Source organism: Singulisphaera sp. GP187 (genome assembly GCF_900129635.1).
Lineage (GTDB): Bacteria > Planctomycetota > Planctomycetia > Isosphaerales > Isosphaeraceae > Singulisphaera.
Genome location: NZ_FSRB01000001.1, coordinates 655,172 through 712,842, shown reverse-complemented (window position 1 = coordinate 712,842; position 57,671 = coordinate 655,172). Strand labels below are relative to the sequence as shown.

Here is a 57,671-nt window from a genome sequence, read left to right as displayed (position 1 = left end):
AACCAACGATGGCAGGGACGCTCTCGCGGATGGAACGCGAGGGTTTGATCCAACGCGAACCCGACCCCACCGATCGACGCAGTAGCCTGATCCGGCTGACTCCGGCGGCCCTCGCCAAGCTCCCCGATTTGCTGGCGATGCGGACGCAGTACGCCGAAGAGGCCTTGGCGGGTTTTGATGACGCCGAGAGGAAGCTTCTGGCCGGAATGCTCCTGAGGATCATCACCAACGTGCAGAACACTTCGGGGCCAGAGGACGGCAGGTCGTCAATAGGCAAGGATGAGGAGTGAGCTCGACTTTGCCTTGTCCCTGGCCCCACAGGATAACGCCCAGCAGTCGGGCGATCGTTAGTCAGTTCTGATGCAAAGGGTGGCCTTACGGTGGTGATTCGATGATTCAGCGGAGTAGAATTCCTTGTCGTGGTTAGCCAGGCTGAAGCCACTCAGCTCGACGAGATAGCACCACCGACATCCAGACAGATTGGGGGCAGGGAGCACGTAGGCTCTACTTTGGGTGCCTGGGTTCCTGGCTTCGGGATGGGTTGGACATATTCGCAGTCAATGTCTTCGTTTTCGAGTTGATCCTGCATCAGGGAAGCGATGAGGAGGAGAAGTGAAGGCCAAAGCCGAGTCATACCTCTGCCTAATCGTGGAAGCCTCCTTGCCCCGATCGCTCGCCATTCGGTAGCATCGCCTGCACAACACTACCAGCGAGGCATCACATTAACAACGCAATAATTCATGATTTCACGAAATTATCAAGTTCACCAAGAGGCCCAACCCCACTCTGGCCGGGCGATTCCATTCGGGCCTCGTCGTCGGGTCAAATTCTCATTGTCGTTGCCATCCCTCAGCCGTAGCATGGGCGAACGGCGAGCGCAAGCGGCCTTTTTCGATTAGCCAATATTAAATCACATGATTTCTAATTAATAGTCTTTATATATTTTATAAACAATCGACACATTTCATGAACGTCCCTCCCGTTTTCTTCTTACTCTTCCTAGCCATCGCCGCGGGCAGCATGCCCGCCCTTCGGCTGTAGAACGCATGGGTCTGCCTCGGTCCCATGCCTGCGGAGCATGACGCGACTCCCCGATCGGTACACGGACCCGCCCCGCCTCCTTCACAGAACATTCATCCCCAATCCGCCGTTTTCGCCGAACGATATTCCCCACCTTCGCCAATTCTCAGAACGCCGGCCTTGACTTTCCATCGCCTGACGCCAAAGATTCTCCCATCCCCGGAGGATCTCGAATGATCGACGCCGTCGACCGCCAGTTGTTGAACTTCCTTCAGTCGGACGCCCGCATCTCCAACGCCGAACTCGCCCGCCGCGTGGGCATGGCGCCCTCCGGTGTGCTGGAGCGGGTCAAGAAGCTCGAGGAGCGCGGGCTCGTGCGCGGGTACGAGGCCCGACTCGACGCCAGGAAGCTCGGCTCAGGCCTCGTTGCCTTCACCTACGTGAGATCCGACGACCGCGTGGGAGGGATCGACTCGGCTCAGATGCTGGCCGAGATCCCCGAGGTGCAGGAAGTCCACCACATCGCCGGGGAGGACTGCTACCTGATCAAGATCCGGGTGGCCGACGTCGAGGCCCTCGGAAAGCTGCTGCGGGAGAAGATCGGCGTCATCCCGGCGATCCGCTCGACGCGGACGACGATCGTGATGGAGACGCTCAAGGAGACGGCGACGGTCCTGATCCCGGAAGGGGACGGCAATGCAGTCTGAACGGAAGAAGTGGCTCACCGTCGCGGCCTTCGCGGTCGTTTACCTGGTCTGGGGCTCAACTTACCTCGCGATCCGCTTCGGGCTGCAGTCGATGCCGCCGTTGCTCATGGCGGGGTCGAGGTTCCTCGTCGCCGGGACGATCCTCTGCGGCTGGGCGCTGGCGAGGGGAGCACGTTTACCGAGCCGCGCCCAGTGGCTCAGGGCGACGGTGGCAGGCATCCTCATGCTCGTGCTGGGCAACGGCTGCGTGACCTGGGCGGAGCAGTACGTGCCGTCGGGCATCGCGGCGCTACTGGTGGCCTCCGAACCCTTCTGGCTGGTGCTGACGGCCTGGGGGTTCTTCGGCGGCAGGCGGCCCGGGATTCGGACCTCGGTCGGCCTGATGATCGGCCTGATGGGCGTGGGCCTGCTGGTCACTCCCGAAGGCGGAGACACCAACGGGGCGATGCTGGCCGGTTCGCTGGCCATCCTCCTCGCCGCGTTCGCCTGGGCGGTGGGCTCGCTCTACCTTCGAAGGGCGGCGTTGCCCGAGTCGCCCGCGCTTTCGACCGGCATGCAGATGCTGTCGGGCGGGGCCATTTTGGCGGGGCTCGGGTTGCTGAGGGGCGAGGCGGCGGGGTTCCAGTTGTCGTCCGTGACGGTCACGTCAGGGCTGGCGTGGCTCTACCTGATCGGCTTCGGCTCGATCCTGGCGTTCACCGCCTACAGCTGGCTGATCACGGAGACGACCCCGGCGCGGCTGAGCACCTACGCCTACGTCAACCCGGTGGTCGCGGTCCTGCTCGGCAGTGTCGTGGCTCATGAGCCGATCGCCCCGCTGGGATGGGCAGCCATGGTCGTCATCGTCGCGTCAGTGGCGTTGGTCACGACGGGTGAGCAGGAAGAGGACGTACCGGAACTGGTCCCGGTGACGTTGGGCGAGCAGACGTGAGCGGGGCGGTAGATTAACGAGAAGGCGGCCCCGGGTTCAGGGATGGACGCGGGGCTTTTTTTGTGCGCGGTGGCGAGACGCTCAGAGTCCTCGGCTTCGTCAGTTGGACGAATCATCGAATTGGCGAGCCTGTGGTATGCCTTACTGAGACAGCAAGCGGAGCCCCCGCTATGACGCGTCCCATTCTCTCGTTCTCCGCCGGCCTTCTCGCTGGCCCGGACCCCGTCGCCAAGATCAAGGAACTCGTCATTCAAACCGAGACGGACCATTTCCGCTCATCCGGGCCGCACAAGAGCTACCCCATGAACGTGCGCCAGGTGGATGATCGGGACCATCTCTGGTTCCTGGCCTGTCGCGTGACAGGCCGCGAACAACAGCCACCTCGTCCTGAAACTCGGCTCCGACCCGTCAGTAGAGATCTACTTTCAGGAAATTCAAAAGCGACATTTTTAATAGTTGAAGTAGTCTTTATAAAATAGAAAAAAATCATTTCTGTGAGGCTCCACGCAATAGCCCGTTTTGCCCAGATAACGGCAAAATTGACGAATGTCCCCAATAGTGTTCGGCACGAAATTTGCGCCATCTCCACCCAGGCCAATCTTGCCCTCAAGGGCCGAAAACGGGGATTTCGCAAGGACTTTCGGCACAGAATTTGCGCCTTCTCCACTCAAGTGCATCTTGCCGTCATTTTGGCAGGGCCTTGGGAATGGCAAAACGCTCAGCAAAACCTCTGAAACCCCGAGATATCCAGGGGTTGAAGTACGTCGAGCGGTTACTGCCGCTGCTCGACCAACTCCACGATGTCGGCTGCCAACGCGACAGGTCCGGTAATCGCAGCCTGCATTACGATCAGTATTGCATGCTCGTCTTACTCTTCCTCTTCAACCCAGTCCTCCGTTCCTTGCGCTCCTTGCAACAGGCGAGCACACTCAACAACGTGCAGCGCAAGCTCGGCTGCGCCCGGGCCTCGTTGGGGTCGCTCTCCGAGGCCGTCGAGGTCTTCGAACCCGAGCGGCTGCGCGGCATCATCGAGTCCCTCGCCGCCGAAGTGAAGCCCGTCCGCGACGTGCGCGGCGGCCACCTCGCCCATGCCCTGACGGCCGTCGATGGCAGCGTGGTCAAGACGCTCAAGACCATCGCCGAGGCCGCCTTCATGAACGACAAGAACGGCGGCTCTCACAGCGGCTGGCGACTCCACACCCACTTCGCCATCGACCGCCACGTCCCCACCCGGATCGAGGTCAGCGCCGCTGCCAACAGTGGCCATAACGACGAGAAGAACCGACTCCGCGCCGCCTTGCAGTCCGACCACTGCTACGTCCTGGACCGTTGGTATGCCCAGTTCACCCTCTGGAACGACATCGTGGCCGCGGGGAGCAGCTATGTTTGCCGCATCCGCGACAACAGCAACCTCAATGCGGTCATCGAAGAGCGCCCGGTCTCGGCGACAGCCGCGGCTGCCGACGTCCTCCGCGACTTCATCGTGGACCTCGGCGCCGCCAAGAAGCCCGACGAGCGGCCGGCCCATCGGGTGCGGGTGATTCTGGTGAAAACGACGCCCCACACCAAGCGTGGGGGCCGCAAAGGGGGCACGGCCGGTCCTCCCAGCGACGGCGTGCTGCGGATCGCCACGAACCTCCTGGATGTTCCCGCCGAGGTGATCGCTGACATCTACCGACACAGGTGGACAATTGAACTCTTCTTTAGATTTTTCAAGCACGTGCTCGGCTGTCGCCACCTGCTGAGTACGCATCCCAAGGGGATCGAGATCCAGGCGTACTGCGCGATCATCGCGTGTCTGCTGATCAGCCTGTGGACGGGCCGCAAGCCGACGCTCCGGTCTTACGAGATGATCTGTCTGTACTTCGCAGGCTGGGCGAGCCTTGAGGAACTCTTGGACCATATTAGTAAATTAAAATCTGAAGAGACGTAGTGCCCGCGGCTCGACTCCCAAGTCCGCGGTGTTCGCTGCTGCGCGGTGGTTTGTAGTTCACCCGAGTCGTCGGCTCGCCCCAGGTCACCGAGAACGTCCCGCACGCCTCTGCGGGGCGGCCGTGTCGGCCAGGCTTCCTCGCTTCAGGAAGACAGGGAGCTCACGCTCCCCGCTCGCCTGGGAGGCGAGCATGCGCTGGCCTGGTGGCTGGTTTCGCTTGTGCGAAAGGCAAGTGGGGAGCGTGAGCTCCCTGTCCCTCCCCCAGCAAAGCCGAAAGCTCGTGCCCACTGGGGCCGCAGGTCCCCCGCCCGCCCCACAGGGTCGTGTGAAACGCTCTGAGGGGGAGTTCCCCGGGTTGCCGGCTTGCCGTTGCTCGGATCGCCCCCCCCACAGCAAACGGAGTGCCGAACACTATTGGAATGTCCCCAATAGTGTTCCTTCTTGATCTCGGCTCGATGCATTCCCCCCGTCTGAGAGGCCGTGAGGAGACCAAACGATGCGATTGCCCCGCGTGCGGCTCACGGTGCGGCAAATGATGGTCGGAGTCGCTGCCTTGGCCGTTATTCTCGGTAGTGTCCTCCAATGGCGGTGGCATCAACTCAGCCGGGAGTACTCTGCGACCGCCAAGCATTTCGCTGAACTGGAAGCCGGAGAGCGGTACGCGATGTCGATCACTGAAGCGAACATGGCCGAATTCAAGAAGGTGTTGCAAGGGCTCGACCCGAAGTCGCAGAAGGCTCTCTTGGTTAAACGACAGATCGCCGAGGAGGCGAAATACCTGGACTACATGAAGGCGAACGCTCGCCACTCCAGTGCAGTCCGGGCCATCCACGAACAGGCCGCTTCGCGTCCCTGGCTTCCGCTTGCTCCCGAACCGCCGATGCCGTGATAGCGGAGATGACGGTGTTCTGCTCGAGCGGGAGGGTCAGCAACGCCGTCATCCGCGTCTCACTCGTCGTACTTCAGGAGGAACTTCGGGTTGATCGCCTTGAAGCTGAGGCGGCCGCCGATGTCCTCGTCATATTCCTCCGCGAGCGGCCGAAGCACCACTCCCTCGCGCTGGACCTTCGGGTTGAGGACGCTGGTCCCCTCCGCTTGCGCCACGAGTTGATCGATGGAGTGGTCGAGCACCAGGGTTCCGAGCTGAGGCACCGACTCGAGCTGCATCTCGTCCAGAAGCGCCAGGGACACGGCGTGATCCAAGAGCTGGTAGGCATCCACGTTCAGGACGCTGAACACGCGGAGCGTCACGGCCGGCAGCGCATACTTGTTCTTCTGGATGCCCGGCCCGATGACCTCTGCCTGGATCGCCAGGTCGAAGCCAAGCCGGTCGCGAGCGGCCCGGAGCTTCGCTTCCAGCCGCAAGCCCTTTGCAGCCCGGACCAGCACGTTCGATTCGTCGGCCTCGTCCATCCAGAGGTTCCGGCTACAGATGCCGAATTCCCCCTGTCGGATGAAGGCCGTGCACGACGTGCCGTCGAGCTTCTCCGTCACGTAGAACGGCTTGCCGCGATGCCGGACCAGCACGGACTCCAGCACCTGAACACGGGTCTCGTCGGTCTTCGGGAGGAAGGCGGGGAACTGGCCCTTCACCTTCCCACCCATGCCGACCGGCAGCGGCGGCTCCCACTTCAGGACGCCGAGCAGGTCGGTGACGTCGGCCCCCTCGTCGGTCGGGGCTCCGGGCGGCAAGATGGTGAGCGGAAAGCAGATCCCCTGAGACACCTGGCCGCGAAGCCTGACCGTCTTGATTCGGAATCCGGCCGGGAGCGTCACAGCGCCGGTGGCATCCGCCTGGGCGGGCTTAAAACTGCTGGCGCGGAGGAACTCGAACTCCGGCCGCTCGGGCAGGAGCGAATCGATCTCGAGGTAGACGAGTTGATCGCCCGGCTGGTGTTCGCCCTTCTTAACCACGACCCACCAACCGAGGACGCGGATTTTCTCGATGGCGTCGGCGTTCGGTATCGGCTCGACGGCGTTGACTGTCTGGATACTGGCGAGCTTGCGCATGGCTGCCTCCCATCCTTTCGTTTTCAAGTCGACACGCTCCTCGTGTCTACGGTTCACGGGGGTTGAGCCTGCTCCCGGGGTCGAGTGCATTCGCGTACAATAGGATCCGTTACGAGCCGGCTCGCACTTCACGGGGCTGGCTTCGAAAGCCGCACACCGATCGCGCGTGACAAATCAAGGATCCTGCCATGCCTGCGCGCTTCCGATCCTGCCTCGCCCTTGTCCTGATCGCGGCACTTCCGGCCCGCGCCGATTCCGTCTGGGTCGAGGGCGAGCGGCCCGAGCGTGCAGCCGTCACGCGGCATCCCTCCTGGTACGATCAGGTCAAGCGAGCGGAACTCTCCGGCGGCGACTTCATCACGAACTGGGGCGAGTCGCCGGGCGTGATGTCCTACCGCGTGCTCATCACTGGATCGGAAAATCGCGAGTTCTGGGTGCGGGCCAACCCCACGCCGGCTCAATTATCGTACCGGCTGAACGGTGGCGACTGGAAAGCCATCGACCTCGAGAAAGGCCTCCAAGATCGCCTCAACATCGCGGCGGACGACAAGGTCGATCTTCGATTCCTTGCCTGGGTGAACGTCGGCCGCGTCAGCCTCAAGCAAGGCGCAAACACCGTCGAGTTTCGGATGGACAGTGCCAACCACAACCATGGCGCCATCGACTGCTTCGTCCTGGCCGATGAACCGTTCACTCCCCGCGGTACTGCCAAGCCCGGCGAGGCCCATTCCCGGACCCCAAAAACCGAGGCTGAGAATCCTGGGTGGTTCGTTTTCGATCCGCCGTCGGTCCCGCGGGCGAGTATCGCCGGGTTTGACCTGCGGACGCTCAATGAATCGATGGCCGGCGATGGCGGGTTCATTGGCGTCAATGGTGATAATTTCATCCATTCGAAGACCAAGGTTCCCGTGCGATTCTGGGCCGTCAACGGTCCGGCGTCCAAGCACTACGACGACCTGCGTCGCGAGGCCCGCATGCTCGCCAAGTACGGCGTGAATCTCGTGCGGGTCCACCACGGTTACTTCGACGGCAAGACCGGCGCATTGAAATCCGAGGAGATCGCCCACGCCCAAGACATCGTCGAGGCCATGAAGCACGAAGGCATCTACACGCACTTTTCCATTTACTTTCCCTTGTGGTTGAGCCCCGGCCCCGACAACCCGGTCCTCCAGGGATACGACGGCCAGAAGAAGCCGTTCGCCGCCCTCTTCTTCGACGACGACTTCCAGGCGCAGTACCGCGAATGGTGGAAGGCGCTCCTCACCACCCCGAGCGCAAGAACCGGCAAGCGGTTGATCGACGAACCGGCGGTCTTCGGGGCGGAAATCCTCAATGAAGACTCGTACTTCTTCTGGACATTCACCGATCGGAATCTCCCCGACCCCGAACTGAGAATCCTCGAGAGCCGGTTCGGGGACTGGCTAAAGCACAAGCACGGCTTTCTCGAGCAGGCACTGGCGGCCTGGGAGGGCGTCCGACTCCCCCGCGACCGACCGGACGAAGGACGGATCGCTTTCCGGCCGCCCTGGAACATCGCCAACGAACGCAAGGCGCGTGACAAGGACACGGCTCGCTTCCTCCTGGAGAGCCAGCGCGGCTTCTATGAGGCAACCTACAAGAACCTTCGAACGCTCGGCTTCCGGGGGTTGATCACCGCCTCCAACTGGACGACCGCGAGCCAGGCCATCCTTGGCCCCTTGGAGAAGTACAGCTACACGTCAACCGATTTCATCGACCGCCATGGATACTTTTCCTGCCTGGCCAAGGGGGAGAACTCCGACTGGTCCATCCGCAACGGTCACACTTACGCCGACCGAAGCGCTCTGCGGTTCGACCCCGAGCAACCGGGGAAACCGAAGGAATTCGCCCACCCCGCGTCCGATCCGCAATACGGCTCCAAACCGTCGATGATCTCCGAGACGACTTTCAACCGGCCGAACCGGTATCGATCCGAAGCCCCTCTCTTCTATGCAGCCTACGGTGCACTCCAGGACAGCGACGCGATCGTCCACTTTGCCCAGGACAGTCCGACCTGGGCGGTCAAACCGGGCTACTTCATGCAGCCCTGGACCCTGATGTCTCCCGCCATGATGGGCCAGTTCCCCGCCGCGGCATTGATCTACCGCAACGCACTGGTCAAGCCGGGGGCGGTGCTGGTCGACCTCGACCTGAATCTCGAGGACCTGTTGTCCCTGAAGGGTTCCCCCCTCCACCAGGCCGCCGCGCTTGATGACCTCCGCCGCAAGGACGCGAACGGCCATTCCGCGGGACCCGCCACCACCGAGATCGATCCGCTCGTCCACTTCGCGGGCCGAGTCACGGTCGACTTCACCGATAAACCGGGCCATGTGAACCTGAAAAACCTCGCCCCGTTCGTCCAGCGCGACGCGCAGGTGGTGACGGCCACTCACGGCCAGCTTCGACTCGACTACGGCCAGGGAATCCTCCAAATCAACGCCCCCTCCGCTCAGGGTCTGAGTGGCAACCTCCGAAAGGCCGGCCGCGTGCGGTTGGCCGACTTGACGATCGAGTCGCCCCTGGAGCTCGGCCATATCGTCGCAGTATCGCTCGACGGGGCGCCGATCGTCAGGTCGAAGAAGATCCTCCTGCAAGCGATGTCGGAGGAGAAGCCCGCGGGCTTCCAGACCGTGGCGGAAGCCGACGGCACGAAACGAATCGTGAGCCTGGGGACCGACCCGTGGCTCGTCCGTGAAATCGCCGGCAACGTCGCCTTCCATCGCCCCGACGCGAAGGATCTCCGCGTCAGCCCCCTCGACTCCAATGGCATAGCACTCGAAGCGACGGGTCGTGGTGATGGGTTTCGGCTCGAGCCGAAAACTCTGTACTATCTGCTTACAGCTTTGAATCCATCACAACATTGACTCGCACCAACAAATCTCATAAACATTCTCATGACGACGCAAGCCCATTACATTAATTCAATGACTGATTGAACGAGATGATGCAGAGCGGCTATCGGGTCTTGCTCTTATTCCTCTGGCTGCCGAGTGCCGATCAGGCGGTTGTGCGCGTGGGCAACAGGGTTCGGCAAGGCGGGCATGCCGTACCTGAAGCAGACATGCGACGGCGATGGTCCTCGGGAGTGCGAAACCTGTTCCGACTCTATCGTCTCTGCCTCGATTCCTGGTGGATCTTCGACGCTTCCCACTTGCCTCCGGCTTTGATCGCACGGGAAGCCGACGGGATCGTCACCACCATTCAGGCCGATCTGTTCGACCTGATTCAGCAACATGTTTACGAATGATTTTATGAAGGCTGAAACGAAGAACCTGACGCTCACGGAAAAAGCGGAAGCGGCCTTTCAGCAAGCGGCCATCCGAGTCATCGAGCGTGCTCGCCAGACGGGAACGCCGGTGATTGTCTGGGAAAACAATCAGATTTCGGAACGCATGAGCGATGAGATGGAGGCCCTGTTGAAAGCCAGCCAACGCGACGTGAAGCCCCAGAGTGAATGAGACGCTCTTTTCCGTCGGAGGAATTCCTTGCCGGCAACGTGGCGGCGGTGATCCGCCACGTCACCCCATTCCGCGTCTCTCGGAACTCGTTCCTGGCTCAGGCGATGGTCGCCCAAAAAGACGATTGGGATCGTCAATGCCTGAGCCAGGGATTACTTCACCAGGCGCCAGCCCGATTCGTCGGCGGTCAGGCCGGTGTGGCCCTGGTAGCGATCGTAGGCCTTGTGCATTTCCTCGACGGTATCGAAGTAGCCCACGATGTGGGCGGCGCTGAAGGAATCGCCGGCCTTCACCGGCTTGCCGTGGACCTCTTCGATCGCGACGATGATTCCTCCGGGACGCTGGCTGAACCAGGCCTCATAAACGACCGACGGGTCGAGCGTCAGGCCGGCCAGCCAGGGGCCGTCCTTGCCCGTCACCTTGTCTCGCAAGTGGTAGGCGCGGATGAAATGGTCCGGCGTTCGGTGCGTGTCACGTCGGTAGCCGAATTTCAGGTCGGGGGGGAACGGGGCGAAGAACTCGCTGGACGGGATCCGCAGCCCCTTGGGACCGCTCAGGTAGCTGAGGTAGACCTCGCTGAACGTGTCGCCCTTCTCGTGGCGGATGCAGCCCGGCGTGTCGTTGCGGAGGAACATCTCGTCCGAGTCATTCACACTGTCAATCCGATCCGACAGCACGAAGTACCGCTCGCCCTTGGGGAAGACGATCAACTGGGTCCACCGCGACCCTGGCTTCCGACCGGGGGCGGCGTACTCGAATTGATAGGTCGTCTTCACCGCGACGAAATCCTTGCCGCGGATGACCTCGGGACGGACGGGCTTCATCCGGTGGCAGAGTTGCGGCCCCTCGACCATCCGCTTGCGGTGGCTGCTGCCGTGGGCCATCAGGGCGTAGGACCGGCGCGCGGGGTCGGTCTCGTTCGCGTACCAGGTATACCGCCCGACGCCGTTCCCGTCCGGCGCGAAAACCTGATCGCTCCATCCCTCGTCGCTGCCGGGCTCCATGAGCCAGTCGACGACCATCAGGCCGTCGCCGACTTCGCGGAAACCTGTGGCCTTGTCGAGGAATGAGCCCTTCTCGATGCCGGTCATCCACTGCTTCGGGCTGTTCTTGGGGATGACGGCCTCGAGCGTGTCGGTTTCGACCTTGATGGCGCGGTCGTCCTCGGACACGCGCGCCCACCCGGCATCCTTCGCCGGCTGCTGGGCCAGGACCGATCCGGCCCCCGCCATCGCGAGGAGTAAGCCCAGTGGCAAACGGACGACGAAGGCTCCAAGATGGCTCATGAGGTGTCCTCGAAGAGAAGGGTCCGGGGCGGCCCCTGGGTGGGATTATGATGATTTCGAATGAGCGCCGTACGGTTCGCCGGACCGCCTCATCCGGAGACGTATTGGAATCGAGCCGATGACGCGACTCAAGTAGGTACCGCCCCGAAAGATGAGTGACTAGACCGACTTTTCGTATTCGATAGCCCAAGGGGTTGACGAACACCCCAAAATTACCTGGATGGACTAACTTACCAGCCACCAGGAGTTCACACGTCATGCCGGGCCAGGCGGCCAAGATCACCATTACCGAGTGCCAGCAGGAAATCCTTCGGACTTTGTCCCGTGCCACCCAACGTCAGTAACTCGGCGTCGTCAACAACGGATGTAACTCTCACCGGACCAGAGAATTACTGCCGCTCCGTGGCTGCGGTTCGTTCGAGAGAAGGGGGGGCAAAAAATCGCCGTTCTTCGTCATGATGGGTGCGGCTAGCAACCGGCACTCACCTGGATTGAGGAAGAACGGCGATGAAGGCAGCTCGGACGCTGCAAGGCTTGCAGCAACCGCAGTCGTTGATCGGCTATGTCCGACAGTTTCTCACCCCGACGGTCTGGAAGCAAGCCCGAGGGGTTGTTCCTCAAAGGCGGTCGGCGCCGCGGTGGGATCTCCAGCCACTGGTCGTGGTCATGCTCGCCATGACCTGGGCCACCGGCGACTCCGAGTCCGAGAGGTTTGAGAAGGCCCGGGGATACTACGTCGCCTGCCATGAGTCGCGAAGACGCCCGGGAAAGACCCTCGTCGGCTTCCAGAAAGCGATGCGACGCGTCCCCATGCGACAACTCAGGGCGTTGGCCGCGGGGGTTCGGCAACAGATCCACGCCCGACTGGGGTCGCGGCGGATTGTCGACGGCTTCGAGCCGATGGGCTGCGACGGCTCGCGGATCGAGTGCCCCCGCACCCCCGAGTTGGAACGGGGACTCGGGCAGGCCGGCAAGAACGACGCGGCCCCCAACGTCTGGCTGACGGCGTTCGTCCACTTGCCCACGGGACTGCTTTGGTCGTGGCGACTCGGCCCGGGCACCGCGGCCGAGCAAGAGCATTTGAGGCACTTGCTCGCCACCCTCTCGCCCGAGGCCCTGATCGTCTGCGACGCCGCTTATATGGGCTTCGATCTGGTCCGGGCGATCCTCGGTGTCAAGCGATCGTTCCTGTTCCGGATGTCGTCGCGGGTCGACCTCTACACCCTCGAAGTGGCGAACCTGGAGGATTGGACCGAAGGCCCTGTCTTGTACTGGCCGAACTATGTCCAGAAGAAAGGGGAAGCGCCGATCCAATGCCGCTTGATCCGGATCCCGGCCAAGGGCAAGGGTAAGGGGTCGGTCAAACGCGACGTCTGGCTCCTGACCGACGTCCTCGACCCAGCCCGGATGTCGGCGGCGACGGCCGCCAAATTCTACCGCTGGAGATGGCGTAATGAAGGACTATTTCGCACATACAAGCGTATAATCAATAAATTGAAACTCGCTAGCCGCACGGTGGCCTTGGTGCATCGCGAGGCCGAGTTGTCACTGCTGGCCACGCAGATCCTCCTGGCGCATGCCGACCTGGCGCTTCGGCCGGCGTCGGCGTCGGCGACCGATGGCCCAGTGATCAGCCCCCGCAAAGTTCTGATCGAGATCCGCAAGGAGATCGACGCGGCCGTGAAACCCAAGGCCAAGTGTTACCACAAGCGACTCGCGGGCTGCCGCGCCGGGTGCCGGAAGCAGAAGAGCCCGAAAGCCACACGCAAGTGGCCTCGTCGCAAACCGCATAAGCCGCCGAAACCGCCTGTGCTCCACACCCTGACTCAGGAACAGAAAGCCTTGCTAAACAAGCACATGAGTGCAGTAGGATGAGGCATCAGTAATCGACGTTGCGTGCCACCACGGCACCCTCGCGACTCCGGCAACGCGCCTCGATCATCCTGATGGGCTTCGACGGCCTTCGCAATCAAGAGATCGCCGAGGCGGTCGGTCTGGTCCACCGCCAGGTCGGACGCTGGCGACGACGCTGGGCCAACGCTTGGGAGAAACTGATCAACATCGAATGCTGCGAGACTCGCGCCAAACTGCGCCATGCGATTGAAGCCGTCCTCACCGACGAACCACGCCCCGGCGCCCCCAGCAAGTTCACCCCAGAGCAGGTCACCCAGATCTTGGCGATCGCTTGTGAGCCGCCTGAGAAGTCGGGCCGACCGATCACCCACTGGACCGCTCGGGAACTGGCCGATGAGGTCGTCAAACGCGGCATTGTGGTATCGATCTCATCGTCCCAGGTGAGCCGTTACCTGGATGAGGCCGCCTTGCAGCCCCACAAGAGCCGGTATTGGCTCAACACCACGGAGAAGGATCCTCAACGTTTTGAGGAGCAAGTCAAGACGGTCTGTGACACGTACCTCATGGCGTCGGAGCGGGAGCGGAACGATGCGACCCACACCGTTTGCATTGATGAGATGACCGGTCTCCAGGCGCTGGAGCGGATCGCTCCCACCAAGGGGATGATCGCAGAGAAGTGCGAACGGATCGAGTTTGAGTATATCCGACACGGGACGTTATGCCTGATCGGCAACTTCGAAGTAACGACCGGAAAGATGCTCACTCAAACGATTGGCCCGACGCGAACCGAGGCGGACTTCGTCCGTCACATCGAGCAGACGTTGACTCTGGACCCGGAGGGATCGTGGGTATTTATAGCGGACAACTTGAACATTCATTGCACGGAAAGCCTGGTGAATCAGATTGCCGTGGCGTGTGAAATCCCCCTGGAATTGGGCAAAAAAGGTAAACGTGGGGTGCTGAAGTCGGTGGCGAGCCGGCAAGCGTTCTTGTCGGACACAAGTCATCGGATTCGATTTGTATATCTTCCGAAGCACAGCTCGTGGCTGAACCAGATCGAGGTGATCTTCGGAGTGATCATGCGAAAGGTGATTCGTCGCGGTTCGTTCACGTCGGTGAATGATCTGCAATCAAAGCTGTTGAACTTCCTTACCTACTTCAACAAGGTATTCGCGAAGCCGTTTCGCTGGACCTACACGGGTCGTCCGCTGATGAAGTCAGCGGCGTAAAAACAGAGAAGATGGGAGGCCCCGGGATGTTGGCCTCTTCATTAGCCTTCAAAAACGAAAAGTCGGTCTAGGCACTTCATGAACGTGCCGTGGAGAGAGGCAGACGGCCTGATGCCACCGGTGGTTCAGTTGGAGGAGTTCATGCTCGTCGGTGGGCCGCTCAGGTTCATCGCCATCGTGCCCCGGATGAGCGAGTCGGACACAAACCACCAACATCAAAATTTTCAATATCCTTAATCATTCATTACTTCGATTTTTTACGACATCTAATCATTGAATTTCCTCCGATCCCAATGGTCAAGAATTGGCCTATCACGAAATGAGGATCGATAGTAAGAAAAGGGATCTCGTCGCAACGAGAGTTGAAGACTGACACCGATTTCTCATGGGCTTCACCTGATATTCACGTCGCAACCCGTCAGTGCTGGCCCGAGCCGCAATTCCATTGGATCTCATCCCGGATTGGCACCAACTCCTTGCTTGCTTAAAAGTTACGTTCTCTGGAGAGCATGAATGAAGAGGCCAATTCGCTCACGTCGGCCCCTCCAATGGAACTCGGTCGAATCCCTTGAAACGCGTGCCCTGCTGACTATGGCCTCGACGGCTCCCTTGCCGGATGTGAACTTCACGGCGGGTGCCGAGGTGACTCCGGTGAATCTGGACTCCTACTTCAAAGATCCCGACGCGAAATCCAATTTTGCGATCTTCGACACGACGCTCGGAACGATCCCGGTGCTCCTGACCCCCGCGACCACCCCCAAAACCGTCGCGAACTTCCAGAATTACGCGAACAAGGGCGAATATAACAACTCCATCGTACACCGCTCCGTTCCCGGCTTCATCTGGCAAGGCGGCGGCTATCAGCTCTCCTCCAAGCCGAGCCTGACGGCAATCCCCGCCGATCCTCCCGTCCAGAATGAGTTCGGGGCGTCGAACACGCGCGGTACGATCGCGATGGCCAAGCTCGGCAGTGATCCCAATAGCGCGACCAGCCAATTCTTCTTCAACGAATCGAACAACAACGCGTCCAACCTCGACAACCAGAATGGCGGCTTCACCGTTTTCGGGAACGTGGTGGGAGACGCAGGCCTGGCGGTGATGGACGCCATTGCGGCCGTGCCGGTGCCATCTCCGGGTCCGCTCGGCTCGCCCCTGGATCAGATCCCGCTCCAGAATTACACCCCCGGGACGACCGTCCAACCTTCCAACCTGGTCACGATCAAGACTGTGACCACGGCGAACGAGCTCTTCCTGGCCTCAAGTGACACGCCGGGCGTGGCGACCGCCTCGATCCAGGGGAGCACCCTGACCGTAACCCCGCTCGCGCCTGGGACTGCGCACATCACGGTCGTGGGCTACGGCTCCGACGGAAAACGGGTGTCCGAGTCGTTCGCCGTTAATATCTCCTCGACGGCCCAACTCGCCCCCCCAACGACGACCACGCCTCAGCCCGTGGCACCGAATCCGTCGGACCTGGTCCCATCCGCCAAGGGTCCGCTCCCAAGCTCGGTGGTGGCCGGCCAGAGAGCCAGGATCCAGCAGGTGGTTTCCTTGACCGCTGCGTCGAGCGCCGTCTCCCAGAAGGAGCGGGTGACGCTGAGCCTCTCCAAGACCTCGACCGGCTCCGCGGGCGACTTCACCATCGCGAGCGCCTCGGCCAAGGTCAGGGTGATGGCAGGCAAGCAAACCAAGTTGAAACTCTCGGTAAAGCAGGTAAACGCGAGCGTGCCGGCCGGCACTTACCACCTGCTCGTCTCCGTGACCGATCCCGATGGATCGACGACGACGGTCGATACCGGCAAAACGCTGACCGTCGTCGCAGCTCAATCGAAGCCGTCGACCCGACGCTAGTTTCGCGGGGAAACGGGCCGTCAACTCGGGCATCCCCGCGAAGTTACCGCGGTCGAGGGGCGGCGATTGGGAATCGGCGAGAGAGAAAAAAAATCTGGGGCCCGCGGTTTCGCACCTGGAACTCGTGCGAGAACGCCTTGGCCTGAGGCGCACGGGTTCCGAGTATGTCACGCGACACGAAGTTTGCTCGCGAAATCGCGACACGAGTTTGATTCGCAGTGATCAGATATTCACTATGGCCGGCCAGTGACGTCCAACGCCATGACCCGCTCGGGAGTGACCTCCCTGGCGGGTTTATGGCGAAGTTCGCGGCCCGAGGCGTCGGAGAACACCCATTCGTTGGTTTCCGGATCGAACGTCACGTAGAGGTCCTGCCCCTGGAACCTCTCCCCGACGTAGTAGGCCCGGTTGTAAATCGAGACGTACCCATTCTTGTTCACGCGTCGGACGCCCACGTAACCCGAGAGGTGGGTGGTGACGCGGTTCCAAACCCAAAGGTCGGGCTCCGACGGTTCCGAATAGGGCCGGCCCGAGTGCACGAGGCCCGGGTAATAGGCAAGGCGGCTCAGGCGCTCGCGGTAAGGGTAGACCTCGCGGTGCAGCCGATCCATCGCTTCCAGACGGGCTTGCAACTCCGTCGGCGATTGGCACGTTCCCGGCTCGCACCAGCGGTTGCCGGTCCCCTGCGATCGTTCCACGACGCCGTTCTCCTGGGGACGGCTCGGCGTGTTCCAGATCATGTCGACCCCCAGGCCGATCAGCCAGAACCCAAGTTCGGTCGGGAAATCCCCCTTTGAGCCCCAGGGCGAGCCGTTGTCGACCCGCATGTTCCCGGGCAAGCCCCACCGCGAAAAGGCACACCGCAATTGCCCCCGGACGCCTTCGGGTGGGACTTGATTCCATCTCCCTTGGGGGGAAAACCGCGGTCCGGAACACCGCGCCACTGCATTCATCAACGAGTCGAAGCCAACTCACTAAATCGCCTGTTGCGATTTTTATCAATTCCTTGGCGTCCATCTGCCAGGTCTGGTGCGGCACGGTCGCCCTGGCGGGGTTGTCCTTCGCCGGACGGCCCGCGGAGGCGGGGGCGAGGTCGGCCCGGAGGAGCCATCGTTGGAGGGTTCGCGCCGAGGGGACCGGTTCGTTCCACGTCTCATTCAGGAGGTGAATCCGGATCAACTCGGCCCCCCAAGCGGGGTGGTCGCGGCGGTATTGCAAGGCGGCGTTTCGCAGGTCCGAGGCCGACACCTCGGTGTCCGGTGTTCGGCGGTAATCCGGTTCGAGGCCCTCGACACCTCGTTCCCGGAATCGACGGATCAGACGCCGCACCGTCGGGCGTGACAGCGACAGTGCCTCGGCGATTTGACCGGGGGTCTGACCTTGCTCCCAGAGTCGGGTCACAATGCGCCGAACCGGAACAGGGATGGGGCGTGGCATGGTGCAACCTCGAGTTAGGATCGCCATGAGTACGGCCCCATCATACTGTACCGATGTGGACTCCGGATCAAACTCGTGTCGCGATTTCGCGAGCAAACTTCGTGTCGCGTGACAGAGTACGGAACCGCGTGGCACCCAGAAAGAATTCCTTATCAATCGAAGCGCATCGCGTTGCTTCGCCGCAAGAGAAAAGCCTTAGGAATAGGCCGGGAATAACTTCCGTGGTTGGCTTCAGTTAGGATGTCAGACCAGATGTTTGGAGGGAGTATACGGGAGGGTCACATGGAAGCCTACGCACCGACAGTCCAACGGATGATGAAACGGCTCTTCGGCTCGTTGAAAGAGAACGACCGGCGGCGGTATGCGGCGATCGAGGCCGCGAAGTTGGGGCACGGCGGGGTCGAATACATCGCGGGTGTCCTGGAGTGCGACCCGAAGACGATCCGGTTAGGCCTCGGGGAGTTGGAAGGCGAGGACGACCTGGACACGGGCCGCACTCGCAAAAAAGGGGCGGCCGGAAACGGTTGATCGAGGTCGACTCGGCCATCGAAGCGAACTTTCACAAGGTCCTTGAGGACCACACCGCGGGCGACCCGATGCGACTTGAAGTGAAATGGACCAACTTGTCGCGGCGCCAGATCGCCAAGCGGATGGAGGAATTGGGGACACGCGTCAGTCGCGACATCGTCTCGAAGTTGCTCCGGAAGCATGGTTACCGCAGGCGGAAGGCGGTGAAGAAGAAGACGATGGGGCCGCGCCACCCGGATCGCAACGCCCAGTTCGAGAATATCTCCCGTCTCAAGAAGAGGTACTTGAAGGCCGGCTTGCCGGTAATCAGCATCGACACGAAGAAGAAGGAATTGCTGGGCGATTTCCAACGCGACGGGGTGATCGATACTCAAGAAACGATCGTGGTCAACGACCATGACTTCGGGAGCATGGGCTCGGGTACTGTGATCCCGCACGGGATCTACGACGTGGGGCGGAACCTTGGATTCGTCCACCTCAACACCAGCCACGACACCAGCGAACTGGCCTGTGACAGCATTGCGGCTTGGTGGGAATACCACGGTCGGTTGGCCTATCCCGGGGCAAAGAAACTGCTGGTGCTGTGCGACGGCGGAGGTAGCAATAGTGCGGTGAGATATGTATTCAAGGAGCAACTTCAGAAGTTGGCGAATCGGCTGGGCATCGAGATCCGAATCGCCCATTACCCGCCGTACTGCTCGAAGTACAACCCGATCGAGCACCGCCTCTTCCCGCACGTGACGCGGGCCTGTCGCGGGGTGATCTTTCGAACGTTGGAGACGGTCCAGTACTACATGTCCAAGTCCGAGACTGCCATGGGCATGAAGGTGGCAGTGCGAATCCTTGAGAAGGTGTATCAGACCGGCATGAAGTGCGCCGAGGGATTCAAGGAGGGCATGAAAATTGTCTTCGACAAAGTCCTGCCCAAATGGAACTACCGGGCTCTCCCCAAACCAGCATGAAAACGGGAAGTTATTCCCGGCCTATTCCTTAAGCACATCAACAGAACCACGATTCTCCAGTAACGCGACAAACCGCCGCCTGGGCGCGGGGCCGCCCGCGGTTCGTTTCAAGGCCGCCTGCGAAGGGTCGCTCCGCTCGATTTCGTGCCGGTCAGGGTTGATGGCTCTCCCGCGTAGTCCAGCCGGGAGCCGGATGAGAGCTGATACTGCAAGCTCTTCTGCGCGTCGACCGACGCCTCGGATGCGCCCGAAAGCTGAACTTTGACCTCCCCGACGACCAATCCTGCCAGCCTGAGCTGACTCGCACCACTGGCCTGCAACGTCGCGGCTTCGGACGCTCCTTTGAGTGTCACCCCACTCGCTCCACTGGCCAAGAGAACCACTTTCCGGGCATTCAGCACGAGCCCCGTAAGGTCGAGATGGCAAGCGCCTACGGCCTTGATCTTCGCATCTTGGGCCGAGCCGCGAAGTGCCAGCCGGCTCGCCCCTTCGACGAGAAGCTCGACATCCCCCGCGTCAACGGCCCCTTCCAAGGTACTCGCGCCGGAGAGCTTGGCGCGGAAAGGCCGGTCGGACTGGACCGCCAGTTGGGCGGTGGAAGCCCCCAAGGCCTCGATCTCACATTGCTTCAGGAGGAACTGGGCGAGTTTGAGATGGCTCGCGCCGTTGACCGAAAGGCGTGCGACCTTGGCGGAGCCGCTCAGGTCGACGTTGCTGCTGCCATCGACCTGGAACTCCGCGCTCCCAACGTCAATCGCCCCGCTAACCTTGCTGGCGCCGTGGAGCCTGAGCTTGAATTCGGTGTCGGATCGAAATCCTTCGAGCTTGGCCCGAGACGAGCCTCCCACATCGAGCCGGGTCAGGGCGGGGAGCACGACCTGGACCTGCAACGGCGTTTTCAAGCGATATTGTCTGTCCGATTCCAAACCGATTTTGAGCGTCTTTCCTTCCTTGGAAACCCGGAGGTGCTCGACCAGATTGTCGTCGGTAGTGGTCGTGACCTTGAACGCGTCCCCCCTGACGATCTCGGCCCGAAACGTTGAATCGATCGTCACCTCGGTGAAATCGATGATCTCCCAGGTCTTCGAGACCAACTGACCCGACCCAACGATCGGCCCCCCCGCCCGCTTCGCACCTAAAAACGAAACGAGCGTGGGTTCGTCATTCCCCGGGCCGGCCGAAGCCAGTTGATTCGGAGTGCGGTCGGTCCCGAGCGACAGGAGCGCGAAGTCAGAGCCGGACAATCCGCCCCTGGCTCCGATTCCGGCGAGGAGGGCAGCCGAGCCCAGGACGATCGAGGCGGCGATCGGAATCGAGCGGCTCCGGACTGGCGACGGAGAAATCGGGGGACGGGCGGGCGGTTTCTCCGGGCCTTGGAGCGCGGCCAGGTGTTGTTTCAAGACCTCGGCGACCTCGGCCGCCGTCGCGAACCGCCCGCCCGGCTCCTTAGCGAGCAGCCGGTCGACAATCGCGGCCAGCCACGAGGGGACGTCGGGGTTGACGTCGCGCAGGGGCCTTGGCCGATCGTCGCAGACCCGACGCAGGACGGCGGGGGTCGAGTCGGCTCGGAACGGCGGGTGGCCCGCGCCCATGAAGTACAGGACGCCTCCCAGGCCAAAGAGGTCGGAGCGGTGGTCGACCGGCTCGCCTCGGGCTTGCTCGGGCGACATATACTGCGGGGTGCCCGCGATCACACCGGTTTGCGTGAGGCTCGCATCATCCACCGCACGGGCCAGGCCGAAGTCGGAGAGTTTGACCCGCTCGACCCCTTCCTCCAGCAAGATGTTCGATGGCTTGACGTCGCGATGCACGAGCCCCTGATCGTGGGCCGCCGCCAGACCAAGCGCGGCCTGCATACCAACCCGCAAGATTTCCTTGATCGCGAGCGGTCCATCCCGCTCGACCCGCTTCTGGAGCGAGAGGCCGGACAAGCAGGGCATCACCAGGTAGGGCAGGCCGTTCCACGTGTCGACGGCGTGAATGGCGACGACATTCTCATGGACGACCGCGGCGGCCGCCTTCGCCTCCCGGGCGAACCGACCACGCGCCGCGGAGTTCGCGGCAAGCGGGGAGGCGAGCACCTTGATCGCGACAAACCGGCCAAGCGCGGGGTCGGACGCCTTCAACACGATTCCGAAGCCACCGCGTCCCAGCACCTCGATCACGTCGTACGGCCCCAGGCGTCCGAGCGACCCCGGTGTGACCGGCGGAGCGAGGAATTCGAGCGTGTTGAGCTCGTCCGCCGTCAGAGCTTCCCGCGGGTCGGGGACATGGACCGTCTCGGTCACCGGGGGCCGGACGGGCGGCTCGGGGTCGAAATCGGGAGCGAGCTCACGGAGCTCGGCCCAGAGTCGGCTCCCCGCCGCAAGCCGCTCCAAGGTGTGCCGGCAGTCCTCGCAACGTTCGAGGTGGTCCGCCAGTCGGGCGTTCTCCGGCTCCGGCAAGCGGTCGTCCAGGAACGAGCTCAACCTCGATTCGCTGCAATCACTTCGGAATTGTCGTGATCTCATCGACTGGTCTCCTGAAATTCGCCTGCCGACTCCCAACCGAATTGGTCGATCTCGCGCCGGATCCGAACGACGGCCCGGCTCTTGTACTGATAGACGGTGCCCAAGGTCATTCCGAGAGCCTCAGCCACCTCCTTGGGCGGCCGTCCCTCAACCCCGGTTTGCCAGAATGCCTGCCAGGCCAGATCGGAGAATTCACCGCGCACCCGACCGGCCGCCCAGACGATCAGGCGTCGGCGGTACTCAACATCAAAGGCGTCCGAATCCTCCCCGGCCGGCTCGGGGCATCCCTCGAGCAGGCGTTGCACGTCCGGATCGCCCGTCCCTTGCGGCTGACGGCGCCGGGCGGCGAGCAGGTTGAGGATCAGGTTCCGGGCAACCCGGGACAACCACCCCCGGAACGACCCTCGGCCCGGGTCCGGGTCGAATCGCTCGATGGCCCGAGCCACTGCGCGGAAGACTTCCTGAACGAGATCCTGGGCGTCGGCGTCCTGAAGCCCCCGCCGTCGCGCAAGTCGTTGCACCAAGGGACCGTAAATCTCCGTGAACTCGGCCCAGGCCCGCTCATCCGCCGGGTCACGGAGCCGGATCAGCAGACTCTGTCGTGTGCTCGGCGCTTCGTCCATCTCGTGGTCCTCCCGAGTAAGACACAATCACCAAGCAAGGCTTTGAATGCAAATTCGTCAGACCGGTCGGGAAATGGGTCCAGATCCCATCAGAAAGGGAAGATTTCCCGAGAATTCGACACAGTTCTTGTTCGAGCCCCCCAAGCGACCGCGGACCGAACGGGGCCCCTTCGATCTCCAACGGTCTGGATCAGGAAAAGGCACGGGATCCCCGCTGAGCCTGAGCGAGAATGAATCACTCATCGCTCAAGACCTTCAAGGCCTAACATCTTACACCAAACCATGTTCCATAACCGCAAAGTCAGGGCAGTCCGAATCGGCGAGGTGGTCTCTGAAAAACCCGTTCAAGCTCACGACTCCCTCACGACTCCCGCTTGTGGAAAGCTCTGGAGCGAGACGAGACGCCCTAAGCCGTTGGTCCCGATTTTTCGAGACCGTCGCCACGTTACCGAGGTCTTTTCGTCCGTCGGAAGACAGGGAACTGATCGCTCCCTGTCTTTGGACCTTCGCATGGGCTGGCCCGCTTGACACCGTGACAACAACACATTTTTCAACATCTTAACATTCTCACCATTAACTAGCATTATAGTTTTCACATTTTTTTTCACAGCAAGCCTCGGCTGGAGCCGTAGAGACTCTGACGGCAAAGTCGCCGTGGAATCACACAGAGGGCTGTGATATGATAAATTCAGACTGCGCCAATTCATCGCTCCGGCGCGAGAATCGCCCCGGTTCGGTTCACGGCCACGGAAGCGGTTGCTTGACGTCTCACGGGAAGGAAGCATCATGGCAAAGACGATGAAAGCGGCCGTGGCCCGCGCGTTCGGCAAGCCACTGGTGATCGAGGACGTTCCTGTCCCGGAGCCGAAGCCTCGGGAGATCCTGATCAAGATCGAGGCCTCCGGCGTCTGCCATACCGACTTGCACGCCGTCGAAGGCGATTGGCCGATCAAGCCGATGCTTCCGTTCATCCCCGGCCACGAGGGCGCCGGGGTCGTGGCGGCCGTCGGCTCCGAAGTCACCTTCCTCAAAGAGGGCGACCGCGTCGGCGCGGCCTGGCTCTATTCGTCGTGCGGGCGCTGCGATTACTGCATGGCCGGGTTTGAGACCCTCTGCGAGTCGCAGAAGAACACGGGCTATTCGGCCAACGGCACCTTCGCCGAGTACGTGATCGCCGACCCCGACTTCGTCGGCCGCCTGCCCGACACGGTCGACTTCGCCGAGATCGCGCCGGTGCTCTGTGCGGGCGTGACGGTCTACAAAGGGCTGAAGGTGACCGAGGCCAAGCCCGGCCAGTGGGTCGTCATCTCGGGCATCGGCGGCCTCGGGCACATGGCGGTGCAGTACGCGGTCGCCATGGGGCTCCACGTCGCCGCGGTGGATGTGGACGACGCGAAGCTCGACCTGGCGCGCAAGCTCGGCGCCAAGGTGACGGTGAACGTCCTCAAAACCGAACCGGTGGCCGCCATCAAGCAGGAGATCGGCGGAGCGCACGGGGTGCTCGTCACGGCGGTCTCCCTCAAGGCCTTCGAACAAGCAATGGGCATGCTCCGCCGAGGCGGGACGATCACCCTCCTCGGTCTGCCCCCCGGCTCGTTCCCGCTCTCGGTCATTGACATGGTCATGGCCGGCACCACGGTCCGCGGCTCGATCGTCGGGACCCGCCTCGACCTCAAGGAGGCGCTCGGGTTCGCGGGGGAGGGTAAGGTCAAGGCGACCATCACGACGGATAAGCTGGAGAACATCAACGACGTGTTCGACCGGATGCGCAACGGACAAATCGAAGGCCGAATCGTCCTCGATTTCCGATCCTAACCTGCTGATCTGTGAGTCACCGCTTTTCTTGATTCTCTGATGGATGAGCGCGGCCGTGCCACCAAGGCCCTGCCCGTCATTTACTGAGCTCGAAGACAGGCCGGGCAGCTACACAACGAGGCATGTCGATGCGTCGGGTCAACCCGGATCGGGCGAGGCGGGCAATGGAGGCGTGGCAAAGGCTTGCGGCAGTAATCGTCCACGGTGCAGGGAGCGCTAAAGCAATGAGCGTCCCACCAGTGAAACAGGCCGCGGCCGTCGGGATTCCAGCCACCGGCCGGACCGAGCCGGTGAAGGGCAGAAGGCGAGGTCTGCGGTCCTGGGCCACCCGCGACCGCCAGAGGACTCGCCAGGACAACGCACAGCACGATCCCGATTTTCGATATCCGCACCCTCATCGGCGTCTCCTTGGTTCCTTCAGGTGGCCTGTTCTGCGTCGAGTGGCCGCAAACTCGAGGATGAGTACGTTCAGGGGATCGCTGGCGGGAAGGGGTCGGCCGGTTGCGGTCGATCGGGTTCCGAGCGGGGCGCCGGTTGGCTCGGGGCTTCGAGATCGTTGGGGGTGCTCACCGGCCCGAGCGGAGCGGCAGGAGGAGGCGCCGGTGCTGCGGGAGGGGACTGCGAGAGCCGATACTCCCAGCCGCCGCCGACCGCCCGATAGACGGAAATGAGGTTCAGGGCGATCTCGCCTTGGGCGACCGCCAACCGGTCTTGCTGCTGAACCTGGGTCGTTTCGAGGTTGAAGACCCGGTTGAAATCGATCGTGCCGGTGTGGTACTGCGAGATCCCGACCTGACTGGCCGCGGCGGCCGCCTCCACGCTGCGTTGCAGCGCCTCGGCCTGTTCCTGCGACCGCAAGAAGCCACGCAGGGAGATCTGAACCTCGCGACCGGCGGCCAGGACGCGGTTCTGATACGCGGCGATCAGTTCCGCGGTCCGTGCTTGCTGGAGGTGGATATTGTTCTGGATTCGCCCGTAATTGAGGATGTTCCAGCGAAAGCCGGGCAGCAACAGGCCCAGAAAACTCTTGGTGGCAAACGCTTTCGAGAAGTCTTCGGCATCCCAGCCAATCGTCCCGTTGATGAAGAGGGTGGGGTAGAGGTCGGCCTCGGCGACTCCAATCTGGGCGCTCTGGGCCGCGACCTGCCGCTCAGCGCCCCGGATATCGGGTCGGCGTCGGAGCAGGTCGGCAGGGATCCCGGTGGCGACGGAGGCCGGTGTGTTCGGCACCGGGGATTGGCCGAGGTCGGGTCCTGGCCCCAGCTCGGGTTCGAGATTCACCGGCGGGATCCCGACCAGGGTGCAGAGCGTGTCGTTGGCCTGACCGAGCTGGATCTGCAATCCGGGGATGCTCGACCGGGTCTGCTCCAGGATCGTCTTCGCTTGCTCGACGTCGAGCCGATTCGTCGTTCCCACGCGGAACTTCTGTTCGGCGAGCGAGAGGACCTGCTCCTGAATCTTCACGTTATTCCGGGCGATCTTGATTCGCTGCTGGGACACGCGATACTGCACATAGTTCGATGCAATGTCAGCGAACAAGGTCACCAGGGCGGCGTCGTAGTCCTCGACCGACGCATCCAGGTTCGCATTGGTCGACTCCACGTTGCGCCGGATCCGGCCCCACAAATCGAGCTCCCAGCTCAGGTTGAACCCGTAGAACCAGTTCGAGAACGAGAGTGGGAGCGTGCCGGCCAACGGGCCCGAGTTGAGGTGATTGAACGGTGGCAGGTTCGGGCTGAGGTTGACCCGGGCATAGGATGCGATCGCCTGTTGCGACTGCGGAAAGATGTTCCCGACCGCGATCGCCTGCCCCGCTCGTGCTTCGAGCACCCGGGCGCCGACAGCGCGAAGGGTCGGGTTCTGCTCGTAGGACCGCTGGATCAGCTCCGAGAGCTTGGGGTCGCCGAAGACCGACCACCAGTCGTTGCTCGGCAACGGGGCGTTCTGGACCTTGGGATTCTCGGCCTCGATCCAGGCCGGGGCCACCAGCGCAGGGGGACGCCCATGGTCGGGGCCCACTTTGAACCCGTTGTGAACATATTCCTTGAGGCTGGTCGTCCCACAGCCTCCGCTGACGACCAGGGCCACCAGCAGGAGGGCCGGAGTCGACCCGGCTCGCCGGATTGACCGCAGGCGCTGTCGTGCCTTCATCCCGTCTGGGAGTCGCCCATCCATGAGTCGGGTCCAGCAGCCGCCGATTCGTCCTCGGGCCGGGAGGCGAGCGATCGCCTCGTCTCCAGCCAGAACAATTCCTCCAACCCGAATGATCGGCGCATTCGATCCGATTCGATCATGTTATTCCGACCGAGTCACTCGAGTTCGCCGCTATTCCGCGCCGATGTGGGCCCCCTTCTCCGCCACCGACCGTCGCATGAAGAAGATCAGGCCGATGAGCGAGAGCGAGAGGACGGAGAACAGCCAGAAGTCATCGAAATAGGCCAGGCTTGCCGCCTGCTGATCCCTCAGAGCCTCCAAGGCCTGCAACGACATCAAGCTCGATCCGACCGGGTCGCCGGTCTCCGAGCGGAAGAGGGATTGGCCCTGGTTGAGGAACTCCTGGACCTGCGGATTCAAGGGGTCGATAAACTCGCCGAGTCGCGCCGAGTGAAACTGCGAACGGCGCTGTGCCAGGGTCTTGGCCAGCGAGGTCCCGACGCTCCCGCCTTCATTCCGGAGCAGGGCGAACAGCCCGACCGCGGCCCCGCGGTACTGTTGCGGGACCCCTTGAAAGGCCGCGACGGTCAAGGGAGCGAAGATCAGCGAGATCCCCATGAAGGTCACCACCCGCGGCCAGATGACCTGGTAGGGGCTGATCGCCAGATTCATCACCGACATCCAGTAATTCCCCGCGGCCATCAAGATCAGGCCCGCCAGGATCAGCCAGCGGGCATCGGTCCCCCGACCCAGGAGGAACCCGGCGGTCAGGAGCATCAGCACCGAACCGATCCCCGACGGAGAGAGCACCAAGCCGGAAGCGTAGGCATCGTAGCCGAACAAGGTCTGGAGCAACCCCGGCAAGGTCGTCGACGTGGCGTAGAGGATCCCGTAGACCGAGAAAACGATCAGGCTGCAGGCCGCAAAATTGCGGTCGGCCAGCGGACGGAGGTTGACCACCGGGTCGGGGGTCCGCAACTCATGGACGATCAGGGCGGTCAGCGCCAGGACGAAGACGATCGCCATCGATTGCGCCCGCCAGGTGGGGTCGGCGTACCAGTCCCACTCCTGCCCCTTGCTCAGAAGGATTTCCCAGCAGGTCACGGCCATGATGAGCAGGCTAAGCCCAAGATAGTCGAAGCGGAACGGCCGACTCAGCAGTTCCGCCCGCGTCTCCTTGAGGTAAGGCGGATCTTCGACCACCAGGTAGCAGACCAGGCAACCGAGCGCCCCCACCGGCAGGTTGATGTAAAAAATCCAGCGCCACTCATAAAAGACGGTGAGATAGCCCCCCAGCGTCGGACCGATCACCGGCGCAATCAGCCCCGCGATCGCAAACAGGGTCATGGCCGACCCTTGCTTCTCCGGCGGGAAGGCGTCGATCAAGATCCCCTGACTGGAAGGCTGAAGCCCACCCCCCGCCAGCCCCTGGATCACCCGGAACAGGATCAACTCCTCGAGACTGCCGGCGACCCCGCAGAGACCCGACGCAATCGTGAACACGGCAATGGAGATCAAGAAGTAATTCCGTCGTCCGAGCCGGTTCGACAACCACCCCGAGATCGGCAAGATCGTGGCGTTGGCCGCCAGATAGCTGGTGATCACCCACTCGCTGTCATTAACCGACGCCGACAGGCCGCCCGCGATGTACCGGAGCGCCACGTTGGCGATCGTCGTATCGAGGACCTCCATGAAGGTCGGGACGACCACCGCGGCCGCGACAATCCAGGGATTGAACGATCGACGCCGGGTTGGGGCTCGGGCGAGGGCCGCGCTTGTCATCCGGGATCTCTGCTCCGCTCCAGGTTTAGGAACAACACGTGAGTGAGTCGTCAGTACTTTCGAATCAAAGGATCAGGTCAACGTGCGGCGGAAGGGTTGGTCACGGTCGGCGTCGAGGTCGGTTCGGGCTCCACATCCGGATTCGGATTCGCGGGGGAAGGGTCGGGAGTGGGGCGTCGGGGGAGCGGTCGAGGGGGTTGCAAGACCTCGCCGGCGTGCGGTCCGGTCGCCGGCTCCTTGTAGTAGACGTAGGGGACCACCGAGAGGCCGACGAACAAGGGCGCCTTCTGCGGGTCGTAGTGCGTGAATTCGATCCGGACCGGAAGGCGCTGAACGACTTTCACATAGTTACCGGTCGCGTTCTGGGGGGGAGCAGGGAGAGCGTCTGACCGGTCCCCATGGTGAAGCCCGTGATCCGCCCTTCGAACTCGCGATGACGGCCGTACATATCCACCTTGCAGAGCACGCGTTGGCCGATCCGGAGGTCGGCCAGTTGGGTTTCCTTGAAATTGGCGTCGACCCAGATTTCGGACTGGGAGCGAATCGCCATCAGGTTCTGTCCCGCCTGGACGTTATTGCCCGGATTGACATTTCGACGCGTGACGACGCCATCAATGTCGCTCACAACGTCGCAGTAGCGAAGGTCCAGCTCGGCCTTCGCCAGGTCGCGGCGGGCCTGGAGCAACTTCGCCTCGGCCTGCTTGATTGCCGGGGCCTGGGGAATCAGGCGGGCATAGATCCGTTCGAGGTTGCCTTCAGGGTCGAGCTTGTAGAACTCCTCGATCGCCTGCTTGGGCGTCACGTTCCAGGAGCTGGGGGAGTAGCCCAACTGGGCTGCGCTCTGGAGGAGAATCCCCAAGGCCCGACGCACAGCCGAGAAATCCTCGGCGAGCTCGGGAGGGGTCTGGCTCAGGTCGTTCCCTTCCGGGGGCCGGGCGGGTAAGCCCAGGCCGACCCGCGTCGCATAGATGGCCTGGAGGGCCTGATCGACGTTCGCCTCATCGACCTTGACCGCCTGCCGGCGCATGTCGACATCCTCCTTGCTGATCCCCCCGCCCGGGAGCAGTTGCTCCCCGCGTTTGAGGTTGGCTCGGGCGAGGTCCAGGGTGGCCTTCTGGCTGTTGAGTGCCGACACGTTCGACCGCAGCTCGGCGATCTTGGTGTTCACCTCTTCAATCGCGCGGGCCAGTTGAAACCGATTGGCTCGAATTTGGGCCACCTCGCCACGGACCAAGGCTTGCGCCGCGGTCAGACCCGCCTCGGCCGCCGTGACGGCCGCCTGCTGGATCGCCCGTTGCACCTCGTACGGCTCGCGGTCGAGCTGGACCAGAATGTCCCCTCGTCGCACCTGCATATTGTCATCAACGAACACACGGGAGACCTGGCCCCCGACGCGCGCGGCCAGAAAAGTGACGTGGCCGTTGATGTAGGCGTCGTCGGTCGAGACCGTATTGAAGGCGGTCCGGATCTCCGGGATGAGGGCGATCCCTCCTGCGATCAGACCAACCACGACCGCCGCGAGCAGGATCCGCTTCCGCCAGGGCGACGCGGAACGCACCGGCGGCTCGGACCGGGGGGCGGTGGTCGTCGTGATCGTCGCCGCGGGACGGGCAGGCGGCTCGGACGAAGGTTCCGCGACCCCCCGCGGCGCGGTCCCGGGTGAGCCGGCCGGCGATTCGGCCGGTGGCTTGGAGCCTCGATCAAGCGAATCAGCCATCCCAGTCGATCCCCCTCTGCGTGTCCGAGTCTCCGCGAGTCGCCAAGTCGCCCTCGCCTCCAGTCAGACGCAACCCTGACCTCGTCGTCAAATTGTAGGCGGGCCGGATCGGATTTGTCTCCATCCCTTTGAGATCCACAGCAACTCTCACGCCAGGCGAAAACACTTCTGGACCCTTACGATTCCGCTTGCGAACCGATGGGGAGTTCTCGTGGGGAGCGCCACACTTCCGCCATGACAGTCCACCTTGCCCTGGGTCGCCCCGGCAAGACTCACGCGAGGCCGATCCCCTCCAAAGGTGGGTGCACTCGGAATCGGGAGCTGCGATGGGTTGACCCACCTTTTAGATTTTGCGGGGGAGCAAGCGAAAGGGAAGCCCCCCGTATTCCCTTTTCCTGCACGGCACGGCTAACCTTACCAGGGTGGTTACAGCGGTTTACGTTCGGGTGGACTAGAGGTCGAGCGATCCGGGTGGCTGGGGGCCGAGCACGGACCCCAGCCACCCAGACGGCTTCCCTCGTTCCCACGCTCCGCGCTATGCCTTACCCACAAGTCGTAAGTTGTTAGCAATCCGGAGGTTACGGAAGGGGGCTGTGGCCCGAGCTGGATGCCACAACTGGAGGACTCTCAGGCACTTGCGCCGATCACCCTCGCTGGACACCGGGCCAGCCCCCCACTTGTGGGTAAGGCATAGCGCTCCGCGTGGGAATGCCGTCTTCGACGCTCTGCGTCATCCGCGTGAACACGGGCAATCCGCCTACCACCGCACATGTTAGGAAGTACAGAAACAACATACTACTGAATTTGTAGCGACTTCGACCCATCACGTGTGCCTCGGAATGAGCCGATGACGCGGAGCGTCAAAGACGGCATTCCCACGCGGAGCGTGGGAACGAGGGAAAATGCGAAGCAATATAACTACTTGCAAGACACTGCCCCTCAGACGACGGAGAAGATGCCATGTCGAGAACCGTCAGCACCGTGTTTGTTGAGACCTTGATCGCGGCCGGCGTGAAGCGCGTTTACGGCGTGGTAGGCGACTCGCTCAACGGCCTGACCGACGTCATTCGCAAGAGCAAGGCCATTGATTGGTTCCACGTACGGCATGAAGAAGTGGCCGCCTTCGCCGCGGGCGCGGAGGCCCACCTTACCGGGGAAATTGCCGTGTGCGCCGGCAGTTGCGGCCCGGGGAATCTTCACCTCATCAACGGTCTCTACGACTGCCATCGCAATCGAGTCCCGGTCCTTGCGATCGCGGCTCAGATCCCGAGCAGCGAGCTCGGCAGCGGCTATTTCCAGGAAACGAGCCCCGAACATCTCTTCAAGGACTGTAGCCACTATTGTGAACTGGTTTCGCAGCCCGAACAGATGCCGCGCGTCCTGGGCATCGCCATACGCACCGCGATCGCCAAGCGGGGCGTGGCCGTGGTGATCATTCCGGGTGATATCGCCTTGCGTGACTGCCCGTTTCCACCGCTTTCCCTGGGACTCGGCGACTCCGCCTCCATCACACTCCCTCCGGTTGACGCCCTCGAGAAGGCGGCCGGGATGCTCAATGTTGCGAAAAAGGTCGTGATTCTCGGCGGCGCGGGCTGCGCGGACGCTCATTCGGAACTGATGGAAATCGCCGGACGGTTGAAGGCCCCGATCGTTCACGCGATGCGTGGCAAGGAGTTCATCGAGTACGACAATCCGTTCGACGTCGGCATGACCGGGCTGCTTGGCTTCTCATCGGGTTATCATGCCATGATGAACTGCGATGCGTTGCTGATGCTCGGCACCGACTTCCCCTACCAGCAGTTCTATCCCAAGGACGCGACGATCCTCCAGGTCGATCTCCGTGGCGAGCAGATCGGTCGGCGCACGCCCGTGGCTCTCGGACTTGTCGGCAGCGTGAAAGCGACGTTACAGGCGCTCACCCCATTGGTGAACGACAAAGCCGATCGCAGCTACCTGGATGTCTGTCTCAAGCACTATGCCCAGGCCCGGAAGGGACTCGATGACCTGGCGACCGGCGAACCGGGACGCACTCCGATTCATCCCCAATATGTGGCGAAGCTGTTGAATGAGTTGGCTTCGGAAACCGCCATCTTCACCTGCGATGTGGGAACCCCCACAATTTGGGCTGCGCGCTACTTGCGGATGAATGGCAAGCGTCGCTTACTCGGTTCCTTCTCGCACGGCTCGATGGCCAATGCGCTTCCCCAGGCCATCGGTGCCCAGGCCGCCTTTCCTGATCGGCAGGTCGTCAGCCTCTCCGGCGATGGGGGTCTGGCAATGTTGCTCGGTGACCTGTTGACGTTGCGACAGCTCAAACTGCCGGTCAAACTAATCGTGTTCAACAACAGTTCGCTCGGTTTTGTGGAACTGGAGATGAAAGCCGCCGGATTGCTCGATTATGGCACGGAGTTGGTCAATCCTAACTTTGCCAAGCTGGCGGAATCCGCCGAAATTCTCGGCATTCGCGTCGAAGCCCCGGAAGCCCTTCGACCCGCCTTGGAAACCGCGCTGGCTCATGACGGTCCTTGCCTTGTGGAGGTGATCGTCAACCGGCAGGAACTGGCGATGCCCCCGACGATCACCGCATCACAGGCGATCGGTTTCAGCCTGTACATGATCCGCGCCGTGCTCAGTGGGCGCGGTGACGAAGTGATCGATCTCGCCAAGACGAATCTCTTCTCTCGCTAAGCAGGTGGAACTGGTCTTCCTTGATATTGAATGATGTGCAACCCGTGGCACCCAGCGGCCATGGCATCCCTTCGATCCCCCATCAGAAAATCAAAGAAAACCAAAACCAACGGCTGAGAGCGGTTCACCATCGAGTGGCTCACTTCTGGGTGCCAGAGCCAGAGAGAAGCCCAGGGGCCGAGTACGGCCCCCTGTCACCCTGGTCGCTCTGCCAGTGATTCCGCCGATCGAAAACCGCTTTAAAGCGGTTTTCGTTCCGACGGGTCCTCGCCCAAAAGATATCGATGAAGGGTTTCGCCGATTTTTTTCGCGAGACTTTGTGTGATGCGACATCAAGGGGTTCCATTGCCCCCCGGGTGCGGCCCATCGGCCTCACCAACGTTCTCTGCTCAGGCCTTTGTGACTCACGGATCGGGTCGTGCTTCCGGGGGACGAACCAGGTTCGGAAACAAGAGGCCCCCGGTCAAACCGCACCGCACTGAAGCGCGGCCTCGCCGGTTCGATGATCGCAAACGGACGGGAAGCTCCGGATCGCAAACGGGCCTATTCAGGCGAAAGGGGGACCTGCGATGGTCGCTCGGAAGACGAAGTCTCGCACGACAACAGGGCCGCACGGAACCGACGGGACGCCGCCGTCGTTGCGACGAAACGGGTTCGACGAGTCGGCCAAACGGCTCGTTTACGGGCAGTGGCGTCAGGGAGTCTCGGTCGCCGTCCTGGCGCAGCAGTCCGGGCGGTCGCAGACGGCGATCGTGCGGGGGATCAACGAGGTCCGGGCGGAACGAATCCTCGAACAAAAGCTCGACTTCATCTTCGACCCCAGTTTCGAGGCCGGCGACGCCAATGCGATCATCCTTGCGCCGATGCCCGAGGCCCCCCGCTCGGCATCCCGGTCCCGACCGCCAGCCGCACTCCTCCCGGGCTATTTGGCCAGCCTCTACGACGTCCCCCTGCTCAGCCGCGAGCAGGAGGCCCATCTGTTCCGCAAGATGAACTACCTGAAATTCCTCGCCGGCAAGCTCCGCGAGACGATCGACCCGGCACGCGCCCGGACCGCCGACCTCGACGAGGTCGAGCGGCTCCAAACCGAGGCGCACACGATCAAGAACCAGATCATCCGAGCCAACCTCCGGCTCGTCGTCTCCATCGCCAAGAAGCGATCGGGCGTTTCCAATAACTTTTTCGAGTTGGTCAGTGACGGCAACATCAGCCTGATGCAAGCGGTGGAGAAGTTCGACTTCTCGCTCGGATTCAAGTTCAGCACGTACGCCTCATGGGCGGTCATCAAGAACTTCGCCCGCACGCTCCCCAAGGAGAAGAGCCTCCGCGACCGGTTTGTCACCGGCCAGGACCTCGTGTTCGAGGCGACCGCCGACCACCGCGCCGCCAGCTACGAATTCGAGAGCGACAACCATCGCAACGAGGAGACCGTTCAGAGCATGCTCGGCCGGCTCAACGATCGCGAGCGGCGGATCCTGATCGGCCGCTATGGGATCGGTGGCGCTGACGAACTGACGCTGGAGCGGCTCGGCCACGAGTTGGGGATCACCAAGGAGCGGGTCCGCCAGATCGAATCGCGGGCCCAAGAGAAGCTTCGCAGGTTCGTGCCAAAGGCGAGCCTCAGATGACAGAACCGCCGTCACGCACCGAACGACAAGAGACGTTCCGCGGGTCCAGGCTGTCCGCTCGGCGATAGGGGCCGTTCGAATCCCGGCCGCCCCAGCCCCCCCGAATCCCCTCAACCGTGAACCGCTCTTCCCCACTCCGCGGAACCACCCCGGCCCCGGCTACGCGAAGGTGACGGCAACCAAACAGGCCCGCGCAAAACCCAAACCACGCACAACACGATTCTATTTTAATTTCTAAATTGTTTTCGCCAATCAGTTTTCACAAATCACACAACAATATCATAAACTCTATGTATTACCACTTTAGAATCTTATGATTCTCCTCAATCACTTCCACAATCCTCCACGCAACCAATCTGGCTGGAAATTCGAGTCTGTCGCCAGGAAACCGGGCCGTCTGTCTGCCCCGGAGACCGAAATTCGCGGGAGAAACTCGTTCCCACGCTCGGCGTGGGACTTCTGTCCGCGACGCTTCGCGTCGTCTTCTCCGGCGGGTGGGGCCGCGGAGCGGCCAGAACGGCATTCCCACGCCGAGCGTGGGAACGAGATCCCGATATCCTTGCTCCAGTCTTGAACATTCACCGAACAAGAATAGAGCGGCACACGGCGCAGACCAGACTCCAGCCACAATCTTCTTGTGTCACTTTAAATACTTCGTGTTTAGGTCCGAATTACATGGGGACCTTCGATACCCCGTGCCAAGGGCGGCGATCACCCTTTTTTGGGGTGTGCGTGCCCCCTTTTTCCTTCTCTGCTCCGGGAAAGAGACTGTGTGGTTACCGCTGAAGGTTTTAACCCGCCTGTTCGTTACCACGATTGCGGTCCTTACCGTAATCGCCATCACCTTGGGACGGTACGGCGCCCGTGATTCTGACGATCGCCGGCTGACGCCCCCACAACACCAGCATCTCAACATGTACCTGTTTCACCCTCGCCATGACGACCTTGTCATGATCGACGTCGAGGCGGGGAAAACCGAACACTTTGCCCTCGCTGACGCGTCCTTGATTAATTACGCCGGCTGTTCGCCCTGGCAGGACCATTGGGGTCGCACGCATCTCGTCGCCCTCTGGAGGGGGCGGGCCCGCCCTGACGCCGACTTGGCGGCGGGCCTGACAAGGTACGCCCTCCCTGCCAAGGAAGTCCTCGACCACGTCGAGATGGACGTTCTCCCGGCAAGCGCTCCGTGCTGGTTCCCAGACACCACCGCGAGAATCCTCTTCGCCGGCAGCGACGGACGCCTCTACCGGTTCTCGTTTGAGGATCGGCGGGGCCCGGATCCGGTGACCGACGATAAGCTGAGACCCCGCCCGCTGACCTGGCAAACCAAGCCCCCGGAGGGCTTGATCGCCATGTCGGCTCCGAACTGGCCGATTGACTCGAGGCTCGGCGGAAAACTTGTCGTCTCACTCACCACCGCGCCAGTAGGGCACATGACCCAACCGGTCCTCAGGCGCAGGTCCGAAACTCAGCTCTGGTGGCTCCAACTCAGCCGTGACGCTTCGACGATCGTGGCGGCGGGGCCGCTCATCGCGAAGGGGTTCGCGGACTCAGCCCAGTCGACGACGGTCGAAGACCTGCCCGCGATCGCGACGAATTCCAACGGCCATCTGTTGCTCGCCTACCTCGCCGGCAACGAATTCGATGGCGACTATCGACTCAGGCTGGCACCGCTGACAATCGAAGGCCCATCGAGCGTGCCTTCGGTCGATGAGACGGAGACTGTCGAGTTCTCGGGACCGGTTCTCCTCAGTCCCCCCGCGTTCTCGAAGGACGGTCGCTGGATCTATGCCGTTCGCCGCCCCACAAACGAACCGGTTCGGATCGAACGGTTCTCCGTCACCGACGCCCTGACGAGAGACCCCGCGGACGTGATCGTCACGCAGCCACCCCCCGCGCCGATCATGACCGGTTCACCGGACGGCGAGGGTGGGAGACCTTGCTTTCGGCTGGGCGCGTACCTACCTTTTGGTAAGTACCCGACGCGCCGCGGAGGCTGAACAATGAGCAGGCGAAGTTATGGTTGCGGGCTCGAAGCCGTTGTCGATGTCATTGGGGGCAAGTGGAAGCCGCTCATCCTCTGGCACCTCGTCCCCGGCGCGCGTCGGTTCGGCGAACTGCGACGCCAGGTGACGGATATCAGCGAAAAGATGTTGATTCAAAACTTGCGGGAGATGGACGCGGACGGAATCGTCGCCCGCAGGGACTTCCACGAAGTGCCTCCTCGCGTCGAATACTCGTTGACGGAACTCGGCCTCTCGCTCGCAGACGTCCTGAAGCCACTCTGCGAGTGGGGCCTGACGCACATGAACGCGATCGAAACCCACAAGTTCCAATGCGCGACCCTCGGACCCGAACGTGGCCAGTCCGCATAACGGAAGTTTGTCCGCATTTCCCTTCATCCATGCGTTGATCATTTCCGGTCTTTGTTCTTTTTTGGGGGGAGGGTTGAGCGTCTGATTTCCGGCCTCCGACCGGCCCCAAGGTCGTCGTGCAAAATCGACGGCTTCCGCACTTCTGGGATTGGTCTTCACGATATCAAGACATTGGCGTAGGATGCCGCCGCTTTTTCGACCTGATCCCGGATGGATCGGCTCGCACCGCGGAAGGCAAAGGATTGCTTATGACTCCTCCTGGCGAAACAACGCGTCTCCGCATGGGTTGGGTCGTGGCGGGCGTCATGCTGACCCTGATCGCCCTGCCGTTATTCCGTGGCCAGGTCTACGTTTACTGCGACCTCGCGTATGGCTATCTGCCGATGCGATGGTTCTTCGCCGACTGCCTGGCCAAGGGCGAGGACCCCTCCTGGTGCCCCAACCTCTTCGGCGGGTTCTTCGTGACCGGCGAGGGAGGAGGGACCTACCATCCCTGGATCCGGCTGCTTTACAGCACCCTCTCGCTCGGCCCGGCCCTGAATTTCGAGCTGCTCGTGAGCTATCCGGCGCTCCTGGTCGGTTTCATCGTGCTGGCGACGCGGTGGGGGATGCGCCGGGATGCCGCCTTGTTCGGTGCCTTGGTTTTTGCGTTGGGCGGCTACAACATGCTGCATTTCATGCACATGAACGTCCTGGCGATGCTCGCCCACGTCCCCTGGTTGCTGCTCGCGATCGACGTGACCCTGCGTGCGCAAGACCGACGCCAGGTGGCGCTGGCACGGGTGTTCCTGTCGCTCCTGACCGCGTCGCAGATCGTGATGGGACACGTCCAATTTGCCTGGATCTCCGGGGTCTGCGAAGCGTCCTATGGCCTCGTCCTGGCCTGGCAGGTCCCCGGGGCCGCGCGGCGGTTGCCCGGCCTGGCCGTCTCAAAAGCCTTGGGGATCCTCGGCGGGGCCATTCAGATCGCCCCGCTCTGGGAGTCGTTCCAGGCGTCGAAGCGCGTTGCGCCCACGGCGGCCTACGTGGCGATGGGTTCGCTCTCCCCCTGGAATCTGATCCAGTGGGTCGCCCCTTACCTCACCGTCTCGCGGGTCATCACGCCACCGATGGCGATCGACGGCGGAATCTTGCCGCCGGCCCCCTCCATGCTTGACTGGCGGGTCCACGAGTTCTCGCTCTACTACGGCGCGGCGATCCCGGCGCTGCTCGTCTGGCTGGCCGCAAACCGCAAAGGGTACGGCCGGCTCCGCCCGTTGATCCTCTTCGCCGGAATCATGACCGTCGCTGGATTCGTGCTGGCCCTCGGCGACTACACGCCCTTGTACCAGATCACGTCGAAGATCCCGGTGGTCGGTCGGTTCCGGATCGCGGCCCGCTACCTCGTCCTCTTCCACCTGGGCGTGGCGTTGCTTGCCGCGGTCGCCTTCAGCGGGCTCTGCGGGGTCGCGGATCGAAGCGAACGCCCGGCGTGGCGGCGACTCTGGCCCCTGGCCGTGCCGCCGCTCCTGAGCATCCTGGCTTGCCTGGCCACGCGGTTGCCGGAGGGACTTTGGCCGGCCTACATCCGCGGTGAGTTCGTGGCGGCGACGCCGCTGATGCTCGCCGGCCCGGCCCTGATTGCCGTGGCGACCGCGCTCGTGGCCTGCGCAGCACGGGGCTCGCGGATCGCCTTGCTCGCCCTCTTCGTGTTCATCGGGGCCGACCAGACCGTCTACGCGTTCCAGTTGAGAAACCTGATCCCACCGCAAACGATCGCGGAGTACCTCGCCGCTCGGCCGCTCCCGCCCGGTGGTGACACGTCGGTTCGGGTCAAGTTCAACCAGCTCCGCGACACCTGGCACAACGCCTATATCATGAAGGGCTTGCGGACCATGTCGGGATATTCCGCCATGACCCCTCGGCAGCGTCTCGACTACAGCAAGCACGCGAGCTTGCGAGTTGCCGGCGTCGGCTGGGTCATGCCGTCGGACGACGAGCGGGGCCAGCCCTGGATCCCCCTCTTCGGCCCCCTGCCCCGGGCCCGGCTCGTGACCCAGACCCAGCGCAGCGACGACCCGAACCGCGACATCGAAACCATCGACGTCGCCATCACCGCGCTCGTGGGTCGCGACTTGCCCTTGCCCCCCGCCACGCCGGGCGCGGCGGATCTCGTCGGCGACCGGCCCGGCAAGATCGATGTCATGACCACCACGGAATCGAAGCAACTCCTCGTCCTCTCCGAAACCAACCACCGCGGCTGGCGCGTGAAGGTCGACGGCAAGACGCAACCGATTCTCCGGGTCTACGGCGACTTCATGGGGTGCGTTGTGCCTCAAGGGCGACATCACGTCCAGTTCCGGTTCCAATCGTCGAGCGTCCGCGCCGGCTTCTGGCTCTCCACGCTCGGCCTGGTCCTCATGACGGCCGTCCCCCTCGCCCCGCTCTGGCCCCGCGCTCGCCCGACCACGCCCGGTGGCCGGATTCCTCACCTCTTCGGGAACTCGCTGAGCAGCCGCCAACACGAACCCGCCCAGGCAGAGCGATCCACCGAGTCCTCCCCCCTGCCGGACGCCCCTCAACCCGAGCCGTGATGACTCGGCGGCCATTACGACAAATTTGCACGTGTACAATGACATACTTTGCACACAAGCAGACCATTGCACCCTACTTGGTTTGAGAATCCGAAGGGTGACCGGTCTTCGCCTTCGGCGGAGGCCCCCCTTCGGTTCCTCGAATCCGGTCCAGGTCGGCCTCCAGCGCGTCTTTTCCTTCATAGATGGCGATCAGAGGCACGTCTGGGGCGACATCCAAGGCCTTAACGTAAACCGGCTTGACGTGATCGAGCAGGTATTGCCCGAGAGTGTTCCCGGGATATTGCAAGTGGCCGGGACGGTTCATGAGGACGAACCAACGGGCCTCCCGACCGCGGTAGGTCAGCGGATACGGCTTCAGCAGGCCCCAATGATGAAGGTACTCGAAGGTCACGGCCGGGAAGACGAACGCCAGCGTACGCCCCTTCTCGGTCTGCGCGTTCAGCCAGTCGCGAACATCGGGGGTCACAGCCTCCCAGTAGTAGGTTGGCTCCAACCCGGCGCGGGTGGCCCCGGACAATCCTCCGATCATCACATTATAGTACGAGAGCTGCAACGGATGATAACGCCAGGTACTCCAGGCGCCCGAGCCGACGACGCCGGTCAAGACCAGCGCGACCAAAGGCCGGGCTAACCTCCGGCCGCCGACATACCGCTCCAGCCCGTCCGCGATCGTCGCGAGCCCGATCCCGGAAAGACAGGCGAGGAACACGAACGCGGCGAGAAACTGCCGCTCGCCATCATGGCCCGGTGCGTTCGGCAACGCGCGGAGCACCATGAAGAAGGCCCAGCACCCCAGCAAGAGAGTGCCCACCCGATCCCGAAACCGACCAGCGATCAAGCGCCCCCCTCCGACCAGCGCCAGGACGAGGATCGCCGGAGGGACCACGATCGTCGTCAACACCAGGGTGTTGTACCAGGGAAGCGAAAAGAGATAGAGCCGGCCGAAAAAGAGGGTCGGGATCGGCAACAACTGCTGCCGCGTCAGGTTCGACCGGAGAAAGGTCCCCACACCCCCCACTGGGTCAGCCCACCAGGTGGGATTCAACACGTAAACCACGAGGGCCGCGACGATTCCACCCTGAATCAAGGTGCGCGCCGCCCGTCGGTCGCGGTAGAAACCGGCCCAGGCGACCAGCGGAAACGGGATGAACCAGCCGGTGAACTTGGTCGCCGCCGCACAGCCCCAGGCCACTCCGAATGCGATCGTCCAACCCCAGAGTCGACTGCCGGCGGTCGGCGGCGACTCCACCGCTTGCAAAAAGGCCGCCACGGCGAGGAACCAGAGACAAAGCGTCGGCGCGTCGTACGAGGCCAGGTGCGCGTGGGCGAACATCCGGGGCATCGCGAGCAGGCCCAGCGCCGCCATTAACCCGGCCGACCGCCCATAGTGCCGAGCCATCAGGCCGTAGACCGCCCCCAGCGTCAGGGAGAACAAGACCGCCGGCCCAAACCGGTACGACCCCGGCGCCGCCAAAAACGAGTGGCTGACAGCCCAGCCGGCCAACCCGAGCAGGGCATAGAACGGGGGGTGACCGTTCGGCTCCTCCCGCGCAAACTGCCAGTAAAACCGGAGCGAAGCCGGGCTCCAGGGAGACCACACCGACAGCCCCGCATTTCGCTGGTAGGCCGACCGGGTCTCCAGTTTCGAAAGCCGAGGCGACCATGCTTGACTCGCCGCGGTGGAGTCCCCCGTAATCCGTCCGAACCACTCCCGGAGCCGATCTTCGCGCTCGATGGTGAATCCCTCATCCCAGGCCATCCCATAGTCATTCAACGTGCCCCACAGCAGAGCCAAGGCGCCCACGGCAATCAGCCCCGCCACGAGCCTATCGCCCCATCGGCTGAAGTACTCACTCCGGCTCCCAGTCATCGTTCCCAAATCCCCTGACCTCCACTCGATCGCCCCGTGCATCTCGCCCCGATCCCGAAGCGGATTCCTCGCCCCCCCCCTCAACGATCTTCAAGTCGTCGAATCCACTTGTCTACAGCCCCACCATGTCCTCTCAAAAGAATCTCCCCGCTTTGAAAACTCGGCTAAGCCCAGAATAAATTCCAGACCACGCTGAACGAAAAATCCCTTACCGACTTCGACACCTTCTTATCTTACCCCAAAACCACGCAACACAATCTCCAACAAGTGCCAACGCCTGCGACCACGGTCCACGAACTTATTAATGCAAGACCCCGCAAACGCCAATAGACACAATGGTTTAAACACACGAGGTTTACCCGACCCACCACAATGGGAACTTCAACGAATCTTATCGGATGAGTCGCCTTGGCCTAACGGCATGCGGCTGAGCCCTCAAGATCAAGAAGTCGCCTTCCCATCTTGTGCGTTGCGATCAGAAAATATCCTTGACCCGTGCTTGACACCAATGTAGGTTCTAGATCTTACTCACTTCCTAAACTAATCGAGCAGTCACTGTCCGGTTTGACCGGCGTCTTCACTTTGGGAGGCATATTTCATGTCGTTCTCATGGTTCCGCACGCGCCATTTTCGGGCATTCACATTGATTGAATTGCTGGTGGTCATTGCCATCATCGCCGTTCTGATTGCCCTCTTGTTACCCGCAGTCCAGGCGGCCCGCGAGGCGGCTCGCCGCTCGCAGTGTGTCAACAACTTGAAGCAAATCGGCCTTGCGATGCATAATTATCACTCGACCAACGATGCGTTCCCGATGCTCGGCGGCATTCCCAGCACAGGGTTTGCCGGCAACTCCACCAGCAACGGCCACGGGCCAAGTGTGCTGGTTTACTTGCTCAGCAACATGGAACAGTCAGCGCTTTCAAACGCGTTCAATTTCAGTTGGGCCAACGTCACCTGCTGTGGTCCCGAGGTCACCAACACGACGGTGAGAAATACGCAGGTCACCTCGTACCTCTGCCCGTCCGATACGGGGGGTAATACCTTCAAGTCGGGAGCGAATTATGTCGCCAGCGTGGGGCCGCAGTTCAATCATCTCCCCATCGCGATCAGCAAAGCGGGAGTCGGCGTGGGGATGTGGGCCAGCCGAGTCTCGTATGGAATCCGCGACTGCACCGACGGCACCAGCAACACGGTGGCCTTCGGCGAAGCGTTGATCGGTGACAATGTCAATGCCACCAATAACGGCGCCGAATTCTACAATTGCGTCCCCTGGCCGGGCAGCAATGCCAGTGGCTCCGGTGCCGACATGGTCATGCCGAATCCCGCCGGAGTCGGATTTCTGCAAACCTACATCCAGAATTGTAACGCGATGAGATCCGGGACCACCGGCCAGCAAAACGCTTCGCGGCAATACTGGGCCTCCCACCGCATTGGTGTTGGCCCGATCGTCCCGATGCTGATGCCCCCGAACTCCAAAAACATGGACTGTCAGAACACCAACGAAAACGGTAATCACGCAATGCGCAGCCGGCACTCCGGAGGTGTCAACACCCTGCTGACCGACGGCAGCGTCCGGTTCATCAAGGACAGCGTCGCCCAGACGGTCTGGTGGGGCCTCGGGACCAAAGCCGGCGGCGAAGTCATCTCCTCAGACGCATTCTGAGTTGAGGTGGTGATCGACTTAACTTGACTCTTTGCCAAAGGATCCGTGAGCTTCGGATCGTATCAGAGTCCTGCGCTCCAGGTCCTGGTGCTATCCACGAAGTGAATTCGGACTGCTCACGCCAATGCGGTCCGATCACTCCTTTTTTTAGGTTTCAGCCTCCTCGCTCCCCAACCCCAACGGGGCTCGGATCACGGCCACTCGCGAGCCGTGGCCAGAACCATCAAATGGAAAGGCTGTCCTATTCATGCAGACACGACGAATCATCGGTTTTGCGTGCCTCCCTTCGCTGGTCATCGCCCTGCCCCTCGCACTCTCCGGTTGCGGAGGGAGTTCCCAAGAGGTCGGGGCCACAGGCGAGGTGAAGCCAGCTCCGGGCTCCGTGGAACTCGATAAGGAGTACGAGCAAACCGGCAAAGCGGCGAAGAAACCTCAATAAAGCGGCGGTCGGTCGCTTTACCTGTTCACTAACAACTCGAATCAAGCCACACTTTTTCATTGATCAACAATCAATTTGAGCCCGACGGTGAGGGTGTTTTCTTTTGATGATGGCGAACGCACCGACTGCCGAATCTCCACCAGGCAGTTTTCAAGGATGGAGGAGGACCATCCTGAGCCTGGCCCTCGCCGTGCCCCTCATCGCGATTTTCAGCCCCGTCCTCTTTCACGACCGCCAGTTTGCCTTCCAGGACGCGGGACATTTCTATTACCCACTCCTGGAACGGGTCCAACAGGAGTGGGACGCCGGACGCTGGCCGCTCTGGTCTCAAGAAGCCAGCGCGGGCACCCCGCTCCTGGGCAACCCGACGGCGGCCGTGCTTTATCCAGGGAAGTTCATCTTCTTCGTTTTGCCCCACCCTTGGGCCGTTCGGTTTTATGTAATCGGCCACGTGGCCCTGGCCTTCTTGACGATGAGGACGCTGCTCCGCGGGTGGGGGATCTCCCTCGTCGGGTCGATCCTCGGCGCTCTGGCCTACGCCTTCGGCGTGCCGGTGCTGAGCCAGACGAGCAACGTGATCTTTCTGGTGGGCGCGGCCTGGGTCCCGCTCGGGTTCTTGACGGCCGACCGCTGGGTCCGGTGCGGACAACGCCTGGCGATTCCAGGCTTGGCGATCGTCCTGGCGCTCCAGATCCTCGGGGGGGACCCGGAAGCGGCCTATTTCACCTTGGCCTGCGCGATCGGATACGCGGTGGGCGTGGCGGCCACACGGCCTCCGTCGGCGATAGGCCCCTTGTTTCGCGTTCTGGGTCTGAGTCTGATTCCGTTGCTTTGCGGGCTTCTCGCGCTCTCGTGGTGGTCGGCCCGCGTGATCCACGATGTGGCGGTCGCCACGCCAGGAACGCCACCACCGTGGAAGGCACCAAAGTCAGCCGTCGTGGTCGTGGTGTGGACGCTCGTCGCTGCGATCTTGGCCCTGCGCGTCCGTCAGGGACGCGACGGCCGCAGGTTCGCGACCATGGCGGCCGGGCTGATCGGCGGCGCGATCCTGGCGCTGGCCGTCAGCGGAGCGCAGCTCTTGCCGATCCTCGAATACACCGGGATGAGCTTCCGCGCGGCGGAGTCCGAGGGGTTTCACGACTCCTATCCCTACAGCGCTCACCCCCTCCAGTTCCTCGATGCCCTCTGGCCCAACGTCTACGGGACGGTCGAAGGGGGCTATCGGACCTGGCTCAATGCCTTACCGCCGAAGCCCCAGAGTCGGGTCTGGATGCCGTCGGTCTACCTTGGGGGGCTCCCCTTGGTGCTCGCGGGAGTCGCGTTCGGAGTCCGAGGCGGCCCCCCCTGGCGGGCCTGGCTGAGCGTCGTGGCGGCCGTAACCCTCTTGGCGGGACTCGGGTATTATTCAAGTCCGCTCCTCTGGGCACGGTGCGTGCCTGGCTGGAGCGCCCTGATCGGGCCGCTAGAGCCCCCCTTCTCCCAGCAGGTCCGTACCGACGGTTACCTCCGTGACGGAGACGGCGGAGTCTACTGGTTTCTCTCCTCGATCTTGCCCGGGTTCGGTTCGTTCCGTTATCCGCCCAAGTTGCTCGTCTTCTGGGCACTGGCCGTCTCCGGGCTCGCGGGCCTCGGCTGGGATCAGGTCGTGGTGGCGGGCCGAGCACGGCGGGCCGTCGGCATTGCAACGGGTCTACTCGCCGCAAGCCTGATCGCAGGCGCGACATCCTGGATTGGCGCCGGTCCGCTCCAAGTCTGGTTCAATCGGCTCGCCGAGACCTTGCGGACGTCGGACGAGCCGCTGAACGTCGCCCAGGCGCTGGCCAACCTCCGCGGAGGGATCGGCCACGGGGCCATCGTCGCGGCGGCAACGGTCGGCCTCGCCCGGCTCGCCACTCGTCGTCCCCGGCTCGCTGGCGTTCTGGCAGTCGCGGGACTGACGCTCGACCTCGGGCTGGCGAATGCGTACCACGTGATCACCGTGCCCCAGTCGGCCTTCGAGGGGACGCCGCGGGCCTTGGCGTTGATCCAGGAGGCAGAGCGAGCGAACCCGTCACCAGGCCCGTTCCGCGTCCAACGGATTGGCCGCTGGTGGCCCGCGCGCTGGACGCAGACCGGCCTGCCGCGAGAATTCAACACGATCACTCGCTGGGAACGCGACACGCTCCGGCCCAACTTCAACCTACCGCTCCGGGTTCAATCCACGTTCTATCACGACACGATTGAACCCATGGATTTCGGGATTTTCTTCCTGCCTTGGCGGCTTCGTCCCGATCAGGAGTCAGCGCGGACTCACGGTCTGAAACCAAGCGAACAGGTGTGGTACTACCCGCGCCGCGGGTTCGACCTCTGGAACACCCGCTATTTCATCGTCCCCGGCCGGCTGATCTGGGACAATTCTTCACGCGGTTATGCGTCAATGATCCCGAATTCCACCTATCTCTACCCACCACCTGGGTCGTTCAACGGTCTCGATGGCCCCGAGCGTCGCAAGCAATGGGGCGCAACCGAAGACTACCGGATCCTCCGCAACGAGGCCGCCTTCCCGCGGGCCTGGATCGTCCACCGGGCCTACCTCGTGCCCCCGACGACCGGGCTCAGGCTGGCCGATCGCGGCAAGATCATGCAAGAACTGCTCTACCAAGGTGACGAATTCTGGAACATCCCGGGCACCCTGGTACGCGACCCTCACACGATCGCCTGGGTCGAGACCGATCATCCCAAGGAGGTTGACCAACTCCTCTCTCGCGCCATGCCCGGCCCAGACGAGACCGCAACCGTGACCCGCGACGACCCCCAACGCGTCGAGGTCAAAGCCGTGCTCCACAGCCCTGGTCTCGTCGTCATCTCCGACTTCTATTACCCCGGCTGGAACGTCACTGTGGACGGTCGCTCCGCCGAAATCCTCCGAACCAACCGCGCGATGCGCGGAGTGGCCCTCCCCGCCGGCACCCACCGCCTCGTCTTTCGCTATGACCCGCTCTCGTTCCGCATCGGGATGGCGCTTTCGCTTCTGGGAGTGACCACCGTCGCCCTTCTCGTCGTCTGGGGACTTCGAACTCGCCCCCAGGACGGATGGAGAGGAGACTCCTGGCCCATTTTGCCTCGAGAATGAAGTGCTGGCGGACAAGGTTCTCGGGGGCAGCGAGAAGCCCCGCACCCCTCGAAGTGATCGAGGATTACGGGGCTTCTCGAATCTTCCGCCTCGCTCGGAGCGACACCGCGATCGGCTCCCACACGCCCAGCCCGTCGGGCTGACGTGCGAGGCCTCTTGCGAATCAGTGGTCCCCGGTCACTTCACACCCAGCAGTTCCACATCGAAGAGCAGCGTTGCGTTCGGCGGGATCAACCCGCCACCCGCCCCCTGAGCGCCGTAGCCGAGCGACGCGGGGAGCAGGAGCAAGCGCTTGCCGCCGACTTTCATCGTCGCCACCCCCTCATCCCATCCCTTGATCACTTCGCCGTTGCCGATCGCAAAGTTGAACGGGGTCCCCCGATCGACCGAGCTATCGAACTTCTTCCCCTTCTTCCCATTTTGCCAGAGCCACCCGGTGTAATGCATCACGCAGGTCTGACCCGACTTGGGCGACTGGCCGGTGCCGGCCACGGTATCTTTGTACTGGAGGCCACTGGCCGTCTTGGTCATCGTCGCGGGGTCGATCTTCTCCGCGGCACCGGCCGCCAGGGGAGCGGCCGCCAAACAGGCCGCGACGATCGCAAATTTCAACGTCATGATGCAGCATCCCTTCAGCATGGAAACGCAGGGGCGACGTGCCGTCCGCGCACAGGACACGATACCAAACCCCTCCCGTTTCGGGGATTCCTCTCTCCCCGAGTTTTCACGCTTCGCCGATCGGACCGGAGCAGTTGCCCTCGCGATTCCTTGGCATCCCTCAATCTTGCGTCTCAACGATTCGTAACGACTTCACTAAATATCACAATTACATCACGTTATATCTTCATCAATTCTGCATTTTCCAAACCATAACAGTTCTCGTTCGCTTCGACATACCGGCTTGCTCCCGAGCCGAATCGATGGGATGCTGTCGGGCTGCCCGGGAGCGAATTCGTCGCTCGCTCCACTTTCGCGATGCGAAGAGTCGTCGGTCGTGCGAAGACTCGAGCCACGTGAGCGTTGCTGACCTCTGCCTATCGGAGAATCCACCATGCCTTCCCGGCGCGTACTCGTTCTCGCGATCGCCGCAATCCTTTCGCCAGCGGTCGTCCCCTCGGGCCGGGCGGCCGAACCGGCGGTCAAGTTGCCAAGCGGGATCAACGTCGAAGAGCAACCCACGGCCCCCGACGCAGTCAAGATTGTGTTGATCGCCGGATCCAGCACGTACAAGCCCGGGGAGCATGACTATCTCGCCGGCTGCGTCACCCTCATGAACTTGCTCCGACAATCGCCGCATGTCGTTCCGGTCCTGGCGATCGACTGGCCGAAGAAGCCGGAGACCCTCGAAGGCGCCCAGGCCATCGTCATGCTCTTCGACGGCGGCGACAAGCACGCCTTGCTCAAAGACGATCGGCTCGCCTTGATCGAGAAACTGGCGGACAAAGAAGTCGGGATCGTCCAGTTGCACCAGGCCGCCGACTATCCCAAAAAACACGGGGATCGCGTTCGCAGCCTGGTCGGCGGCGCCTGGGAACAGGGTTACTCCCAACGCGCGCACTGGGTCGCGAAGTTCGAGACATTCTCCGCGGAGCCGATCTTTCGAGGGGTCACCCCGTTCTCGGTCGACGACGGCTGGCTGACCCGGCTTCGGTTCGCACCGGAGAAAAAAGGGGTGACGGCTCTCCTCCGCACCGTCTCCCCCAAGGACTCGAAAACGAAGGAGTCTGATGACGGGGCCATCGTCTCCTGGCTCTACGAACGCCCCGATGGCGCCCGGTCGTTCACCTTCACCGGGGGCCACCTGCACCAGAGCTTTGCCGAAGAAGGCTACCGGCGCTTCCTCGTCAACGGCATCCTCTGGACGGCTGGCGTCGCGATCCCCGCCTCGGGTGCACCCGTCGCCCTCAATCCCACCGACCTCAACACATCCGCCCCCGCCAAGCCAAACTGAGAACGCCCTACGGCACCGATACGGTAGCTCCAGCGCACAACGAGTTTGGGCCGGCGGAACGCCTCCTGTCGTTGCGTGACCTCGGACATCAGGCTGGGCGAACCACCCGACGCCCTCAGATGAGTCATGGACGGGATCGCCGAGCCGGACGAGGGCCGACAAGCTTGATCCCGAGGCCACCTTTCACGACGCAACGACATAGTAACATGTTTTGCACGCCTACCGGATCTTGCCCCGCCCCCGGCCGAGCCGGTAGGCGCGGGAATCTGGATCAATGGTACATGTCCGCCAATCATTGGATGCCTCCCAAAGGTGGACTGACAGTTGCCGACCACTTTGGCGTGCGACCTTCAGGACCGTTTTGGCCCCGGTCGATAGACCGCGCTATCACTCGACTTTCGGCAGATAATGCCTTAAACTGATTGAGGTTAGCCGTTTTCGGGAGCGATGGTATGACGCAGAGAGAATTCAATCATCTGCTGAACAGCCTAAGCTCGCTATCACATGAGCAAACTCGACAGCTACGCCGTGAGCTGAACAGCAAGCTAGCCACCACAGTGACGGAACCGGCGGCAGCGGACGAGGCATTGCAGCAGAGGCTGGTCGAAGCTGGTTTGCTGAGTGAGCTCAAACCGCCGATCCGCGATTTATCGGCGTACCGCAACCGCAAAGCGGTTCCCATCCAGGCTGAGCCGTTGTCGGAAACCGTCATCCGTGAGCGTCGCTAACGGTGCCGCTCTACTTTCTGGACACCAGCGCCCTCGTCAATACGCCGAATGAACTGGGACAGGGCGATCGCGACTTGCGGGTCGATCGTGAGGAAGTGAGGCAGGCGACCCTGCTTCACTTCTTTTCATCCGACTCGCCAGGGCGATCAAGTGCCTTGCGAACCAGGAAACCGACTTTGCCCGCCAGACCCTTCTTGAGATCCCATAATCAGCCAGAATCCGCGGATGGCTCGCTTTTCCGGGTCACCTCACCCAGAAAAGGACGCTGAATCGACGTATCGCACAATCGAATCCCAAGCCGTCAGAGCCTGCTGAGCGCACGTCGCCGGTTCGTTGGGGCTCGGTGGTTCTCTTCTTCAGCGCGTTCCCTACAATGGGGTTTCGTTTGGCGATCACGATTACGGTCGACCCAAGGAAATCCCTAGCTGTGAAACGGTCACTCCTTACCGGACTCATCCTCACGGCGCTCGCGGTTGTTGGGGCGGATGCTCCCCTGCCCCGGACCAAGCCGCTGGAACCGGCCGACGCCCTCAAGTCATTCCGGATCCTCGATGGGTTCCAGCTCGACCTGTTGGCCGCCGAACCCCTGGTTATGGACCCGGTGGCCGCGGCTTATGACGAGGATGGCCGGCTCTTCGTCGTGGAGATGAGCGACTACCCCCACGTCGACCCCAAAAACGACAAGCCATTCGCCGAGAATGCGGGCGACCCTCCCATCGGACGGGTCCGGCTCCTGATCGACCGCGATGGCGACGGCCGGTTCGATGAAGGCCATATCTTCGCCGACAAGCTCTCCTGGCCAACCGGCCTCGCCGTCTGGAAGGGGGGCCTGTTCGTCGCCGCCACACCCGACCTCTGGTATCTCCGTGACACCGACGGCGACCATCGCGCCGACGAGCGGCGCCGGGTCTTTACCGGGTTCCGCAAATACAACGTTCAGGCCGTTATGAACAACCTTCAATGGGGCCTCGACCACCAGATCTACGGCGCGGGGTCGAGCAACGGCGGCCAGATTCATCCCGCCGACTCCAAGCAGGCGGGGGGAGTCGATATCCTCCGCAAAGACTTCCGGTTCGATCCGCGATCGGATCAATTCGAGGCGATCTCCGGAGGGGCCCGCTTCGGCAACACCTTCGACGATTGGGGCAATCGCTTCCTCTGCGATATCCGCAACCCGGCCCAACACGTCGTTCTTCCCGCCCGTGACATGGCACGCAACCCGTACTTACCCGTCCCCCGCGCCCTGAACGACTCGGCCGACGCCGGCGACGCCATCAACCTGTTCCGGATCAGCCCCCCGAACCCTGGCGGGAATTGCGGGCCAGGCGCTGGGCCGCGGTCGGCAAAGCGATGCCGCGCAGCGAACTGGTCGGCGCCGGCTACCTCACCTCGTCGAGCGGAGTGACCGACTACCGAGGCGATGCCTACCCCGAGTCGTATCGAGGCAACCTGTTCCTCGGCGAGGTCGCCAACAACCTGATCCACCGGATGGCGGTCGAACCGCAAGGCGTGACCTTCCGGGCCCGCCGGGCTGACCCGAACGCGGAGTTCCTCGCGTCGACCGACACCTGGTTCCGGCCGGTCAACTTCGTAAATGCCCCGGACGGGACGCTGCACGTGCTCGACATGTACCGCGAGACGATCGAGCACCCCTGGTCGATCCCCGACGACATTCGCGCGCTCCTCGACCTGCGGAGCGGCGAGGATCGAGGGCGGATCTACCGGCTCGCTCCTCCCAAGTTTCAGCGTCGGCAGACGCCTCGACTGAGCCAGGCCACAACCCCCGAGTTGGTCCAGCTCCTCGAGCACCCGAACGCCTGGCACCGCGACACCGCCCACCGCCTGCTCTACGAACGTCAGGACAAGACGGCGATCCCGCTTCTGAACCAGCTCAGTCGCAATGCCACGGATCCGCGGGCCCGGCTGCACGCGCTTTACTCGCTCGCGGGGCTCGACGCGCTCACGGAAAATGACCTCAAATCCGCAACTCTCGATCCGTCGCCTCATATCCGCGAGCAGGCCGTGCAGCTCGCCAAACCAGGGCTTGGCGAGTCGCCATCGCTCCGCGCCGAGGTCTTGCGGCTGGCCGCCGACCCCGACTTGCGGGTCCGCTTCGAGGTCGCCCTCGCACTCGGCGAGTTCCCCGGCGACGAAGCCGCCCAAGGTCTCGCCACAATCGCCAAGCGCGACGCGGCCGACCCTTGGGTGCGGACGGCGGTACTCAGCTCCGCGATCGCCAGCCCCGCCGGCCTCTTCGAACGCCTCTGGGGCGATCGCGGCTTCGCCGCCAGCGCGGAGGGGCTGACCCTGCTTCGCCCGCTCGCCCTCGTTGTCGGCGCTCGCGCTCAGACCGAGGAGATCGGCCGCCTCCTCAACGCGCTCGCGACCGGGGAACCGGACGAGGCGAGAATCGAGGTGGCCCTCGGGTTTGGAGACGGGATCGCTCGGACCAAGCGCCGGCTCTCGGAGCTCCGGATGGGCGCCTCTCCCACCGCGGCCGCCTGGCTCGATCGACTGTTCAAGGACGCCGCCACCCGGGCGCCCGACGGCTCGGTCCCCTCCGAGCAGCGAGTCAAGGCGATCACGTTGCTCGGCCGCGGCGACTTCGAGGCGGCCCGGACCATTCTGGCCCCCTTGCTCGACCCGCACCAACCGCTCGACGTGCAAGGGGCTTCGGTTCGGGCACTTGCCGGGTTCGATCGCCCCGAGGTGGCCAACCTCTTGCTCGCCCCTTGGAAAGGGTATACTCCGCCACTCCGAAGCGAGGTCGTCGGCTTCTTGCTCGGGCGACGGACCTGGATCACCCCGCTGCTGAAGGCCGTGGAGGCGGGGATCGTCCCGGCCAGTCAGATCCCGCCGGTCCGCCGGGCGCTCCTCTTGAAGGACACTGATCCCGCGATCCTGAAGCAAGCGCAAGCTCTGCTCGGAGGTGAAACTCCCGGCCCTCGAACCGAGGCGATCGCGAAGTACAAGGTGGCTCTCGACCGCCCCGGGGATCCGGAGCGGGGCAAAGTGGTGTTCGAGCGTGAATGCTTTGCCTGCCACAAGCTGGGCGAGCGCGGGCACGCGGTGGGACCGAACCTCGCGGGGGTCCGCAAACGAACCCCCGACGAGATCCTGGTCAACATCCTCGACCCGAACCGCGAAGTCTCTCCCGAGTTTTTGGAGTACAGCGTGGCCCTCGACGACGGCCGGGTCGTGACCGGACTCGTCGCCTCGGAAACCCCCTCAGGCGTCACCCTTCGCGCCCGCGAAGGAGTCGAGCAGACGATCCTCCGCCGGAACGTCGAAGAGATCGCCAGCACGGGCAAGTCCCTGATGCCCGAAGGACTGGAGAAAACCGTCGGCCCCGCCGAAATGGCCGACCTGATTGCCTTCCTGCTCAGGATTCAGGATTGATCGAGCATCGGATTGTTTCCCCCCCAAAGGAATGCGTCAGCCGACGCGAAATGAGACGAGACAAGATGAGACCAATGGCACGTTTGAAATTCCCTTCAAGTCTGGCAATCCTCGCACTCGCGACCCTGATCGGGTCGACCACGACGGGGATCGCGGTGGGGGCGGACCAGCAGCCTCCGCCGCTCCCCCGCGAATTCCGAGCGGCCTGGGTCGCGACGGTCGCAAACATCGACTGGCCCTCGCGGCCGGGCCTTGCCACCGAGGTCCAAAAGCGCGAGGCGATCGCGATCCTCGATCGTGCCCGCGATCTGAACCTGAACGCGATCGTCCTCCAGATCCGCACCTCGGCCGACGCGCTCTACGACTCGAAGCTCGAGACCTGGTCGGCGTTCCTCACCGGCGAGCAGGGCAAGCGGCCCGACCCGTTCTATGATCCGCTCCAGTTCTGGGTCGAGGAGGCCCATCAGCGCGGGCTTCAGCTCCATGCCTGGTTCAACCCGTTCCGCGCCCGGCTCCAAGGGGTCAAGTACAAAGAATCGGCCGACCATATCAGCAAGACTCGCCCCGACCTTACCAAGGAATACGGCGGCTTCCTCTGGCTCGACCCGGGTGAGCCGGAAGCGCGTGACCACACGTTGGCCGTCTTCATGGACGTGGTCAAGCGCTACGACGTCGACGGCATCCATGTCGATGACTACTTCTATCCCTATCCGATTATCGATCCCGCGAACCCCCAATCGACGAAAGAGCTCGACTTTCCCGACGACCCGAGCTGGAAGAAGTACCAGGCCTCGGGAGGTAAGCTTACGCGCGGCGACTGGCGCCGGGAGAACATGAATCAACTGATCGAGCGCATCTACCAGGGAATCAAGGCGGAGAAGCCGGCCGTCCTGTTCGGCATCAGCCCGTTCGGAATCCCGAGGCCGGGCCAACCCAAGGGGGTCGTCGGGTTCGACCAGTATGACAAGCTCTATGCCGACACCGTGCTCTGGCTCAACAAAGGCTGGTGCGACTACTTCTCACCGCAATTGTACTGGAAGATCGACGCCCCCGGCCAGCCGTTCCGGCCGCTTCTGAACCACTGGGTTGAGGAAAACCAGGCGCAGCGGCACATCTGGCCGGGCCTCTCGTCCAGCCGGATCGGCAACGGCAAAACGAGCTACGCCCCCGAGGAGCTTCTCGGCCAGGTTGAGATCATCCGCAAGACCCCGGGAGCGACCGGCGAGATCTTCTTCAGCATGCGCTCGCTCCTGGACAACAAGCGAAGCTTCGCCGATCTCCTCAAGAAAGGTCTCTATCACGAGCCGGCCCTGATTCCGGCATCGCCCTGGCTCAAGCTCCCCGCGCCCGGTCTCCCTCGCGTCGAAGTCCACGTGGGCAAGGACAAGAACCAAGGCAAGCTCGAGCTCACCGTCCAGGCCGGCCCGGGAGCCGCACCGTTCCTCTGGGCCGTCTCGACTCGCCACGGCCAAAATTGGTCCGTCACACTCCATCCCGCGGCGAACGGCCCGGTGGTGGTCGCTGACGACGAGAAAGAGCCGGCCTCCCAGGTCGCCGTCACCGCCGTGAGCCGGGCGGGCGATGCCAGCGACCCGGTCGTCTTGCCAGTCGCTCGCTAAGACGGTTCAAGAACCAGATTTTCAACCACGAATGATACGAATGACACGAATAGGAACAGAAGTATAAAATTCAAAATCGAATCATCATCATTTTGAATTTTTTATCTCTTGTTTTCATTCGTGTCATTCGTGTCATTCGTGGTTAAAATCTTCAATTTTTCAGGTAAGGATCGCCTCGATCGGCCGACCACCGTGGGCAATCGCGATTGGCCGGCCGGTGAGGTCGGGGAGCATGAGTTCGGGGTCGACCCCGAGCAGATGATAGAGCGTGGCCACCAGGTCGCCGGGGGTCACCGGGTGGTCGGAGGGATAGGCCCCTGACTTGTCGCTCCCCCCCAGGACGAATCCTTCCTTGACTCCGCCCCCCACCAGCAGGGCGAAACCGCACAACGGCCAATGGTCGCGACCCGCCGTGCGATTGACCTTAGGCGCCCGGCCCATCTCCCCCATGATCACGACAAGGGTCGAGTCGAGCAGGCCGCGGCGGTCGAGATCCTCGATCAAGGCCGTGCCGGTCTGATCGAGGTTCGGCAGGTTGAACGACTTGAGCATGCCGAAATTGTTGCTGTGGGAATCCCAGTGCCCGCCGCCGCGTGACTCGGTGGTGACGGCAACGAAAGTGACCCCCGCCTCAACCAGTCGCCGCGCAATCAAGGCGCTCGAGCCGAAGAGCGAGGAGCCGTATTGATCGCGCACCGCCGCGGGCTCGGTCGACAGGTCGAACGCGGCCCGGGCTCGGTTCGAGGCCAGGAGGGAGAGCGCCTTGCGCTGAAAGTGATCGAGGTTCTTGGCGTCGCCCACCGCTTCGAGTTGGCCGGTGGCCCGGTCGATCTGTTGCAACAACGAATGACGCTGCTGCAATCGCTCGATCGTCACGCCGGGCAAGTCTTCAAGCGACGGGAGCCTGGGAACCCCCAACGGCGCGATCGGGTTGTAAAATTCCTTGTCCTGGTTGAACTCACGGTCGAACGTCGGGTCACAGACCGAGAAGAGCGGGTCAAATCGCCGCCCGAGGTAGCCACCATACGGCCCCGCCCTGCGGAGACCTTGGCTGTAGCCAGGGTGGGCCGGCAAGTAAACATGACAGGGCATGTCGGGCGCTTCGATGCCCAGGTACTGGCAGACCGCGCCGATCCCGGGATGGTCGCTCCGCTTGGTGAAGTAGTTCTCCTGGTCGTTGCCCCCGGTGAATCCGGTCAACACGGCATACGGGTTGTGGCTGTTGTAGGTGTGGGTCACCGACCGGATCAAGGTGGCCCGATGCATCCATTTCGCAGTCTGGGGAAGATGCTCGCAGATGCTCAGACCGGGGAGCGAGGTCGCGATCGGCTGAAACTCGCCGCGGATCTCGACCGGGGCGTCCGGCTTCATATCGAACATATCGAGATGACTGGGCCCGCCGTACAGGTTGATCAGGATCACCGACCGGATCCGACCCGGCGCCCGGCCCGCGGGCGATTCCGCCTCGGCGCGGAGCAACCGCGGCAGGGTCATGCTCCCGAAGAGAGAAAGCCCGCCGGCCCGGAGCAGTTCCCGCCGCGTTACCCCCGCGCACGTGGTCGTTCGCCCCCCCATGATCCGCAGCATGATCACCTCACCCTCGAATAGGGAACAGCCAGAACGACCTACGCACGCCCCACCAAGATCCAACGATTCTTCAACATCGTAACGAGAACGGCCAGGTGCATCAATCAAATCCATCGCGAACGGTCAGTAACGGTGGAAATGAACTCGATTAAGACCGAGGTCCAAGGGAAGTGCGAGGGATCGGCATTGGTGGTCGCAACCGACCGAGCACCTCGCCCCGGGCTCCGAGGCGTTCGTTGGTGTACAATCGGAAAATCCGAGGGAATCCGCCTGAGGATTGGATGGATGATGGAAGTGGAGAGCGAGCACGATCATGACCCGATCGGAACGAGCGGCCAGCAGTGCGGACGGCATCACCTGGGATCTGGACGACCTCTACTCCGGGTTCGATGATCCCCGGATCGAGCAGGACCTCAATGCGTCGCTCGACCGGGCGCGTGCCTTCGAGGCATCGTACCGCGGGCAGATCGCGGTTGCGGGGGGGCCCACGCCGGCGTTGCTCCTGGCCGCGATCGTCGAGTTGGAAGCGCTCTCGGAGCAGATGGGCCGATCGGGCGTCTACGCGAGCCTGCTCCACGCCGCGAAGACCGACGATCCCAAGCACGGCGCCTTGCTCGCGCGGACCCGGGAGCAGCGGGTCGCGACCAACAAGCACCTGATCTTCTTCGACCTGGAGTTGATCCGGCTTGCCGACGACGTGGTCGCCTCGCTCCTCAAGGCGCCCGAGTTGGCGCGGTATCGCCACTACCTGGAGGAGAAGCGGGCCTGGAGCCCCCACTACCTCGGTGAGGCGGAGGAAAAAGTTCTCGAGGAGAAGGGGGTCACCGGCCGCGCCGCGTTCGTCCGGCTGTTCGAGGAGACCCTCTCGTCGCTGACCTGCCCGTACGAGCACGACGGCCAGGTCGAGTCGCTCAGCCTGCAACAAGTTCTGTCGAGGCTCTACGACGCCGACCGCGCGGTCCGCAAGGCGGCCGCGGCCAGCCTGACGGCGGGGCTGCAAGGCAATTCGCGTCTCCTCACCTTTATCTTCAATACGGTGGTCCTCGACCATAAGTCGGACTGCGAGCTCCGCCATTTCTCGAGCCCGATGGCTTCACGCCACCTGGCCAACGAGATCGACGACGCCACGGTGGAAGCACTGCTGAGCGCGGCCGAGCGGCATCACGCGACGGTCCATCGTTACTACCGGCTCAAGGCCAGGCTGCTGAAGATCGAGGATTTGAGCGACTACGACCGCTATGCGCCCCTCTTTTCCGACCTGCCGGAATGCAACTGGTCGACCGCCCGCCAGATCGTCGAGGCGAGTTACGGCGAGTTCAGCCCGCAAGCCGGAGCGATCATCCGCGAGTTCTTCGACAAGCGCTGGATCGACGCCGAGCTGCGGCCGGGCAAGCGCAGCGGTGCCTTCAGCAGCAGCGCGGTCCCGAGCGCTCACCCGTATATCCTGATGAATCACACGGACAAGCTCCGGGACGTGATGACCCTGGCGCACGAGCTTGGCCACGGCCTCCATCAGTACCTCTCGCGCCAGGTCGGCTACCTCCAATGCCACACGCCGCTGACGACCGCCGAGACCGCCAGCGTCTTCGGTGAAATGCTGACCTTCCAGCAACTGCTCGCGACCCACCCCGACCCGCGGACCCAGCTCGCCCTGCTCTGCGGGAAAATCGAGGACAGCTTCGCCACGGTCTTCCGCCAGGTCGTGCTCACCCGGTTCGAACAGGCGCTGCACCGGGCGCGTCGCGAGCAGGGCGAGCTGACCACCGAGCAAGTCAACCAGCTCTGGGTGGCCGCCAACCAGCCGATGCATGGCGACGCCGTCCGGCTCACCGAGGGATACAGCTCGTGGTGGCTCTACATCGGCCACTTCATCCGATCGCCGTTCTACTGCTATGCCTATGCCTTCGGAGAACTCCTCGTCCTGGCTCTGTTCCGGAAATACCAGGAGGAAGGCCCCTCGTTCGTCCCCAAATACCTCGAGCTGCTCGCCGCCGGCGGGTCCGACTCGCCCGACCGGCTGCTCGCCAAGCTCGGGGTCAACGTGACCGACCCGTCGTTCTGGGAACTCGGAATGGGGCTCCTTGATGACATGGTGACCCAGGCGGAAACCCTGGCGGAGCAGCTCGACAAAGCTTCGTAAGTCCGGAAGGGCGAACCGGCCTCGCTCCGGATCAAAGGCCGGGATTCCGATCCCGTTCTGGTCCGGGCGAG

General features: G+C 62.8%; 39 protein-coding genes and 1 pseudogene (1 of these 40 cut by a window edge). 27 read left to right on the top strand and 13 right to left on the bottom strand.

Translation table 11 applies throughout. The features are described 5' to 3' along the window. The 5 genes from BUS42_RS02840 to BUS42_RS02820 form a co-directional block, all read left to right on the top strand. Nucleotides 1-290: the 3' portion of a MarR family winged helix-turn-helix transcriptional regulator gene (locus tag BUS42_RS02840; RefSeq protein WP_074310606.1), read on the top strand. It extends 187 nt beyond the left edge of the window; the window shows 290 of its 477 coding nt (coding positions 188-477); its start codon lies beyond the left edge, outside the window; it ends in the stop codon at nucleotides 288-290. A 963-nt stretch (nucleotides 291-1,253) separates the two neighbouring features. Beyond that, on the top strand, nucleotides 1,254-1,727 hold the full coding sequence (locus BUS42_RS02835) for an Lrp/AsnC family transcriptional regulator (protein ID WP_074305087.1): 474 nt from the start codon (nucleotides 1,254-1,256) through the stop codon (nucleotides 1,725-1,727). Then, the gene (gene yedA, locus BUS42_RS02830) at nucleotides 1,717-2,658 is read left to right on the top strand and encodes a drug/metabolite exporter YedA (RefSeq protein ID WP_074305085.1); all 942 of its coding nucleotides are present in this window, start codon (nucleotides 1,717-1,719) and stop codon (nucleotides 2,656-2,658) included. The genes BUS42_RS02835 and yedA overlap by 11 nt, the downstream gene beginning before the upstream one ends. 706 nt (nucleotides 2,659-3,364) lie before the next feature. Beyond that, the gene (locus BUS42_RS02825) at nucleotides 3,365-4,591 is read left to right on the top strand and encodes an IS4 family transposase (protein WP_074304436.1); all 1,227 of its coding nucleotides are present in this window, start codon (nucleotides 3,365-3,367) and stop codon (nucleotides 4,589-4,591) included. A 496-nt stretch (nucleotides 4,592-5,087) separates the two neighbouring features. Beyond that, the gene (locus BUS42_RS02820; RefSeq protein WP_074305083.1) at nucleotides 5,088-5,480 is read left to right on the top strand and encodes a hypothetical protein; all 393 of its coding nucleotides are present in this window, start codon (nucleotides 5,088-5,090) and stop codon (nucleotides 5,478-5,480) included. Nucleotides 5,481-5,539: 59 nt separating this feature from the next. Here BUS42_RS02820 and BUS42_RS02815 read toward each other — a convergent pair whose 3' ends face one another. Then, nucleotides 5,540-6,601, bottom strand: coding sequence for an RNA ligase (ATP) (locus BUS42_RS02815; protein WP_074305081.1), 1,062 nt, complete (start codon nucleotides 6,599-6,601; stop codon nucleotides 5,540-5,542). Nucleotides 6,602-6,789: 188 nt separating this feature from the next. On the opposite strand from BUS42_RS02815, the gene BUS42_RS02810 reads away from it, so the two are divergent. The 3 genes from BUS42_RS02810 to BUS42_RS02800 all read left to right on the top strand — a co-directional run bounded on the left by BUS42_RS02810 (nucleotide 6,790) and on the right by BUS42_RS02800 (nucleotide 10,077). Beyond that, nucleotides 6,790-9,483 carry a hypothetical protein gene (locus tag BUS42_RS02810; protein ID WP_074305079.1) on the top strand — a complete coding sequence of 898 codons (2,694 nt, stop codon included), beginning with the start codon at nucleotides 6,790-6,792 and terminating at the stop codon, nucleotides 9,481-9,483. Nucleotides 9,484-9,560: 77 nt separating this feature from the next. After that, nucleotides 9,561-9,866 carry a hypothetical protein gene (locus BUS42_RS02805; protein ID WP_143206223.1) on the top strand — a complete coding sequence of 102 codons (306 nt, stop codon included), beginning with the start codon at nucleotides 9,561-9,563 and terminating at the stop codon, nucleotides 9,864-9,866. Next, the gene (locus tag BUS42_RS02800; RefSeq protein WP_143206222.1) at nucleotides 9,853-10,077 is read left to right on the top strand and encodes a hypothetical protein; all 225 of its coding nucleotides are present in this window, start codon (nucleotides 9,853-9,855) and stop codon (nucleotides 10,075-10,077) included. Before BUS42_RS02805 ends, BUS42_RS02800 begins: the two co-directional genes overlap by 14 nt. 152 nt (nucleotides 10,078-10,229) lie before the next feature. Here BUS42_RS02800 and BUS42_RS02795 read toward each other — a convergent pair whose 3' ends face one another. Then, a complete protein-coding gene (locus BUS42_RS02795; RefSeq protein WP_074305074.1) occupies nucleotides 10,230-11,363 on the bottom strand; it encodes a hypothetical protein in 1,134 nt (377 codons plus the stop codon). 507 nt (nucleotides 11,364-11,870) lie between these two features. On the opposite strand from BUS42_RS02795, the gene BUS42_RS02790 reads away from it, so the two are divergent. The 3 genes from BUS42_RS02790 to BUS42_RS02775 all read left to right on the top strand — a co-directional run bounded on the left by BUS42_RS02790 (nucleotide 11,871) and on the right by BUS42_RS02775 (nucleotide 16,297). Beyond that, nucleotides 11,871-13,238 (top strand): transposase, encoded by a 1,368-nt coding sequence (locus tag BUS42_RS02790; RefSeq protein ID WP_074304734.1) that lies wholly within the window; start codon nucleotides 11,871-11,873, stop codon nucleotides 13,236-13,238. 17 nt (nucleotides 13,239-13,255) lie between these two features. Then, entirely contained in the window at nucleotides 13,256-14,446 is a 1,191-nt protein-coding gene (locus tag BUS42_RS41690) for an IS630 family transposase (RefSeq protein ID WP_173878234.1), read from the top strand. A gap of 513 nt (nucleotides 14,447-14,959) precedes the next feature. After that, the gene (locus BUS42_RS02775) at nucleotides 14,960-16,297 is read left to right on the top strand and encodes a peptidylprolyl isomerase (RefSeq protein WP_074305072.1); all 1,338 of its coding nucleotides are present in this window, start codon (nucleotides 14,960-14,962) and stop codon (nucleotides 16,295-16,297) included. 233 nt (nucleotides 16,298-16,530) lie between these two features. Here BUS42_RS02775 and BUS42_RS44675 read toward each other — a convergent pair whose 3' ends face one another. Further along, a complete protein-coding gene (locus BUS42_RS44675) occupies nucleotides 16,531-17,124 on the bottom strand; it encodes a hypothetical protein (RefSeq protein WP_254053243.1) in 594 nt (197 codons plus the stop codon). 289 nt (nucleotides 17,125-17,413) lie between these two features. After that, nucleotides 17,414-17,734 (bottom strand): annotated as a pseudogene (locus BUS42_RS46265) (helix-turn-helix domain-containing protein); the annotation flags it as partial. Nucleotides 17,735-18,016: 282 nt separating this feature from the next. On the opposite strand from BUS42_RS46265, the gene BUS42_RS44230 reads away from it, so the two are divergent. Then, nucleotides 18,017-18,262, top strand: a complete 246-nt coding sequence (locus BUS42_RS44230) for a hypothetical protein (protein WP_074305070.1) — start codon at nucleotides 18,017-18,019, stop codon at nucleotides 18,260-18,262. Beyond that, a complete protein-coding gene (locus BUS42_RS02760) occupies nucleotides 18,259-19,224 on the top strand; it encodes an ISAzo13 family transposase (RefSeq protein WP_074305068.1) in 966 nt (321 codons plus the stop codon). The genes BUS42_RS44230 and BUS42_RS02760 overlap by 4 nt, the downstream gene beginning before the upstream one ends. A gap of 107 nt (nucleotides 19,225-19,331) precedes the next feature. Here the strand turns inward: BUS42_RS02760 and BUS42_RS02755 are convergent, their stop codons facing one another. Together BUS42_RS02755 and BUS42_RS02750 are read right to left on the bottom strand one after the other, a co-directional pair. Beyond that, nucleotides 19,332-21,734 carry a protein kinase domain-containing protein gene (locus BUS42_RS02755; RefSeq protein WP_074305066.1) on the bottom strand — a complete coding sequence of 801 codons (2,403 nt, stop codon included), beginning with the start codon at nucleotides 21,732-21,734 and terminating at the stop codon, nucleotides 19,332-19,334. Beyond that, a complete protein-coding gene (locus BUS42_RS02750; RefSeq protein WP_074305063.1) occupies nucleotides 21,731-22,357 on the bottom strand; it encodes an RNA polymerase sigma factor in 627 nt (208 codons plus the stop codon). The genes BUS42_RS02755 and BUS42_RS02750 overlap by 4 nt, the downstream gene beginning before the upstream one ends. Nucleotides 22,358-23,143: 786 nt before the next feature. On the opposite strand from BUS42_RS02750, the gene adhP reads away from it, so the two are divergent. After that, nucleotides 23,144-24,172 (top strand): alcohol dehydrogenase AdhP, encoded by a 1,029-nt coding sequence (gene adhP / locus BUS42_RS02745; protein WP_074305062.1) that lies wholly within the window; start codon nucleotides 23,144-23,146, stop codon nucleotides 24,170-24,172. 468 nt (nucleotides 24,173-24,640) lie between these two features. On the opposite strand, the gene BUS42_RS02740 is transcribed toward adhP, so the two are convergent. The 4 genes from BUS42_RS02740 to BUS42_RS02730 all read right to left on the bottom strand — a co-directional run bounded on the left by BUS42_RS02740 (nucleotide 24,641) and on the right by BUS42_RS02730 (nucleotide 29,825). After that, nucleotides 24,641-26,323: an efflux transporter outer membrane subunit gene (locus BUS42_RS02740; protein ID WP_254053264.1), complete on the bottom strand. Its 1,683-nt coding sequence runs from the start codon at nucleotides 26,321-26,323 to the stop codon at nucleotides 24,641-24,643. A gap of 174 nt (nucleotides 26,324-26,497) precedes the next feature. Then, on the bottom strand, nucleotides 26,498-28,108 hold the full coding sequence (locus tag BUS42_RS02735; protein ID WP_074305058.1) for a DHA2 family efflux MFS transporter permease subunit: 1,611 nt from the start codon (nucleotides 28,106-28,108) through the stop codon (nucleotides 26,498-26,500). A 77-nt stretch (nucleotides 28,109-28,185) separates the two neighbouring features. Continuing rightward, on the bottom strand, nucleotides 28,186-28,452 hold the full coding sequence (locus tag BUS42_RS44670) for a hypothetical protein (protein ID WP_254053263.1): 267 nt from the start codon (nucleotides 28,450-28,452) through the stop codon (nucleotides 28,186-28,188). Then, nucleotides 28,449-29,825 (bottom strand): efflux RND transporter periplasmic adaptor subunit, encoded by a 1,377-nt coding sequence (locus BUS42_RS02730; protein ID WP_254053262.1) that lies wholly within the window; start codon nucleotides 29,823-29,825, stop codon nucleotides 28,449-28,451. Before BUS42_RS02730 ends, BUS42_RS44670 begins: the two co-directional genes overlap by 4 nt. A gap of 960 nt (nucleotides 29,826-30,785) precedes the next feature. Here BUS42_RS02730 and poxB point away from each other — a divergent pair. The 5 genes from poxB to BUS42_RS02705 all read left to right on the top strand — a co-directional run bounded on the left by poxB (nucleotide 30,786) and on the right by BUS42_RS02705 (nucleotide 39,089). After that, nucleotides 30,786-32,513: a ubiquinone-dependent pyruvate dehydrogenase gene (poxB, locus tag BUS42_RS02725; RefSeq protein ID WP_074305056.1), complete on the top strand. Its 1,728-nt coding sequence runs from the start codon at nucleotides 30,786-30,788 to the stop codon at nucleotides 32,511-32,513. 569 nt (nucleotides 32,514-33,082) lie between these two features. Further along, nucleotides 33,083-34,141: a sigma-70 family RNA polymerase sigma factor gene (locus tag BUS42_RS02720; protein ID WP_074305053.1), complete on the top strand. Its 1,059-nt coding sequence runs from the start codon at nucleotides 33,083-33,085 to the stop codon at nucleotides 34,139-34,141. A 770-nt stretch (nucleotides 34,142-34,911) separates the two neighbouring features. Continuing rightward, nucleotides 34,912-36,141, top strand: a complete 1,230-nt coding sequence (locus tag BUS42_RS02715) for a hypothetical protein (RefSeq protein ID WP_074305051.1) — start codon at nucleotides 34,912-34,914, stop codon at nucleotides 36,139-36,141. A 3-nt stretch (nucleotides 36,142-36,144) separates the two neighbouring features. Continuing rightward, nucleotides 36,145-36,516, top strand: coding sequence for a winged helix-turn-helix transcriptional regulator (locus BUS42_RS02710; protein WP_074305049.1), 372 nt, complete (start codon nucleotides 36,145-36,147; stop codon nucleotides 36,514-36,516). A gap of 281 nt (nucleotides 36,517-36,797) precedes the next feature. Continuing rightward, nucleotides 36,798-39,089, top strand: coding sequence for a YfhO family protein (locus tag BUS42_RS02705; protein ID WP_254053261.1), 2,292 nt, complete (start codon nucleotides 36,798-36,800; stop codon nucleotides 39,087-39,089). A gap of 73 nt (nucleotides 39,090-39,162) precedes the next feature. Here the strand turns inward: BUS42_RS02705 and BUS42_RS02700 are convergent, their stop codons facing one another. Continuing rightward, nucleotides 39,163-40,962 (bottom strand): ArnT family glycosyltransferase, encoded by a 1,800-nt coding sequence (locus BUS42_RS02700; protein ID WP_254053260.1) that lies wholly within the window; start codon nucleotides 40,960-40,962, stop codon nucleotides 39,163-39,165. A 598-nt stretch (nucleotides 40,963-41,560) separates the two neighbouring features. Between BUS42_RS02700 and BUS42_RS02695 the strand changes: the two genes are divergently transcribed. Continuing rightward, entirely contained in the window at nucleotides 41,561-42,625 is a 1,065-nt protein-coding gene (locus tag BUS42_RS02695) for a DUF1559 domain-containing protein (RefSeq protein ID WP_074305044.1), read from the top strand. Between the two features lie 545 nt (nucleotides 42,626-43,170). After that, nucleotides 43,171-46,176, top strand: coding sequence for a YfhO family protein (locus tag BUS42_RS02685; RefSeq protein ID WP_143206221.1), 3,006 nt, complete (start codon nucleotides 43,171-43,173; stop codon nucleotides 46,174-46,176). Between the two features lie 177 nt (nucleotides 46,177-46,353). On the opposite strand, the gene BUS42_RS02680 is transcribed toward BUS42_RS02685, so the two are convergent. Further along, nucleotides 46,354-46,794 (bottom strand): FKBP-type peptidyl-prolyl cis-trans isomerase, encoded by a 441-nt coding sequence (locus BUS42_RS02680; RefSeq protein WP_074305040.1) that lies wholly within the window; start codon nucleotides 46,792-46,794, stop codon nucleotides 46,354-46,356. A gap of 433 nt (nucleotides 46,795-47,227) precedes the next feature. Between BUS42_RS02680 and BUS42_RS02675 the strand changes: the two genes are divergently transcribed. The 5 genes from BUS42_RS02675 (at nucleotide 47,228) to BUS42_RS02655 (ending at nucleotide 53,873) form a co-directional block, all read left to right on the top strand. Continuing rightward, entirely contained in the window at nucleotides 47,228-48,127 is a 900-nt protein-coding gene (locus tag BUS42_RS02675; protein ID WP_074305038.1) for a ThuA domain-containing protein, read from the top strand. Nucleotides 48,128-48,579: 452 nt separating this feature from the next. Next, nucleotides 48,580-48,855, top strand: coding sequence for a hypothetical protein (locus BUS42_RS02670; RefSeq protein ID WP_074305036.1), 276 nt, complete (start codon nucleotides 48,580-48,582; stop codon nucleotides 48,853-48,855). Between the two features lie 427 nt (nucleotides 48,856-49,282). Continuing rightward, on the top strand, nucleotides 49,283-50,260 hold the full coding sequence (locus BUS42_RS02665) for a PVC-type heme-binding CxxCH protein (RefSeq protein ID WP_074305035.1): 978 nt from the start codon (nucleotides 49,283-49,285) through the stop codon (nucleotides 50,258-50,260). Next, nucleotides 50,206-52,254 carry a DUF7133 domain-containing protein gene (locus tag BUS42_RS02660; protein ID WP_143206219.1) on the top strand — a complete coding sequence of 683 codons (2,049 nt, stop codon included), beginning with the start codon at nucleotides 50,206-50,208 and terminating at the stop codon, nucleotides 52,252-52,254. Before BUS42_RS02665 ends, BUS42_RS02660 begins: the two co-directional genes overlap by 55 nt. A gap of 74 nt (nucleotides 52,255-52,328) precedes the next feature. Next, the gene (locus tag BUS42_RS02655; RefSeq protein ID WP_254053259.1) at nucleotides 52,329-53,873 is read left to right on the top strand and encodes a glycoside hydrolase family 10-like protein; all 1,545 of its coding nucleotides are present in this window, start codon (nucleotides 52,329-52,331) and stop codon (nucleotides 53,871-53,873) included. A gap of 159 nt (nucleotides 53,874-54,032) precedes the next feature. Here BUS42_RS02655 and BUS42_RS02650 read toward each other — a convergent pair whose 3' ends face one another. Continuing rightward, entirely contained in the window at nucleotides 54,033-55,460 is a 1,428-nt protein-coding gene (locus BUS42_RS02650) for a DUF1501 domain-containing protein (protein ID WP_074310600.1), read from the bottom strand. Between the two features lie 313 nt (nucleotides 55,461-55,773). Here BUS42_RS02650 and BUS42_RS02645 point away from each other — a divergent pair, with 313 nt between their 5' ends. Next, entirely contained in the window at nucleotides 55,774-57,600 is a 1,827-nt protein-coding gene (locus tag BUS42_RS02645) for a M3 family oligoendopeptidase (RefSeq protein WP_074305029.1), read from the top strand. Nucleotides 57,601-57,671 lie beyond the last annotated feature (71 nt).

Coding starts and splice junctions, on each gene's coding strand:
- BUS42_RS02835 (WP_074305087.1), top strand. CDS start 1,254: ATGATCGACGCCGTCGACCGCCAGTTGTTGAACTTCCTTCAGTCGGAC.
- yedA (WP_074305085.1), top strand. CDS start 1,717: ATGCAGTCTGAACGGAAGAAGTGGCTCACCGTCGCGGCCTTCGCGGTC.
- BUS42_RS02825 (WP_074304436.1), top strand. CDS start 3,365: ATGGCAAAACGCTCAGCAAAACCTCTGAAACCCCGAGATATCCAGGGG.
- BUS42_RS02820 (WP_074305083.1), top strand. CDS start 5,088: ATGCGATTGCCCCGCGTGCGGCTCACGGTGCGGCAAATGATGGTCGGA.
- BUS42_RS02815 (WP_074305081.1), bottom strand. CDS start 6,601: ATGCGCAAGCTCGCCAGTATCCAGACAGTCAACGCCGTCGAGCCGATA.
- BUS42_RS02810 (WP_074305079.1), top strand. CDS start 6,790: ATGCCTGCGCGCTTCCGATCCTGCCTCGCCCTTGTCCTGATCGCGGCA.
- BUS42_RS02805 (WP_143206223.1), top strand. CDS start 9,561: ATGATGCAGAGCGGCTATCGGGTCTTGCTCTTATTCCTCTGGCTGCCG.
- BUS42_RS02800 (WP_143206222.1), top strand. CDS start 9,853: ATGTTTACGAATGATTTTATGAAGGCTGAAACGAAGAACCTGACGCTC.
- BUS42_RS02795 (WP_074305074.1), bottom strand. CDS start 11,363: ATGAGCCATCTTGGAGCCTTCGTCGTCCGTTTGCCACTGGGCTTACTC.
- BUS42_RS02790 (WP_074304734.1), top strand. CDS start 11,871: ATGAAGGCAGCTCGGACGCTGCAAGGCTTGCAGCAACCGCAGTCGTTG.
- BUS42_RS02775 (WP_074305072.1), top strand. CDS start 14,960: ATGAAGAGGCCAATTCGCTCACGTCGGCCCCTCCAATGGAACTCGGTC.
- BUS42_RS44675 (WP_254053243.1), bottom strand. CDS start 17,124: ATGCGGGTCGACAACGGCTCGCCCTGGGGCTCAAAGGGGGATTTCCCG.
- BUS42_RS44230 (WP_074305070.1), top strand. CDS start 18,017: ATGGAAGCCTACGCACCGACAGTCCAACGGATGATGAAACGGCTCTTC.
- BUS42_RS02755 (WP_074305066.1), bottom strand. CDS start 21,734: ATGAGATCACGACAATTCCGAAGTGATTGCAGCGAATCGAGGTTGAGC.
- BUS42_RS02750 (WP_074305063.1), bottom strand. CDS start 22,357: ATGGACGAAGCGCCGAGCACACGACAGAGTCTGCTGATCCGGCTCCGT.
- adhP (WP_074305062.1), top strand. CDS start 23,144: ATGGCAAAGACGATGAAAGCGGCCGTGGCCCGCGCGTTCGGCAAGCCA.
- BUS42_RS02740 (WP_254053264.1), bottom strand. CDS start 26,323: ATGAAGGCACGACAGCGCCTGCGGTCAATCCGGCGAGCCGGGTCGACT.
- BUS42_RS02735 (WP_074305058.1), bottom strand. CDS start 28,108: ATGACAAGCGCGGCCCTCGCCCGAGCCCCAACCCGGCGTCGATCGTTC.
- BUS42_RS02730 (WP_254053262.1), bottom strand. CDS start 29,825: ATGGCTGATTCGCTTGATCGAGGCTCCAAGCCACCGGCCGAATCGCCG.
- poxB (WP_074305056.1), top strand. CDS start 30,786: ATGTCGAGAACCGTCAGCACCGTGTTTGTTGAGACCTTGATCGCGGCC.
- BUS42_RS02720 (WP_074305053.1), top strand. CDS start 33,083: ATGGTCGCTCGGAAGACGAAGTCTCGCACGACAACAGGGCCGCACGGA.
- BUS42_RS02710 (WP_074305049.1), top strand. CDS start 36,145: ATGAGCAGGCGAAGTTATGGTTGCGGGCTCGAAGCCGTTGTCGATGTC.
- BUS42_RS02705 (WP_254053261.1), top strand. CDS start 36,798: ATGGGTTGGGTCGTGGCGGGCGTCATGCTGACCCTGATCGCCCTGCCG.
- BUS42_RS02700 (WP_254053260.1), bottom strand. CDS start 40,962: ATGACTGGGAGCCGGAGTGAGTACTTCAGCCGATGGGGCGATAGGCTC.
- BUS42_RS02695 (WP_074305044.1), top strand. CDS start 41,561: ATGTCGTTCTCATGGTTCCGCACGCGCCATTTTCGGGCATTCACATTG.
- BUS42_RS02685 (WP_143206221.1), top strand. CDS start 43,171: ATGATGGCGAACGCACCGACTGCCGAATCTCCACCAGGCAGTTTTCAA.
- BUS42_RS02680 (WP_074305040.1), bottom strand. CDS start 46,794: ATGACGTTGAAATTTGCGATCGTCGCGGCCTGTTTGGCGGCCGCTCCC.
- BUS42_RS02675 (WP_074305038.1), top strand. CDS start 47,228: ATGCCTTCCCGGCGCGTACTCGTTCTCGCGATCGCCGCAATCCTTTCG.
- BUS42_RS02670 (WP_074305036.1), top strand. CDS start 48,580: ATGACGCAGAGAGAATTCAATCATCTGCTGAACAGCCTAAGCTCGCTA.
- BUS42_RS02660 (WP_143206219.1), top strand. CDS start 50,206: ATGCCGCGCAGCGAACTGGTCGGCGCCGGCTACCTCACCTCGTCGAGC.
- BUS42_RS02655 (WP_254053259.1), top strand. CDS start 52,329: ATGGCACGTTTGAAATTCCCTTCAAGTCTGGCAATCCTCGCACTCGCG.
- BUS42_RS02650 (WP_074310600.1), bottom strand. CDS start 55,460: ATGCTGCGGATCATGGGGGGGCGAACGACCACGTGCGCGGGGGTAACG.
- BUS42_RS02645 (WP_074305029.1), top strand. CDS start 55,774: ATGACCCGATCGGAACGAGCGGCCAGCAGTGCGGACGGCATCACCTGG.